The 57671-nt window shown below is 68.6% G+C and carries 54 protein-coding genes (1 of these 54 only partly in view); 19 read left to right on the top strand and 35 right to left on the bottom strand.

What is annotated here, in order from left to right; translation table 11 throughout:
• The 4 genes from treZ to OG555_RS16995 form a co-directional block, all read right to left on the bottom strand.
• A protein-coding gene (treZ, locus tag OG555_RS17010; protein ID WP_329483869.1) for a malto-oligosyltrehalose trehalohydrolase crosses the window boundary here: on the bottom strand, positions 1-382 show its 5' portion. It extends 1346 nt beyond the left edge of the window; the window shows 382 of its 1728 coding nt (coding positions 1-382); it begins with the start codon at positions 380-382; the stop codon falls past the left edge of the window.
• Between the two features lie 4 nt (positions 383-386).
• Positions 387-2798 carry a malto-oligosyltrehalose synthase gene (gene treY / locus OG555_RS17005; protein ID WP_329483868.1) on the bottom strand — a complete coding sequence of 804 codons (2412 nt, stop codon included), beginning with the start codon at positions 2796-2798 and terminating at the stop codon, positions 387-389.
• Positions 2795-4912 (bottom strand): glycogen debranching protein GlgX, encoded by a 2118-nt coding sequence (glgX, locus tag OG555_RS17000; protein ID WP_329483867.1) that lies wholly within the window; start codon positions 4910-4912, stop codon positions 2795-2797. The genes treY and glgX overlap by 4 nt, the downstream gene beginning before the upstream one ends.
• Positions 4913-5318: 406 nt before the next feature.
• The gene (locus OG555_RS16995) at positions 5319-5609 is read right to left on the bottom strand and encodes a hypothetical protein (protein ID WP_329483866.1); all 291 of its coding nucleotides are present in this window, start codon (positions 5607-5609) and stop codon (positions 5319-5321) included.
• 36 nt (positions 5610-5645) lie between these two features.
• Here OG555_RS16995 and OG555_RS16990 point away from each other — a divergent pair, with 36 nt between their 5' ends.
• The 4 genes from OG555_RS16990 to OG555_RS16975 all read left to right on the top strand — a co-directional run bounded on the left by OG555_RS16990 (position 5646) and on the right by OG555_RS16975 (position 11086).
• Entirely contained in the window at positions 5646-7778 is a 2133-nt protein-coding gene (locus OG555_RS16990; protein WP_329483865.1) for a bifunctional polysaccharide deacetylase/glycosyltransferase family 2 protein, read from the top strand.
• A gap of 174 nt (positions 7779-7952) precedes the next feature.
• Positions 7953-8738 (top strand): S1 family peptidase, encoded by a 786-nt coding sequence (locus OG555_RS16985; RefSeq protein WP_329483864.1) that lies wholly within the window; start codon positions 7953-7955, stop codon positions 8736-8738.
• Positions 8739-8852: 114 nt separating this feature from the next.
• Complete coding sequence (locus OG555_RS16980; RefSeq protein ID WP_329483863.1) at positions 8853-10430, top strand: flavin monoamine oxidase family protein; 1578 nt, start codon at positions 8853-8855, stop codon at positions 10428-10430.
• Complete coding sequence (locus OG555_RS16975) at positions 10427-11086, top strand: Rid family hydrolase (protein WP_329483862.1); 660 nt, start codon at positions 10427-10429, stop codon at positions 11084-11086. Before OG555_RS16980 ends, OG555_RS16975 begins: the two co-directional genes overlap by 4 nt.
• A 57-nt stretch (positions 11087-11143) precedes the next feature.
• Here the strand turns inward: OG555_RS16975 and OG555_RS16970 are convergent, their stop codons facing one another.
• The gene (locus OG555_RS16970) at positions 11144-11368 is read right to left on the bottom strand and encodes a hypothetical protein (RefSeq protein ID WP_329483861.1); all 225 of its coding nucleotides are present in this window, start codon (positions 11366-11368) and stop codon (positions 11144-11146) included.
• 93 nt (positions 11369-11461) lie between these two features.
• Between OG555_RS16970 and OG555_RS16965 the strand changes: the two genes are divergently transcribed.
• Positions 11462-12352 carry an LLM class flavin-dependent oxidoreductase gene (locus tag OG555_RS16965; protein WP_329483860.1) on the top strand — a complete coding sequence of 297 codons (891 nt, stop codon included), beginning with the start codon at positions 11462-11464 and terminating at the stop codon, positions 12350-12352.
• Positions 12349-12729, top strand: a complete 381-nt coding sequence (locus OG555_RS16960; RefSeq protein ID WP_328525560.1) for a cupin domain-containing protein — start codon at positions 12349-12351, stop codon at positions 12727-12729. Before OG555_RS16965 ends, OG555_RS16960 begins: the two co-directional genes overlap by 4 nt.
• Here OG555_RS16960 and aceB read toward each other — a convergent pair.
• The 6 genes from aceB to OG555_RS16930 are packed head-to-tail and all read right to left on the bottom strand — an operon-like array spanning position 12711 to position 20844.
• The gene (gene aceB / locus OG555_RS16955) at positions 12711-14276 is read right to left on the bottom strand and encodes a malate synthase A (protein ID WP_329483859.1); all 1566 of its coding nucleotides are present in this window, start codon (positions 14274-14276) and stop codon (positions 12711-12713) included. The two genes, OG555_RS16960 and aceB, sit on opposite strands and share 19 nt — an antisense overlap.
• A 14-nt stretch (positions 14277-14290) precedes the next feature.
• Positions 14291-16333, bottom strand: a complete 2043-nt coding sequence (locus OG555_RS16950; protein WP_329483858.1) for a beta-galactosidase trimerization domain-containing protein — start codon at positions 16331-16333, stop codon at positions 14291-14293.
• A complete protein-coding gene (locus OG555_RS16945; protein WP_329483857.1) occupies positions 16330-17793 on the bottom strand; it encodes a hypothetical protein in 1464 nt (487 codons plus the stop codon). Before OG555_RS16945 ends, OG555_RS16950 begins: the two co-directional genes overlap by 4 nt.
• Positions 17790-18605: a carbohydrate ABC transporter permease gene (locus tag OG555_RS16940; RefSeq protein ID WP_329483856.1), complete on the bottom strand. Its 816-nt coding sequence runs from the start codon at positions 18603-18605 to the stop codon at positions 17790-17792. Before OG555_RS16940 ends, OG555_RS16945 begins: the two co-directional genes overlap by 4 nt.
• Positions 18602-19537, bottom strand: a complete 936-nt coding sequence (locus tag OG555_RS16935; RefSeq protein WP_329483855.1) for a carbohydrate ABC transporter permease — start codon at positions 19535-19537, stop codon at positions 18602-18604. The genes OG555_RS16940 and OG555_RS16935 overlap by 4 nt, the downstream gene beginning before the upstream one ends.
• Before the next feature lie 5 nt (positions 19538-19542).
• On the bottom strand, positions 19543-20844 hold the full coding sequence (locus OG555_RS16930; RefSeq protein WP_329483854.1) for an ABC transporter substrate-binding protein: 1302 nt from the start codon (positions 20842-20844) through the stop codon (positions 19543-19545).
• A 133-nt stretch (positions 20845-20977) separates the two neighbouring features.
• Here OG555_RS16930 and OG555_RS16925 point away from each other — a divergent pair, with 133 nt between their 5' ends.
• Entirely contained in the window at positions 20978-21991 is a 1014-nt protein-coding gene (locus OG555_RS16925; RefSeq protein WP_329483853.1) for a LacI family DNA-binding transcriptional regulator, read from the top strand.
• Here the strand turns inward: OG555_RS16925 and OG555_RS16920 are convergent.
• Both OG555_RS16920 and OG555_RS16915 read right to left on the bottom strand, forming a co-directional pair.
• Positions 21984-22841 carry an LLM class F420-dependent oxidoreductase gene (locus tag OG555_RS16920; protein ID WP_329483852.1) on the bottom strand — a complete coding sequence of 286 codons (858 nt, stop codon included), beginning with the start codon at positions 22839-22841 and terminating at the stop codon, positions 21984-21986. The genes OG555_RS16925 and OG555_RS16920 overlap by 8 nt on opposite strands.
• On the bottom strand, positions 22838-23401 hold the full coding sequence (locus tag OG555_RS16915; protein WP_329483851.1) for a TetR/AcrR family transcriptional regulator: 564 nt from the start codon (positions 23399-23401) through the stop codon (positions 22838-22840). The genes OG555_RS16920 and OG555_RS16915 overlap by 4 nt, the downstream gene beginning before the upstream one ends.
• A 104-nt stretch (positions 23402-23505) precedes the next feature.
• Here OG555_RS16915 and OG555_RS16910 point away from each other — a divergent pair, with 104 nt between their 5' ends.
• Positions 23506-24147, top strand: coding sequence for a hypothetical protein (locus tag OG555_RS16910; protein ID WP_329483850.1), 642 nt, complete (start codon positions 23506-23508; stop codon positions 24145-24147).
• On the top strand, positions 24144-25292 hold the full coding sequence (locus OG555_RS16905) for a PrsW family intramembrane metalloprotease (protein WP_329483849.1): 1149 nt from the start codon (positions 24144-24146) through the stop codon (positions 25290-25292). Before OG555_RS16910 ends, OG555_RS16905 begins: the two co-directional genes overlap by 4 nt.
• A 6-nt stretch (positions 25293-25298) precedes the next feature.
• Here OG555_RS16905 and OG555_RS16900 read toward each other — a convergent pair whose 3' ends face one another.
• Together OG555_RS16900 and OG555_RS16895 are read right to left on the bottom strand one after the other, a co-directional pair.
• On the bottom strand, positions 25299-28097 hold the full coding sequence (locus OG555_RS16900) for a S8 family serine peptidase (protein WP_329483848.1): 2799 nt from the start codon (positions 28095-28097) through the stop codon (positions 25299-25301).
• 556 nt (positions 28098-28653) lie between these two features.
• Positions 28654-29103, bottom strand: a complete 450-nt coding sequence (locus tag OG555_RS16895; protein ID WP_329483847.1) for a GNAT family N-acetyltransferase — start codon at positions 29101-29103, stop codon at positions 28654-28656.
• A gap of 569 nt (positions 29104-29672) precedes the next feature.
• On the opposite strand from OG555_RS16895, the gene OG555_RS16890 reads away from it, so the two are divergent.
• Positions 29673-30722, top strand: coding sequence for a glycosyltransferase (locus OG555_RS16890; RefSeq protein ID WP_329483846.1), 1050 nt, complete (start codon positions 29673-29675; stop codon positions 30720-30722).
• Complete coding sequence (locus OG555_RS16885) at positions 30706-31881, top strand: hypothetical protein (protein ID WP_329484835.1); 1176 nt, start codon at positions 30706-30708, stop codon at positions 31879-31881. Before OG555_RS16890 ends, OG555_RS16885 begins: the two co-directional genes overlap by 17 nt.
• A gap of 91 nt (positions 31882-31972) precedes the next feature.
• Here the strand turns inward: OG555_RS16885 and OG555_RS16880 are convergent, their stop codons facing one another.
• Complete coding sequence (locus tag OG555_RS16880) at positions 31973-32542, bottom strand: TIGR03086 family metal-binding protein (RefSeq protein WP_329483845.1); 570 nt, start codon at positions 32540-32542, stop codon at positions 31973-31975.
• Positions 32543-32693: 151 nt separating this feature from the next.
• Between OG555_RS16880 and OG555_RS16875 the strand changes: the two genes are divergently transcribed.
• Positions 32694-33647 carry an aldo/keto reductase gene (locus OG555_RS16875; RefSeq protein WP_329483844.1) on the top strand — a complete coding sequence of 318 codons (954 nt, stop codon included), beginning with the start codon at positions 32694-32696 and terminating at the stop codon, positions 33645-33647.
• Complete coding sequence (locus OG555_RS16870; protein ID WP_329483843.1) at positions 33644-33988, top strand: YciI family protein; 345 nt, start codon at positions 33644-33646, stop codon at positions 33986-33988. Before OG555_RS16875 ends, OG555_RS16870 begins: the two co-directional genes overlap by 4 nt.
• On the opposite strand, the gene OG555_RS16865 is transcribed toward OG555_RS16870, so the two are convergent.
• A complete protein-coding gene (locus OG555_RS16865) occupies positions 33985-34218 on the bottom strand; it encodes a GNAT family N-acetyltransferase (protein WP_329483842.1) in 234 nt (77 codons plus the stop codon). The two genes, OG555_RS16870 and OG555_RS16865, sit on opposite strands and share 4 nt — an antisense overlap.
• Positions 34219-34265: 47 nt before the next feature.
• On the opposite strand from OG555_RS16865, the gene OG555_RS16860 reads away from it, so the two are divergent.
• Positions 34266-34496 carry a hypothetical protein gene (locus OG555_RS16860; protein WP_329483841.1) on the top strand — a complete coding sequence of 77 codons (231 nt, stop codon included), beginning with the start codon at positions 34266-34268 and terminating at the stop codon, positions 34494-34496.
• 61 nt (positions 34497-34557) lie between these two features.
• On the opposite strand, the gene OG555_RS16855 is transcribed toward OG555_RS16860, so the two are convergent.
• The 7 genes from OG555_RS16855 to OG555_RS16825 all read right to left on the bottom strand — a co-directional run bounded on the left by OG555_RS16855 (position 34558) and on the right by OG555_RS16825 (position 43944).
• Positions 34558-35691 carry a VWA domain-containing protein gene (locus OG555_RS16855; protein WP_329483840.1) on the bottom strand — a complete coding sequence of 378 codons (1134 nt, stop codon included), beginning with the start codon at positions 35689-35691 and terminating at the stop codon, positions 34558-34560.
• Complete coding sequence (locus tag OG555_RS16850) at positions 35688-37904, bottom strand: DUF5682 family protein (protein WP_329483839.1); 2217 nt, start codon at positions 37902-37904, stop codon at positions 35688-35690. Before OG555_RS16850 ends, OG555_RS16855 begins: the two co-directional genes overlap by 4 nt.
• Positions 37901-38983, bottom strand: a complete 1083-nt coding sequence (locus OG555_RS16845) for an ATP-binding protein (RefSeq protein ID WP_329483838.1) — start codon at positions 38981-38983, stop codon at positions 37901-37903. Before OG555_RS16845 ends, OG555_RS16850 begins: the two co-directional genes overlap by 4 nt.
• On the bottom strand, positions 38980-40428 hold the full coding sequence (locus tag OG555_RS16840; RefSeq protein ID WP_329483837.1) for a DUF5691 domain-containing protein: 1449 nt from the start codon (positions 40426-40428) through the stop codon (positions 38980-38982). The genes OG555_RS16845 and OG555_RS16840 overlap by 4 nt, the downstream gene beginning before the upstream one ends.
• On the bottom strand, positions 40425-41723 hold the full coding sequence (locus OG555_RS16835; RefSeq protein WP_329483836.1) for an SWIM zinc finger family protein: 1299 nt from the start codon (positions 41721-41723) through the stop codon (positions 40425-40427). Before OG555_RS16835 ends, OG555_RS16840 begins: the two co-directional genes overlap by 4 nt.
• Before the next feature lie 561 nt (positions 41724-42284).
• Positions 42285-42815, bottom strand: coding sequence for an MFS transporter (locus tag OG555_RS16830; protein ID WP_329483835.1), 531 nt, complete (start codon positions 42813-42815; stop codon positions 42285-42287).
• A gap of 277 nt (positions 42816-43092) precedes the next feature.
• The gene (locus OG555_RS16825; RefSeq protein WP_329483834.1) at positions 43093-43944 is read right to left on the bottom strand and encodes a LysR family transcriptional regulator; all 852 of its coding nucleotides are present in this window, start codon (positions 43942-43944) and stop codon (positions 43093-43095) included.
• Positions 43945-44032: 88 nt separating this feature from the next.
• Between OG555_RS16825 and OG555_RS16820 the strand changes: the two genes are divergently transcribed.
• The gene (locus OG555_RS16820; protein ID WP_329483833.1) at positions 44033-44941 is read left to right on the top strand and encodes a TIGR03564 family F420-dependent LLM class oxidoreductase; all 909 of its coding nucleotides are present in this window, start codon (positions 44033-44035) and stop codon (positions 44939-44941) included.
• Between the two features lie 48 nt (positions 44942-44989).
• Here the strand turns inward: OG555_RS16820 and OG555_RS16815 are convergent, their stop codons facing one another.
• The 3 genes from OG555_RS16815 to OG555_RS16805 form a co-directional block, all read right to left on the bottom strand.
• Positions 44990-45883 (bottom strand): SDR family oxidoreductase, encoded by an 894-nt coding sequence (locus tag OG555_RS16815; RefSeq protein WP_329483832.1) that lies wholly within the window; start codon positions 45881-45883, stop codon positions 44990-44992.
• A 26-nt stretch (positions 45884-45909) separates the two neighbouring features.
• Entirely contained in the window at positions 45910-46656 is a 747-nt protein-coding gene (locus tag OG555_RS16810) for an SDR family oxidoreductase (protein ID WP_329483831.1), read from the bottom strand.
• Positions 46657-46746: 90 nt separating this feature from the next.
• Entirely contained in the window at positions 46747-47679 is a 933-nt protein-coding gene (locus OG555_RS16805) for a LysR family transcriptional regulator (protein WP_329483830.1), read from the bottom strand.
• Between the two features lie 175 nt (positions 47680-47854).
• Here OG555_RS16805 and OG555_RS16800 point away from each other — a divergent pair, with 175 nt between their 5' ends.
• A complete protein-coding gene (locus OG555_RS16800) occupies positions 47855-48925 on the top strand; it encodes a serine hydrolase domain-containing protein (protein ID WP_329483829.1) in 1071 nt (356 codons plus the stop codon).
• Between the two features lie 29 nt (positions 48926-48954).
• Here the strand turns inward: OG555_RS16800 and OG555_RS16795 are convergent, their stop codons facing one another.
• On the bottom strand, positions 48955-49131 hold the full coding sequence (locus OG555_RS16795; RefSeq protein ID WP_329483828.1) for a hypothetical protein: 177 nt from the start codon (positions 49129-49131) through the stop codon (positions 48955-48957).
• 257 nt (positions 49132-49388) lie between these two features.
• Positions 49389-49760: a VOC family protein gene (locus OG555_RS16790; RefSeq protein ID WP_329483827.1), complete on the bottom strand. Its 372-nt coding sequence runs from the start codon at positions 49758-49760 to the stop codon at positions 49389-49391.
• A gap of 132 nt (positions 49761-49892) precedes the next feature.
• Here OG555_RS16790 and OG555_RS16785 point away from each other — a divergent pair, with 132 nt between their 5' ends.
• Positions 49893-50708, top strand: coding sequence for a SigB/SigF/SigG family RNA polymerase sigma factor (locus tag OG555_RS16785; RefSeq protein WP_329483826.1), 816 nt, complete (start codon positions 49893-49895; stop codon positions 50706-50708).
• Positions 50709-50725: 17 nt separating this feature from the next.
• A complete protein-coding gene (locus OG555_RS16780; RefSeq protein ID WP_329483825.1) occupies positions 50726-51199 on the top strand; it encodes a DNA polymerase ligase N-terminal domain-containing protein in 474 nt (157 codons plus the stop codon).
• Between the two features lies 1 nt (position 51200).
• Here the strand turns inward: OG555_RS16780 and OG555_RS16775 are convergent, their stop codons facing one another.
• From OG555_RS16775 to OG555_RS16750, 6 genes are all read right to left on the bottom strand, one after another.
• Positions 51201-51845 (bottom strand): nitroreductase family protein, encoded by a 645-nt coding sequence (locus OG555_RS16775; protein ID WP_329483824.1) that lies wholly within the window; start codon positions 51843-51845, stop codon positions 51201-51203.
• Positions 51846-51857: 12 nt separating this feature from the next.
• Positions 51858-52817: a penicillin-insensitive murein endopeptidase gene (locus OG555_RS16770; protein ID WP_329483823.1), complete on the bottom strand. Its 960-nt coding sequence runs from the start codon at positions 52815-52817 to the stop codon at positions 51858-51860.
• An 83-nt stretch (positions 52818-52900) separates the two neighbouring features.
• Positions 52901-53518, bottom strand: a complete 618-nt coding sequence (locus tag OG555_RS16765; RefSeq protein WP_329483822.1) for an L-threonylcarbamoyladenylate synthase — start codon at positions 53516-53518, stop codon at positions 52901-52903.
• 29 nt (positions 53519-53547) lie between these two features.
• Positions 53548-54912: a S41 family peptidase gene (locus tag OG555_RS16760; RefSeq protein ID WP_329483821.1), complete on the bottom strand. Its 1365-nt coding sequence runs from the start codon at positions 54910-54912 to the stop codon at positions 53548-53550.
• 78 nt (positions 54913-54990) lie between these two features.
• Positions 54991-55599 carry a class F sortase gene (locus OG555_RS16755; RefSeq protein WP_329483820.1) on the bottom strand — a complete coding sequence of 203 codons (609 nt, stop codon included), beginning with the start codon at positions 55597-55599 and terminating at the stop codon, positions 54991-54993.
• Positions 55600-55670: 71 nt separating this feature from the next.
• On the bottom strand, positions 55671-56519 hold the full coding sequence (locus OG555_RS16750; RefSeq protein ID WP_329483819.1) for a DUF4397 domain-containing protein: 849 nt from the start codon (positions 56517-56519) through the stop codon (positions 55671-55673).
• A gap of 271 nt (positions 56520-56790) precedes the next feature.
• Between OG555_RS16750 and OG555_RS16745 the strand changes: the two genes are divergently transcribed.
• A complete protein-coding gene (locus tag OG555_RS16745) occupies positions 56791-57507 on the top strand; it encodes a hypothetical protein (protein WP_329483818.1) in 717 nt (238 codons plus the stop codon).
• Positions 57508-57671: the final 164 nt, after the last annotated feature.

Below are 57671 nucleotides of genomic sequence, written 5' to 3'. Positions count from 1 at the left end.
CCTCGATGCCCAGCACCACCAGGTAATCCAGGTGCTCGGCAGCCGCGTCCAGCGTGCCTTCCGGCGTGAACGTCCCGATGTGCAGCTCGTAGAAGACCGAGCCGCGCACATCCCGGCCGATCCAGTCCTCGTCCGTCCAGCCGAAGCGGTCCGCGTCGAAGACCCGGCTGAAGCCGTGAACGCCGTCCGGCTGCCACGGGCTGCGTGGATCCGGCAGCGGCTCGCTTCCGTCGATCGAGAACGCGTAGTCGGTGCCGTGGTGAGCCTCGACCACCTTCCGCTTCCACCAGCCGTCGGCGGCCGGGCGCAGGGGCAGTACGCCGTCCCGCAGGACCAGGTCGACCGACGACGCGGCCGGTGCCCACACGGTGAAGGTGTGCATGACATCAGCTCCAGACACGCCCTAGTAGGGCCACCGGGAGGTTCTCCAGCAGCTCGTGGATCCGGGCTGCTCCACTACCCACCTCGTGGCCGGTCAACACGTTCTTCCACTGGCCACTCGGCAGCACCACCGTGCTGTCGCCCCAACCGCCGAGCCGATGCAGTGCCGCGGGCAGCCGGGTCGCCACCGTGATGACCGCGTCGCCACGAGCGAAGGCGACCGCGTGACCGTTGGATGTCGGGAGCGGGGTGTAGCTGCCGGCGAAGGCCTCCGGGTACTGCCGCCGAAGGCGGAGCGCTCGCGAGGTGACGAGCAGCTTCTCGTCGGACAGGTCGTCCGGCTTGGCACCGTCGTCCAGGCGCCGCAACCGGTCGATCCGGTGCTGGTAGTCCACGGGCCGCCGGTTGTCCGGGTCCACGAGGGACAGGTCGACCAGTTCCGTGCCCTGATAGACATCCGGTACGCCGGGCATCGTGAGCTGCACGAGCTTCTGGCCGAGCGTGGCCGCCCGGACGAACTCGGTCTGCCGTGCGGCAAAGCGCCGTACCGACTCCAGCACCGCGGCGTCGGTGAGGACGGCACTCGCGAAGGCGGCGACGGCCTGTTCGTACTCCTCGTCCGGGGAGGTCCAGGTGGTGTGGCGCTTGGCTTCGCGGATCGCCTTGAGCAGATACGCCTGCAGCCGGTCCTCAGGCAGCGGTCCGTCGTCCCAGGTGCCGAAGAGGGTCTGCCAGAACAGGTACTCCGTGCTCCCGTCCAGCACCGGGCTCCGGTGGTCCTCCGACAACCGCCACCACTCGCGGACCGCCTCGGACCACGCAGCGGGCTGCTCGGACAGCACACCGAGGCGCGCACGCACATCCTCGGATCGCTTGGTGTCATGAGTGGACAGCGTGGTCATCGTCTTCGGCCAGTGCTGGTTCAGCCGGGCCGCGAACGCGTGGAACTCCTCCGGTGTCACGCCGAAGTGCTCTGGATCCCCACCGACCTCGTTCAGCGACGTGAGCCGGAACCACCGGTAGAACGCGGTGTCCTCGACCCCCTTGGCCATCACTGGCCCACACGTCTGCTGGAACCGAACGATCAGCTCGTGCCGCGCGTGCTCGTCGATCCGGCTCGCCGTCCCGGTCTCCTTGCCGAGCAGCAGGTGCAGTACGACGTCCAGCGTCTCCTGGCGGTCGTCGTCCAGGTTCTGCCGGGCTTTCCCGGCCGCGCGCTCCAGAGCGTCGATCGCGGTCGGCGCCGGCTGTTCCCCTGGTACGACGTACGCCCGGTAGACGTCGAAGTGGACGAGCAGCTCGACGACCACCTCGTGGAACGCACGGCGCGTGTGATCGCGCAGTCGTACGTCGTCCTGACAGATGCGGGCGAGCAGCTCCACCAGCCGATGCACTTCGGCGTACTGCCCGTGCTTGACGACCTCTCGCTTCGCCTCCTCCACGACCGGGCCGAAGTCGGCAGGTGCGCCGGTGAGTTCGGAGTGCAAGGCCGCAAGCGGTGCGGCACCGGCCGGGTCGACGAAGAGGCCGCCGACTCGGAGCAGAGCGTCGTACCCGGTGGTGCCGGCGCAGGGCCAGTCGTGGGGAAGTTCTTCGGTGCCTTCGAGGATCTTCTCGACCACGACCCACGCACCGCCGGTGCGCTCGGCCAGCCGACGGAGGTAGCCGCGCGGGTCGGCCAGACCGTCCGGATGGTCGATGCGGAAGCCGTTGAGCTTGCCCTCGTGCAGCAGTGCCAGCAGCAGCTCGTGCGTCGCGTCGAAGACCTCCTGTGTCTCCACGCGAACCGCAGCGAGGGTGTCGACGTCGAAGAAGCGCCGGTAGTTCAGCTCCTCGTCCGCGACCCGCCAGTGCGCGAGGCGGTACCACTGCTCGGTCACCAGCTCCGCGATCGGCAGGTTCTCAGTCCCTGGCCGGAGCGGGTACTCGTGCTCGTAGTACCGCAGTACGTCGCCAGCGACCGACAGCTCGCCATCCGCCAGCACCCTGCCGATGCGCTGGCCCAGCACCGCCATCAGCAGCGGCTGGTTACCCGAACCCCAGTCGACGTCGAACCACTCGGCGTACGGCGACCCCGGCCCGTCCCGCAGCACCGACCAGAGCGCCTTGTTGAGCCGAGCCGGTGTCGGTACAGCCACATGATTGGGTACGACGTCCGCGACCGCCCCCATGCGATGGTCGGCCAGCCGTGCGGCCAGCCGGTCGAACGCGGGGCGACCACCGGCAGGCTCGGACAGGCGACTGTGGTCCACCACGTCGTACCCGTGCGTGGAGCCGGGCGCGGCCTGGAGGATCGGGGACAGGTAGGCGTGCGAGATCCCGAGGCCGGACAGGTACGGGACGACCGTGGCGGCGTCGTCGAACCCGAACTCGGCGCGCAGTTGCAGCCGGTAAGTGGCCTGCGGGATCGCCGTCATCCAGCGGCCCGCCGCGGCCGGGTCAGGACCAGCATGCCGTGGGCCTCGATCCGGATGGTGCTGCCCGCGGTGTGCTCGCGTTCCTCGGCACGACCGGTCGGCCTGATGGTGTCCACCACCACGGACCACGCCTCGCCGTACTCCTTCACGGGCAGCAGGAAGTCCTGCGACTCGTAGTTGCTGTTCAGCAGGATCAGGAATGAATCGTCCACCACCGGCTCACCGCGCAGGTCCGGCTCGGAGATGGCGTCGCCGTTGAGGAAGACGGCCACCGCACGGGCGTCGTCGCGGCTCCAGTCGCCGTTCTGCATCTCCTGACCGTCGGGAGTGAACCAGACCAGGTCGCCCAGCCCGTCGACGCCCGTGTCGCCGTGGAAGAACCGGCGGCGCCGGAACACCGGGTGCTCGTTGCGTAACCGGACCAGCTCGCCGGTGAACTCCAGCAGGTCCTGCTGCTCCTCGGTGAGATCCCAGTTCACCCAGGCGAGCTCGTTGTCCTGGCAGTAGACGTTGTTGTTGCCCGACTGGGTCCGGCCCTGCTCATCGCCGTGGGCGAGCATCGGAACGCCCTGCGAGATCAGCAACGTGGCCAGGAAGTTGCGCTGCTGCTTGGCCCGCAACGCGAGCACGGCGGCATCGTCGGTCTCGCCCTCGGCGCCGCAGTTCCACGAGCGATTGTGACTCTCGCCGTCGTTGCCGCCCTCGCCGTTGGCCTCGTTGTGCTTCTCGTTGTACGAGACGAGGTCGCGCAGCGTGAAGCCGTCGTGCGCGGTGACGAAGTTGATGCTCGCCAACGGGCGGCGGCTGTCGTCGCGGTACAGGTCCGACGAGCCGGTCAGCCGCGAGCCGAACTCGGCCAACGTGTACTTTTCGCCGCGCCAGAAGTCGCGGACGGTGTCGCGATACTTGCCGTTCCACTCGGTCCACAGCGGTGGGAAGTTGCCCACCTGATAGCCGCCGTCGCCGACGTCCCATGGCTCGGCGATCAGCTTGACCTGGCTCACCACCGGGTCCTGCTGGACCAGGTCGAAGAACGCCGACAGGCGGTCCACTTCATGGAACTGGCGCGCCAGCGTCGACGCGAGGTCGAACCGGAATCCGTCCACGTGCATCTCGGTGACCCAGTAGCGCAGCGAGTCCATGATCAGCTGCAGCACGTGCGGGTGCCGCATCAGCAGGCTGTTCCCGGTGCCGGTGGTGTCGTAGTAGTGCGACTTGGCCGAGTCCACCAGCCGGTAGTACGCCGCGTTGTCGATGCCCTTGAACGACAGCGTCGGGCCCAGCTCGTTGCCCTCGGCGGTGTGGTTGTAGACGACGTCGAGGATGACCTCGATGTCGGCCTCGTGCAGCGCCTGCACCATCGTCTTGAACTCGGTCACCTGCTGGCCGAGGCCGCCCAGCGAGGAGTAGGCGTTGTGCGGGGCGAAGAAACCGATCGTGTTGTAACCCCAGTAGTTGGACAGGCCCCGCTCCTGCAGATGCCCGTCCTGAGCGAACTGGTGCACCGGCATCAGCTCGATCGCGGTGACCCCGAGCTCCTTGAGGTGGTCGATGATCGCCGGGTGGCCGATCCCGGCGTACGTGCCACGGATCTCCTCCGGCAGCGCCGGGTGGGTCTTGGTCAGGCCCTTGACGTGCGCCTCGTAGATCACCGTCTCGTGGTAGTCGTGCCCCGGCGGGCGGTCGTTGCCCCAGTCGAAGAACGGGTTGGTGACGACCGAGAGCATGGTGTGCTCACGGTTGTCCATCGTGTTCAGCTCGTCGGGCTTGGCGAACCGGTAGCTGAAAAGTGACTCGTCACCGTCGATCTGCCCATCGATCGCTTTCGCGTAAGGATCCAGCAGCAGCTTGGACGGGTTGCACCGGTGCCCCTCGGCCGGGTTGTACGGTCCGTGCACCCGGAACCCGTACCGCTGCCCCGGCTGCACCGCCGGCAGGTACGCGTGCCAGACGAATCCGTCCACCTCGGTCAGCTGCACCAACTGTTCGGTCCCGTCGTCGCCGATCAGGGCCAGATCTACTCGCTCAGCTACCTCCGAGAACACCGCGAAGTTCGTCCCGGAGCCGTCATACGTGGCTCCAAGGGGATAAGGGCGACCAGGCCATTTCTGCACCTGATGACAGTAGCCACCCCGGTCCCCGGTCGCGGCATGGCGGGGTGGTTTGCGCTGAGAATTCATCCCGGTGCGTCGGACCGCAACTACGCTCAGGCGGTCTTGTGTAAAGGGCTCCGGAGTACTTCCGTAAGGGACTGCCGTGACCCGCGGGTAATCGGTAAGATCTCGGCCTTGTGAAATCGCCCTCCGCCCGGCGTCCAGTCTTCCTGGATTCGACCGGGCAACGTCGTCGCCTTCTCCGCCGCGCAGGAGCCTTCCTCGCCGTACCCATCGTCGGCTATCTCATCCTGATGAGCAGCAGCCTGCTGGGCGGGCCTCGCCTGGACACACCGCTGATCCCACTCCCCGAAGCCGCCTCAGGCCCCAACCACCGGCCACAAGTCACTCCAGGTCCAGAGGCGATTCAAACGGATGAATCACGTCCGACGCCGAAGAGTGGCAGCGAGCCGACCGGCAGCCCGAGCGACCCCGGCGCCACCCAGTCGCCCGCGCCGACCGACGGCGCGACGACGCCGGCCGTCACACTGGTCACAGCCATCCCGACACCGGGCGTCCCGACCGCCGGACCGACGGTGGCGCCGACAACGGGGACCACCGGAGTGCCCACCACAGCGCCGGTCACGACGGCACCCACCACACCACCCGGTGCGCCGACCTCCACGCCGACGAACGGGAACAACGGGAAGAAGCCCACCGCGCCTCCAGGGCATACGAAGACACCGCCCCAGCCGTGAGCCGTCCGGTAGCACGCCGCGCCAAACAGGTCCCGTTGCGGACGCACTGGTTCGTTCTGACGATGCTGCTCGTCTGCCTCGCGACCATGCTGCTCCTCAACGGCTACACGCATCACATGTACGGCGCGGAGCCCGACGGCGCGGTCAGGTCACCCGGCAAGCTCGGTGGAGCGCCGCCGTCGATCGTCAAGGGTGGGCCGGTCATCGACGCCGGGGAGGGACAGCCGAGGTCGGCGTCACCGAAGCCCCGCACCATCGCGCTCACCTTCGACGACGGACCGGATCCCGTCTGGACACCCAAGATCCTCGACCTGCTGAAAGCCCAGAAAGTGCATGCGACGTTCTTCGTCGTCGGCACCGAGATCGCCGCCCACCCGGCGCTGGCCCGGCGAATTGTTGCTGAGGGCCACCAAATCGCCGTGCACACCTTCACCCACGCGAATCTGACCACCGTGGCAGGCTGGCGCCGGGACATGGAGCTGCGACAGAGCCAGTCGATCCTGGCCGGTGCCACCGGAGTCACCACGACGCTACTCCGGCCGCCGTACTCGTCCGAGCCGGCTGAGCTGACCGACCGCGACTGGGAGAGCATCGAGGCCACCCGCAAGGCCGGCTACCTGACCGTGCTGACCACTCAGGACAGCGAGGACTGGCGCAAACCGGGTACGACGCAGATCATCGCCAACTCGATGCCGCGGAGCAGCGCCGGACAGGTGCTGCTGATGCACGACGCCGGTGGTGACCGCAGCGAGACCGTCGAGGCGCTGTCGAAACTCGTTCCGAGGCTCAAGGCGCGCGGGTTCCGCTTCGCGACCGTCAGCGACGCCGTCGGCCTGCCGGACCCGACGCGGAAGGCCGGGCTGCTGGACCGCGGCCGCGGACTCGCGGTGATCTGGGCGATGTGGTTGAGCGACTTCGTCCTGAAGCTCCTCACCTGGCTGCTGTACGCCGCTGGTGCGCTGGCCGTGTTGCGGGCGATCACCACGCTGATCGCGGCGCGGCGTCATGCCCGGATGCGGGACTGGTTGTACGGTCCGCCGGTGACCGAACCGGTCAGTGTGATCGTCCCCGCGTACAACGAGAGCGCGGGGATCGAGGCCGCGATCAGATCGCTGGTGGCGTCGGACCATCCGCTCGAGGTGATCGTGGTCGACGACGGTTCGACCGACGGTACGGCGGATCTCGTCGAGTCACTGCGGATCCCCGGAGTCCGGGTCATCCGGCAGGCCAACGCCGGCAAGCCGATCGCACTCAACACCGGCATGCAGGCGGCCCGGTTCGACCTGATCGTCATGGTCGACGGAGACACGGTGTTCGAGCCGGACGCCGTGCGGATGCTCATCCAGCCGTTCGGACATCCGGCCGTCGGTGCGGTGTCCGGCAACGCCAAGGTGGGCAACCGTGGCGGGCTGCTCGGTCGCTGGCAACACATCGAGTACGTGATCGGGTTCAACCTGGACCGGCGGCTGTTCGACCTGGCCGAGTGCATGCCCACGGTGCCCGGTGCGGTCGGCGGGTTCCGTCGTACGGCGCTGGAGCGGATCGGTGGACTGAGCGACGTGACGCTCGCGGAGGACACCGACCTGACGATGGCGTTGTGCCGGGACGGGTGGCGCGTGGTCTACGAGGAGCGCGCGGTGGCGTGGACGGAGGCGCCGGCGTCACTGGATGCGCTGTGGCGGCAGCGGTATCGCTGGTGCTACGGCACGATCCAGGCGATGTGGAAGCACCGCGGAGCGTGGGTGCAGCGGGGCCAGGCCGGGAAGTTCGGCCGGCGCGGACTGACCTACCTCCTGCTCTTCCAGGTACTCCTGCCGCTGCTCGCACCGGTGGTCGACGTCTTCTCGCTCTATGGCCTGGTGTTCCTCGACCCGGTGCGGGTGCTGCTGGTCTGGCTCGGCTTCCTCGTCGTGCAAATGGGCATGGGCCTGTATGCGTTCCGCCTGGACGGCGAGCGGGCGGGGCCGTTGTGGACCCTCCCGCTACAGCAGTTCGTCTACCGGCAACTGATGTACCTGGTGGTCATCCAGTCCGTCTTCACCGCACTGGCCGGGACCCGGCTGCGCTGGCAAAGAATGGAACGCTACGGAAGTCTGCAAGCCCCGGCGAGCACCGAAGGTTTTCCCTAGACCGCCGGAGAAAGCGCGGCGATCGCTTCCGCAGCAAGGAAGTTCTTGCGCAGTATTCCGGGCATAACTCCTGAGACGTGGTCACCCCGGCATGCGTGGCCGGGGTGACCACTTTGCACGTCTGATCGAGGTCACCTGACGCATCCGGATCGTCACGTGGAGTAGGTTCGGCGCATGCTGAAACGGGCCGCAGTTCTTGCCAGTGCTCTTCTGCTTGTCACGGCGGGGTCGGTGGCCGCGTCGACGGACAAGCCGTTCGTCGTCGGGGGGACGCTGGCAAGTGTGAGCGAGGCGCCGTGGGCGGTGTCGCTCGCCAACACCGCGGTCGCCGGGGCGACCGGGCGGTGGTGTGGTGCGGTGCTCGTGCGGCCGGACAAGCTCGTCACCGCCGCGCACTGCATGATCAAGCCGCTGTCGACGTACGTCGCTGTCCAAGGGCGGGCCGATCTCAGCGATGACAGCACCGGGCAGGTGTCCGGGATCAGCAAGGTGTGGATCCATCCCGGGTACAACACGAAGAACAACCGCAACGACTTCGCCGTACTCACGCTGTCGCGCCCCTTCACCGGTGTTCCGTTGATCCAGTTGGAGACGAACCCGAAGGCCGACCGGCGCGGCGCCGTACCGACGGTCTACGGCTGGGGCGACACGGCCGGCACCGGGCCCGACGACACCTTGCAGAAGCTGGCCGTCCCCGACCTCGGCGACAGCACCTGCCTGGCCAACAAGGAGTACGTCGCCCACGGGTACGCCGCCGCCTCGAACATCTGCGCCGGCTACCTCGACGGCACCGCCGACTCCTGCCAGGGCGACTCCGGTGGACCCCTGGTCCTCAACAGCCGCCTGCTCGGCGTCGTGTCCTGGGGCAAGGGCTGCGCGGAGCCCGGATTTCCTGGTGTTTACGCGGAAATCGCGCCCGCCGTCAAGGCCCTGCGGGCACAGTTCCAACAGGTTCGTTAAGCCGAAACATACCTGTCAGTACCGGTCTCAGGTCGTCACCGCCCGGACACACTCCGAAAACACCAGGTCCTTACCTTTCTGGTCAGCTACCCCGTTGCCCAGTGAGGAGAAGGCATGGCGCAGACCAGACGTCAGTTCCTGCAACAGGTCGGTATCACCGGTGGAGCCGGTGTCCTGTACTCCACGATGTCGGCGCTCGGTCTCACGAGCGCCGCGACTCCCGCGTACGCCGCTCCGTCGCGGGCTGACCTGCACGGCCGCGACAGCAAGCACGTCGTCGTCCTCGGTGCCGGGATCTCCGGTCTGACCTCGGCGTACGAACTGCTCAAGGCCGGCTACAAGGTCACGCTGCTGGAAGCCCGCAACCGCCCCGGCGGCCGCAACTGGACGGTCCGCGGCGGCACCGTGGAGACCGATCTGGCCGGCAACACCCAGCGGGCGACGTTCTCGCCCGGCCAGTACATGAACGCAGGCCCGGGCCGTCTACCACAGCACCACCTGACGCTGGAGTACTGCCGTGAACTCGGCGTCGCGATCGAACCGTTCGTCAACCAGAACGCCGACGCGTACCTCTACCGCGAGGGCACCACAGCCCTGTCCAGCAAGGCGATCCGGCACCGCACCGCCAAGGCGGACGTCTACGGCTATGTCGCCGAACTGCTTGCCACAGCCACCGACCAGGGCGCGCTCGACAGCCTGCTGACGCAGGCCGACAAGGACGCGCTGATCGGGTTCCTCAGCAGCTTCGGCTCGATCGGGAACAAGGCGGCCGGCTTCGCCTACACCGGCACCGACGGCCGTCGTGGCTACGTCGTCGAACCGGGAGCCGGGCTGGAGGGCGGGACGACGGCCGCGCCGTACCCGCTGAGCGATGTCTTCGCGAGTGGTGTCGGCAACTACTTCTCGTTCGAGTTCGGCTGGGACCAGGCGATGATGATGTTCCAGCCGGTCGGCGGGATGGACCGGATCCCGTACGCCTTCGAGAAGGCGATCGGCCGGGAGAAGATCACCTACGGCGCCGAGGTGACCGGACTGCGCAATACCGGCGCCGGCGTCGAGGTCACGTACACGACCGGGACGCGGACCCGGACGGTCACCGCGGACTACGCCATCTGCACGCTGCCGCCGCACCTGGCTGCGAAGGTCCCGTCGAACCTGCCGGCGCCGATCATCGAGGCGCTGAAGTACGCGCGTCCGACGAATGCGGGCAAGATCGGTATCGAGTACGGCCGGCGCTGGTGGGAGGAGGACCACAAGATCTACGGCGGTATCACCAACAGCTCTCTCGACACGGTCAACACCTGGTACCCGTCGACCGGCTTCCACGGCCAACGCGGCACTGTCATCGGCTACTACAACACCGGCTCGAACGCCAACGCGTACGGCGCTCTGACGCCGGCGGCCCGGCTCGAACGAGCCCTGATGCAGGGCGCCAAGATGCACGGAGACGTGTACACCAAGGACGTCAAGGCGGCGTTCTCGGTGAACTGGCTCGGCACCAAGTACTCCGAGGCGTCCTGGGTCAGCTGGCCGTCCCAGACCGACGGGATCTACGCCCGGCTGCTCGATGCCACCGGCAACATCTACTTCGCCGGCGACCACCTGTCCCACACCATCGCCTGGCAGCACGGCGCGATCGTGTCCGCCCGCGCAACCGTGACCGCACTGCACACCCGGGTGACAAGCCGATGAGGAAACGCGCGGTGCTCGCCGGTATCACGGTCGTCGCGCTGTCCTTCGGTGGCGGCGCGACGACGGCCGCCGGTTGGTGGGACAAACCCAAGCCGCCGAAGCCCGGCACCGTCGTACCGGCTCTGCCGGCCGCTCAGTCCAACCCGATGATCGCCAGCGGTGTCGGCATCGGCGCCAACACCCCCGTCTACAAGACCAGCGGGATCGGCCCGACGGCACTCAACACGGGCGCTCCGGCCGGCTCGGAAGCGTCGTACGTCGACACCGTCGTGTTCCCCGGCGGCACGCTCCCCGCGGGCGTCACCATCACCGAGGCCCAGGGCATCAACGTCCTCCGCCGCATCGGCGAGAACCTCCAGGCCGCGGGCTTGTCCTATGCCGACGTCTACACGATGCGCGTCTTCCTGCAGAATCCGTCCGGCGCGGCCACCGCCGACTTCGCCGGCTGGAACCGCGCCTACCGCCAGTACTTCGCCAACACCGACCTCACCACCGGTCAGTACGTCCCCGTCCCCCTCGGTACGGCGCCACCCGCCAAACCGTTCGTGGTCAACACGGCCAGGCCGTCACGCTTCGCCCTGGAGATCGAGAATCTGCCGGTGAACGGCTGGCTGGTCGAGGTCGAAGTCGACGCGGCCTACCCCGCCGAGCGCTGAACGGATCCGGATGCCCTGGCGAGCCGACGCCAGGGCATCCGGCCGCAATCACCGCGGTTACAGGACCGCGCCTCGTGGCGCGATCTCCACGGCGGCGACTCCGCGCGCGTACAGGACGAGAAGCCGGTCGCCATGTCTGCACCGAAGCATGCCGCCATCGCTCGCGAGGGCGGCGACAGCGTGCTCGACAACTTCGTCATCATCGGCCGCAGCGGACTCCTCATAGGTGACATCGAGGTGGTCACCGCTCGTCAGCCGGACCCGCAACACAACGCTCGCCATCTTCGTAGCCTAGGCGCGCGACTGCGTCGTTGACAGTGCGCCCGGCGGGCCGCAAGGCTGCAGTCGACGGCGTCGGCCGCAGGAGGAGGGCCTATGCGGCACGGGATCTACTTGCCGAACCAGGGTGCTTTCGCTGACGTGGGTGTGCTCGTGGAGCTGGCGCAGTCGGCTGAAGCGGCCGGGTGGGACGGATTCTTCATCTGGGACGAACTGCTGCCACTGCATCCGCACACGGACGCGGTCCGAGAGGCGCTCGGTGAGTCCGACGACGTGGCCGACGCAATGGTGGCGCTGACGGCAGTGGCCGGCGCGACTGAGCGGATCCGCTTCGGGACTCTGGTCACGGCGGTGGCCCGGCTGCGGCCGGAGGCGTTTGCGCGACAGGCGGTGACACTGGATCGGCTGTCCGCGGGCCGCCTGGTGCTCGGAGTCGGTCTCGGTCACCCGGATGACCAGTTCACCGCGTTCGGGATGGACGTGGATCTGCGGACCAGGGCGGCGATGGTCGACGAGTTCCTCGAGCTGGTGAACCGCCTGTGGAGCGGCGAAAGGGTCGACTTCGAAGGCGAGCACTACACCTGCCGCGGCGTCTCCCTCCAACCCACGCCGCTCCAGAACCCCAGAATCCCGATCTGGATCGGCGCCGGCGGCTCCTTCCGGCCACCCCGCCGCCGTGCCGCCCGCTGGGACGGGTTCGCCCCAGCCAGTGAGCAGTGGCCGACGGTGGTGATCCCGCCCGAAACCTATGCGGAGATCGCCGAGGATCTCCGCGCTGCCCGGACCTCCGATGCGCCGTACGACGTCGTCCTCATCGGCAACGCAGACGCGACCGAACCCACCCCCGCCACCATCCCGCAGTACGAACGTTCCGGCGTCACCTGGCTTCTCACCCAGGCCCTCACCGTCCCCGATGCCCGCGCCCGCATCCGCACCGGCCCACCCGCTGGCGGGAGCCCTTCGGGCGGAGGCAGACTACTGGCATGAGTGAGCCTGTTCGGGTGATCAAGGCCGGCAACCTGGTGGCCGCCGATCCGACATCCGGGATGTTGCGGATGCGGGCGTTCGAGTTGCCGATCCTGTGGTCGGGGCAGGTGACCACCGAGCCCGGCGCGATCTCTGGGTGGCATCACCACGACAAGAACGAGAGCAGTCTCTACATCGTGTCCGGCGTACTGCGGCTGGAGTTCGAGGGGAGTGACGAGTACCTCGACGCCGTGGCCGGGGACTTCGTGCATGTGCCGGCCTTCACGGTGCACCGGGAGAGCAATCCTTCCGGTGCACCGTCGCTGGCCATCATCGCCCGGGCCGGGGGCGGCATCCCGACCGTGAACGTCGACCCGCCTCAGTCGAAGCGTTCGTAGGCGGGCAGGGTCAGGAAGTCGACGTACTCGTCCGCGAGAGCCACCTCGAGGAAGAGGGCGCGGGCGGACTGGTAGCGCAGGTACTGGTCGAGTTTGGTGATCTCCTCGTCGGCGATCCGCTCGACCAGTTCGGTCGTCACGGTCTCGCCGGTGTCCAGGACCACGCCGTTCTGTCGCCACTGCCAGATCTGCGAGCGGGAGATCTCGGCGGTCGCGGCGTCTTCCATCAGGTTGAAGATGCCGACCGCACCGGTGCCCTCCAGCCAGGCCGCCAGGTACTGGATGGCGACGCTGACGTTGTTGCGCAGCCCGGCCTCGGTGACCTCGCCGGGCGTGGAGGCGACGTCGAGCAGTTGCTCGGCGGTCACCGCAACGTCCTCGCGGAGCTTGTCGACCTGGTTGGGCCGATCACCGAGAACCGAGTCGAACACGGTCCGGCAGGTCTCGACCATGCCGGGGTGTGCGACCCACGAGCCGTCGAAGCCGTCACCGGCCTCGCGCGTCTTGTCCGCCTCGACCTTCGCGAACGCCTGCTCGTTCACCGCCGGGTCCTTGCTCGGGATGAACGCCGCCATCCCGCCGATCGCGTGCGCGCCCCGCTTGTGACACGTCCGGACCAGCAGCTCGGTGTACGCGCGCATGAACGGCACCGTCATCGTGACGCTGTTGCGGTCCGGCAGCTGGAAGTCGGTGCCCCGGGTCCGGTGCGTCTTGATCACGCTGAACATGTAGTCCCAGCGCCCCGCGTTCAGCCCGGCCGAGTGCTCGCGCAGCTCGTAGAGGATCTCCTCCATCTCGAACGCGGCCGGGTAGGTCTCGATCAGCACCGTCGCCCGGATCGTCCCGCGCGGAATGCCGGCGAACTCCTGGGCCGTCAGGAACACGTCGTTCCAGAGCCGCGCCTCGAGGTGCGACTCCATCTTCGGCAGGTAGAAGTACGGCCCCTGGCCGCGGTCGAGCTGCAGCTGGGCGCAGGCGCTGAAGTACAGCGCGAAGTCCACCAACGATCCGCTCACCGGTGAGCCGTCGACCGTGACGTGCTTCTCCGGCAGGTGCCACCCGCGCGGCCGGACGACGATGGTCGCCAGCTCGTCGTCCGGCTTCAGCGCGTAGCTCTTGGCGTCGGTGCTGAAGTCGATCCGCCGGGTGATCGCGTCGAGCAGGTTGAGCTGGCCGCCGACCACGTTGTCCCAGGTGGGCGTGTTCGCGTCCTCCTGGTCGGCCAGCCACACCTTCGCGCCGGAGTTCAGCGCATTGATCGTCATCTTCCGATCGGTCGGCCCGGTGATCTCCACCCGCCGGTCGACCAGCCCCGGCGCCGCGGGAGCGACCCGCCAGTCCGGGTCGTCCCGCACGTCCTTGGTCTCCGGCAGGAACCCCAGCGACGCGCCGGCCGCGATCTCCGCGACCCGCTCCCGGCGACGCTCGAGCAGCTCGCGCCGCCGTCCGTCGTACTCGCGGTGCAGCCGCTCGATCAGCCCGAGCGCCCGCTCGGTCAGGATCTCGTCGTACCGCTCGCGCCGTGCCCCGGTGACCTCGACTGCCACGAACTCACTCCCTCTCACTCCACAACCACGACCTCGTGATCGGCGATTCGCGCCACCTCGACCGTAATCCAGCCGTCCCGCTCGTTCACCTCCGCCTCCCCGCCTGCGACGAGGAACCGCGCCCGCCGGCCGCCCGCCTTGAGCCTGACGGTGAATGGGCCGGAGGGCGTGAACTCCTCCAACCGCCCGCGCCAGGCACCGCCCTGGTCGAGGTTGACGAAGTGCAGCACCACCGCGTCACCGTGCCGATAGACCTGACAATCGAGTACGCCCGCCCCGTCCACCTGCAACGGGATGTCGCCGTCGGCTGCCCGGCGGACGAGGTTCGCCAGCAGCCGTCCGTGGTCGGGGTGGTGATACTGCGCGTACAGCCGGTCCAGGTCGGCCGCAAGGTACGCCGTCCGCTCACCGAGCACCACCACGGGTACGTCGGTCCGCGGCTCGGCCATCCAGGACAACTCCGGCGGATAGATCGGGAACGGCGGCACATAGGTCATCGCGGCACCCGAAGCCTCGACCACCTCCAGCTGCCCACCGAACGGCAGCAGGTCCGTGTCCCCGAAACCGTCTGCGATCCCCCGATCCTCGATCCGCAGATAGCTGTGCGCGCCGTACGTCTCCCAGTCGACCTGCCCCGCCTCCAGTCGCTTGCCCTGGTGACGCACTCCGAGCAGCCCGGCGAGCGCCGACTCGTCCCGCCGATCACCCCACTCGTCGTACAGGCCTGACTCCCCGGTGACCACGAGCTGCCCGCCGGCTTCGACGTACGCCGTCAACGCCTCGGACTGTGCATCGGTGAGGACACCCACGTTCGGGACGATGATCACTGCCATCCGCTGGTCGATCTCGTGGATCGGCAGGTACGGGATCCGGGCCCGGATCAGCGCGTCCACCCACCCGCGATAGGGCAGCAGACTCGTCGTCTCCGGATCGTCCTTGCCGTGGAAGTCCACACTGCGCTGACTCCAGAGCAGCCCGACCGTGGCGACCGGCTCGCGGTTGATCAGGTAGTCCTCGTGCTGCGCATGCCACTCGAACAGTGGCTCGGCCGTCGCGTACTGCCGCCGGTCCTCGTGCACGGACCCGATGTGATGCCACCACGGCTGGATGCCGCCGGCGAACCCCTCGAGCGCCCACATCCGCGCCTCCGGCTCGGGCTTGCTCCCGAGCCGGAAGGTCGGCACGCCGGCGTCGTACATCGCCGTGCTCTCCGGGATCAGCGTGTCCCAGCCGAGCAGGCCGTGCAGCCGCTTGCCGGTGTCCGCGTTCGCCTGGAAGCCGGACTCGTCGTGCCGCCACTGCGAGTCGAGCATGAAGATCGACGCACGTTTGCAGATCTCCACGTCGTCCCGAAGTCGCTTGCTCTGGGCAACGACATCGCCGCCGTTCATGCCGATCCACAGACAGTCCGGACCGCCCGCGCGCCGGGTCACCTCGTTGTTCAGGTCCCACACGGCGAGCCGCTGGTCGTAACTCCAGCGGATCCATTGCCGGTACACCGGATCCGCCCAGTCGACGCGTGACGGGAGCTCCTGGCCGAAGCTGTCCCGGCAGTTCGGGCAGTAGCAGATCTGGTCCCGGCCGAGACCGCTCCAGCTGTTGTCGGTGAGCCCGTCCGGCGCGCTGCGCTCGATGATCTCCTCGAGGATCCCGGTCAGGAAGTCCCGGTAGTACGGCCCGGTGACACAGGCGACGTACATCTTCCCGGCCCGGTACGGGTTGCCCTCGGCATCGATCGCGAACCAGTCCGGATGCGCGTCGTACAAGGGCTGGTGGGCCCGGTTGGAGTCCATCCGGGCCAGCACGGTCAGGCCGTCATCCTTGGCCAGCGCGGCGATCTCGCCGTACAGATCGCGATCGCCGAGGAACTCGGCCCGGTGCTGGAGCTCGAACTTGCTGGGGTAGTAGGCAACGATGCCGCCGGCGTTGACGATCACCCCTTGCACCGTGGTACGACGCCAGTGGTCGCGCCACCAATCGGCGTCGTACCGGGCCGGGTCCTTCTCGGTCAGATTGGTCTGTGCCCAGCGCAGAGTTGTCTGGTACCAAGGTTTCACTTCAGGCTCCGGATCGCGTCGCCCGCGCCGGAGACGTTCTCCAGCAGCATCTCGGAGTACTTGCGACTCAGTACGACGCCCTCCGCGCCACCCTCGAACGCGGCCAGCGTGGCGTCCCGCACCGACTCACGCGTGCACTGGGTCAGCTCACCCTCGTTGTCGTCCCAGTTGATCTTCGTCCCGACGTCGCGGGGCTTCTCGAGTCCGCGCTGCTTGGCCACACCGACCGGGATGTCGATGTCGATCCCCGGATAGATCTTGCTCTGCCCGCCGACCCCGGCGACCGCCCGCGCGGTCTCGCGGCGGACGTAGTCGGAGCTGAAGCCGTTCTGCGGCAGCTTCTCGTACGCGCCTTCGTCGAGCTGCAGCAGCTTCATCATCAACGGGTAGACGTCGTCGGGCTCGGCGTCGCCGAACAGCGCGCCGCAGATGCTCTTGACCCAGGTGAAGAACCGTGGCCCGGCGCAGTTGTTGTAGATGACCACCTTGATGAAGTCGGAGAACTTCGCCATCTCGGTGTAGTCCTGGTCAGCCCGGTAGAACGGGCTGAACGAGATGTTGTGGTAGACGTGCCAGCCGACCTGCACCTCCGGCGAGATCGCCTTGGCGACACCGTAGATGTCGCGGTACAGCTGCCGTTGGCTCTCGGTCCACAGGGTCTGCCAGGCCAGCACCTCGGGGTGGTTCAGCAGGATCCGCCAGAACGTGACGAACGCACCGTCGACCGGGCGCTCACCGGCGCCGACACGCTGGTTCCACTCGACCAGCTCGCGGTAGCCGCGCATCGCGCGGTCGACGTCGATCCCGCGCTCGCGGGCGATCTGCCGGCAGTGCGGGCAGAAGCAGCCGATCTCCGACACGTCGACCGTGCCCTGCATCAGCATGTTCAACGGACCGGGCCGCTCCGAGCACCACGCCAGTCCGTCGAGTTCGTAGCTCTGCACGTAGTCCTCGACGAACCCGAGGTGCCAGTTGCGGTAGTCCGGGTTGTTGAAGCACGGCCGGCGGCCGGGCCGCCCCCACGCGTCCACCTCGAGCACCTTGGCGAAGTTCGGGTATGTCCGCAGCTCGCGGGCACCGCCGCTCTCCTCCATCCAGGCGAACGACTGGATGCCGCGCTCACGGGCCTTCGGCACGACCTCGGCCAGCAGGTCCAGCTCCGGGTGTTCCGGCGCCCGGCCGACCAGGCCGAGTGCGGTGTTGCCGTAGTACTGCGGGTGCGGCGTCGCGTAGTTGCCGCCGACCCAGCCGAGGTCGTACTCGGATCCGCCGTGGTCGGGGATCGGGTGTCCGGGGATCTGCCGGCCGCCGGTCCCCCGGGTCCAGGTCGGCGTGGCCAGGAACAGCGCGTTCACCGCGCCGCGGTCGGCCAGGATGTCGAGTGTCTGGTCGACGCCTTCGTCGACGAACGAAACCGCTCCGATCTGCATGGCAACGAGCCGGTCCGGCACGGTGCTCACCCCTTCATTCCTGTCATCGTGATGCCTTGGATGAAATAGCGCTGTGCAAAGAGGAAGACGGCGATCACCGGTACGACGGAGATCGTCGCACCGCACATCAGCAGACTGATCTGGGTGAAGTACTCGCCCTGGAACTGGGCCAGCGCCACCGGTAGCGTCTGCAGGTTCTCGGATGTGATGTAGATCAGCGGACCGAACAGGTCGTTCCACGACTCGAGGAACGTGAAGACCCCGATCGCGGCCAGCGCCGGTTTGGTCTGCGGCAGCATGATCCGCCAGTAGATGCCGAACGTGGAGGCGCCGTCGATCTTGCCGGCGTCCTCCAGTTCGTTCGGAATGGTGAGGAACGACTGCCTCATGAGAAAGGTCGCGAACACCGGTGTGAGCACCTTCGGCACCCACAGCGGGTACTGCGTGTCCACCCAGCCGATGTGCTGGAAGACGATGTACTGCGGGATCAGGTACGCGATGCCCGGGATGATCGAGGTGGCCAGCAGCACCATGAACGCGATGTCCCGGCCGGCGAACCGCAGCCGCGCGAACGCGTACCCGGCCATCGACGCGACGATCAGGATGCCGATCACGTTCAGCCCGGCGAGTTTCACGCTGTTCCAGAGGAACATCGGGATCAGGTCGAACACCTGCCGGTAGTTGTCCCACTGCGTGTCCGTGGGCAGGAACTTCGGCGGCACCGACAGCACCTTCGCCTCGGGCCGCAGTGACGCGCTGATCATCCACACCAGCGGCGCCAGGAACGCCACCGCGAACAGCGCCATCACGACGTACTGCGAAGTCTTTCCGACGATTCTCATGAGTAGAACACCCACCTCTTCTGCAGCTTCCACTGCAGGAAGGTGACGGCCGCGATCACCGCGAACAGGATCCACGCCATCGCCGAGGCGTAGCCGATCTTCCCGTAGCTGAACGCGTTCTGATAGATGTTGTAGATGTAGACGCTGGTGGCGTGGCCGGGCCCGCCCTTGGTCATCACGTAGATCAGGCCGAAGACCTGGAACGACGAGATGAACTGCGTGATCAGCAGGAACAGGAAATGCGGCGTCAGCAGTGGCAGCGTGATGAACCGCAGCCGCTGCCATGCTCCGGCGCCGTCGATCTTCGCGGACTCGAAGAACTCGCTCGGCAGGCCCTGCAGGCCCGCGAGCAGGATGATCATCGGGTACCCGATGCCCTGCCAGACGCTGACCATGATCACGGCCGGCATCGCCCAGCTCGAGCTCGACAGCCACTGCGGGCCGTGGATCCCGAGCTGGTTCAGCAATCCGTTGATCACGCCGTTGTCCGGCTGGAAGAACCAGAACCAGACGAACCCGATCGCCACCACGTTCGTCACGTACGGCGCGAAGTACGCCGTCCGGAAGAACGCGACGCCCCGGATCGGACGGGCACACAGCAACGCCAGGACCAGGCCGATGCCGATCGTCAGTGGGATGGTCGCCAGGGTGAAGTAGACGGTGTTCTTGAACGTCTGCAGGAACAACGGATCGTCGGTGAACATCTCGGAGAAGTTCTTCAGGCCGACGAACTTCGGTGCCGAGATGCCGTTCCAGTCGGTCAGCGACGCGACGATCGAGACCAGGATCGGGAAGAACTGGAACGCCACCACCCCGACCACGATCGGGCTGATGAACAGCCAGCCGGTGAGGTTCTGCCTGCGGCGGGCCCGGCGTACGTCGGTTGTGTTGACCGCGCTGGAGGTCTCGCGCGCCATCGTGATGGTTGCCATCGACATCAACCCTTCAAGGCGTTCTCCACCTGTGATCTGACCCCTTGGAGAACGTCACCGACCGGCTTCTCGCAGTTGTAGGCCGTGTCCAGCGCGGGCCGGTACAGCTCGCGGGCGCCGATGGTGTTCTTGGTCTGGTTGGTCGCGGTCAGGTGCTTGGCCGCCTCGGCGAACAGCCCGATGTGTGCGGGCGCCTTTCCGTTCGGCGCCAGCCCGGCCGCGGCCTTGAGGTTGATCGGCGTGAAGGCGCCGCCCTGCAGCAGGATCTTGCCGCCTTCTTCACTGGCCAGGTACTTGAGCAGGTCCCAGGCCTGGTCGGGGTTCTTCGCCTTCTTCGGGACGCAGAACACGATCACGCTGGACTCGGTCTTCTGCTCCACGTCACCAGGCGGTGGAGCGACGTCCCAGGTGAAGTCCTTGACCGCGGTCCGCAGGTACGGCACGGTGCCGAAGGTCGCGAACATCATCGCGATCTTGCCCTGGGCGAACATCTGGTTCTGCACATTGTCCTGCTGCAGCGCGGACCACGGTGGCTGCACCTTGTCCTTGCAGGTCAGGTCGGTCGCCCACTGCAGCGCCTCGGCCTCCTTCGTGCCGGGCAGCGTGAACTGGGTGCCGTCGGCGGAGAAGATCCCGGTCTCACTGCCGTGGTTGACCGTGAACGTCTGCTCGTAGCCGGTGTCCAGGTAGACCAGAGCGCCGTACTGCTTGCTGGCCGGATCGGTGAGCTTCTTCGCCTTCTCGGTGAAATCGGCCCAGGTCCATCCGGTCGACGACCAGGTCGTCGGCGGCAGCGGTACGCCGGCCTTCTTGAACAGATCGACGTTGTAGAAGATCAGCCGGGGTTGGTAGCCGAGCACCCAGGCGGTGTGCGAACCGTCCGGCTGCTTGGGGAACTCGTACGTCTCCTTCGCGAACTGCGACGTGTCGAGCTTGTCCTTCTCGATGTACGGCTTCAGGTCGAGCAGCGCTCCCTGCTGGGAGAAGCCGCGGACGAAGTCGTCGTTGATCCGCATCACGTCCGGCGGGCTGCCACCCGCGATCAGCGTGCGCATCTTGGTGTCGTACTCCTGGGTGACCGCTGGCTGCACGGTGACCGACGTACCGGACTCCTTCTCGAAGGCCTGGATCGCCTGCTCGAGCGGGTTGCCCTTGACCTGCTCCCAGTTGAGGAAGGTGAGGCCCTTCTTGCCGCCGCCATGGGCGGCGCCGTTGCCTCCGCAGCCGGCCAGTACGCCGGCAGCCGTGAGTCCCGTCAGTCCGGCGAGAAACCTGCGGCGGCTCAGGTTGGAGAGTTGTGTCTGCACCGGAATCTCCCATCCGCTAGGATGAATACGTATACAATGAATACGTATACACATGTCCTTGGGCGTGGTCAACGACCTGGGGCGACACTCTTGAGTAGGGTTCAGCATTTGGACGACGAGGGGAGGGCGGATCATGGCGCGACCACCGACGAGCCGGGATCTGGCGCGACTGGCAGGGGTGTCCCAGGCGACGGTTTCACGGGTGCTGACGAACAATCCGAAGGTCAACCCGGAGACCCGGGCCCGGGTGCTGCAGGTGCTGAAAGACGCGAACTACATTCCGAACGCGCTGGCCCGGGCGATGAAGACAGGGCGGACCGACACCATCGGCGTGTTCATGACCCGGGTGACCAGCCCGTTCCACGCCGCACTGCTGGACGAGATCGGCCGGGTGCTCAGCTCGGTAGGCCAGCACATGATCCTGTGGAACATCGAGCACGACCCCGAGGACACGATCGCAGGCGTGCTGCAGCAGCGCCTGGTCGACGGGTTCCTGCTCACGTCGGCGACGTACGACTCGAAGCTGCACACGATGGCGCTCTCCTCCGGGACTCCGACCGTGCTGCTGCACCGCGGCATCGACGGTCTGGACTGCGACCAGGTCGTCGGCGACAACTGGCAGGGCGCGTACGACGCCGGCCGGTATCTGGTCGAAGCCGGGCACACCGACATCGGCCTCGTCACGCTGACCCACACCGGGAACACCTCGCGCGACCGCGACCTCGGCTTCCGGGCCGCACTCGCCGACGCCGGTGTCGAGATCAAACCCGGCAACGTCGTCCCGGTCGGCGTACCCCACGCGGACGGCCACGCCGCGGCGCAGAAACTGCTGTCCCGGAAGAATCCACCGACCGCGATCTACACCGTCACCGACCTACTCGCCTTCGGCATCCTCGACGGCGCACGGGCACTCGGCGTCCGGGTCCCCGACGACGTGTGGGTGATCGGCTTCGACAACACCGAACTCGCCGCCTGGGAGTCCTTCGACCTCACCTCGGTCGAGCAACCGGTCCACGCCATCGTCGAAACCGGCGTGAACCTTCTCCGCCAACGCATCGAAGACCCCGACCGAGCCGCCGAAACCGTCACCCTCCCCTGCCCGCTGATCATCCGCGGATCAACCGCGAATACCCCTTGGTCTAGCTGAGCTCTGGGAGCACGTCGCGAAGTACTTCGGCGTGGTCCTCGGGCTTGGACAGGCCCATGTTCATGGTGTTGACGCCGAAGTGGGTCGCACCGAGCTCGCGCCAGCCGTCGGCGAAGGCTCGCCAGTCCTGCTCGGGTACGGCGCCGAGCGTGAGCCGGGCCTCGATACCGATCGTGGCCGGATCACGTCCAGCCTCGGCAGCCGCTTCCCGGATCGTCTCCAGCTGGGCACGAGCCTTGTCGTCGGGCGGACTCGTCGGCATCCAGCCGTCGCCGATCCGTCCGGTACGACGCAGTACGGCGTCCGCACCGCCACCGAACCAGATCGGGATCTCCCTGCCGGGCAACGGATTCAACCCAGCTTCCTCGACCTGGTCGAACGTGCCGTCGTACGAAATGACCGGCTCGGCCCACAACTTGCGCAACAACTCGACCTGCTGGGTCAGCCGCGCGCCCCGCTTCTCGAACGGCACCCCGAGTGCGTCGTACTCGACGCTGTTCCATCCAATGCCGACGCCCAACCTGAGCCGGCCGCCACTCAGCACATCCACCTCGGCCGCCTGCTTCGCCACCAGTGCCGTCTGCCGCTGCGGCAGCACCAGCACACCAGTCACCAGCTCGAGCTCGGTCGTGATCGCCGCCATGTACCCGAACAGCACGAAAACCTCATGAAACAAGGACTCGTCGGTGTATCCGGTCCACCCCGGCCGATTGGCGGGATCCGCACCGAGCACGTGGTCATAGGCGACCACGTGGTCGTATCCAGCCGCCTCGACGGTGGTCGTCCACTCCCGCACGACCCGCGGATCCGCTCCGATCTCGAGCTGCGGGAACACGGCACCGATCTTCACTTCGCACCCTCCGGCAACAAGTTGATCAATCCCCGCACAGCCAACTCGAACGGCTCGACCGACCCCGCCGCCCGAGCCAGCACATACCCACCCTGCAACACAGCCGCGATCGTCGCAGCCGTCTCCTCGGCATCCAGCGACTCCGGATACTCGCCCGCAAGTTTGCCCTCAGCAACAACCTCGGCCAGCCGGGCGCGCAGCCAGGTGAACGTCTCGTCGATCGGCGCCCGCAACTCCGGATCCGCCATCACCTCCGGATCCGCCGTCAACCGCCCGATCCGGCACCCCCGCAGCACCTCCCGCTCCCGCTCGAGATAGCCGCTGATCTTCTCCGTCGCCGACCCCGAGCCGCTGAACTGCTCCTCAGCAGCCTCCCGCAACTCGGCGCTGGACCGCTCGATCGCCGCCTTCGCCAACTCCGCCTTCCCCGCGAAGTGGTGATACATGCTCCCCTGCCCCGCGTCCGCGGCCCGCTGGATCGCCTTCGGCGAGGTCCCGACATACCCCCGCTCCCACAACAATTCCTGAGTACTGCGAATCAACCGCTCCACCGTCTCCACCCGACCAACTGTACCCACAGGTACACCGAACAGATCGGGGGCAACTGCGCCTAGAGTGTCCGGATACCCGCCCAGTCCGTGCCGCTCAGGCGAATGGAGCCTCGATGGTCGTGAGCAGGGAGGAAGCGCCGCGGGAGTGGGTGCCGGTCGAGGACCGGTTCCTCGGACTCGACCGGCGTACGTTCAAGGCGGGATTCACCGCGCTGGCGGTGGCGCTGGTGCTGATCTACGGCCTGCAGGCGTTGAACGCGGCTATCCCGTGGCACAACGAGATCCAGGCCGGCCAGGTCCTGGATCTCGGCAGCGGCGCGACGGCGGTGCCGCCGGTGGGCTGGCAGTTGGAGAGTGGGACGTTGACCGGTGGGGCCGGCGCGACCGCGACCAGCCTGCAGGTCCTGCTGGCGTCGGGCGGCGCGACGATCGAGATGCGTGGTGCGTCGTACGACGGGAGCGCGACCGGATTCCTCGATCAGGTCGAGCGGTCCGAGAGCGACACGCCAGGCGTCACCGGAGCGCGCGGGACGCTCACCACCGACGCCGGGCTGGTCGGGGTCGTGCAGAGCCGCACCGGGCCCAGCGGCGACGGGATTGACGTGGCATTCAAGATGGCCACCGGCACGACGCAAGAGGTCGACTCGGCACCGGCTTTGCTCGTCCGGGTCCGGACCGCGTCGGGTCAGTTCGAGCGCTACCAGGACGATGTCGCCGCGCTGCTGCGGAGCATCACCCCGGGGGTGGCGCGATGAGCGTCGTATCCGAGGAGAAGACAGCGCAGCTTCGCGCGATCGAGGAGTCGGGCTGGGGTGCGCCGTTCCGGTTCCTGCGCCCGGACAACGTCGCCTTCTGGGTCTACCTGCTGGGCGTGGGCGGTGGCGCGCTGACGATGCTGCGGTACTTCGGTCCTGGCGCCACGTTCTACACGCCGGCTCTCGCGGGAGGCGTCGTACTGTTCGGTCTCTATCTCGTGCCCTGGCTGCTGCTTCTACGGCATCACAACCGCTTCACCTCGCAGCCGGCCGGGCTGCTGGCGGCCGGCTTCGTCTGGGGCGGCGTCGCCGCGACGTTCTGGATCGCGCTGCCCGCCAACTCCGCGTTGCTCGCGATCTGGGCCAAGGTCGGCGGCACGTCGTTCGCGTCCGACTGGGGTGCCGGTCTGACCGCGCCGATCAACGAGGAGTGGGGCAAGGCGATCGGCCTGGTCCTGCTCATCGGTCTGGCGCCCCGCCTGGTTCGCAGTGCGTACGACGGCTTCATCATCGGAGCGTTCATCGGCCTGGGGTTCCAGGTGTTCGAGGACGTCTTGTACGTCTACAACGGCGCCACCCAGCTGTACGGCGTGGACGAACTGGGCTCGTCGTTGCGGGTGTTCGTGACTCGCGGCGCCGCCGGGATCGTGTCACACGCCCTGTTCAGCGCGATCTTCTGCGCCGGGCTGATGTGGGTCCTCGGCCGGACCCCCGGTGAACGCAAGGTGGTTCGAGGTGTGCTGACCATGCTGATGGCGATGGTGTTCCACTTCGCCTGGGACGACATGGCCGCCCTCAGCGGCGGCACCGTCGCGGCGGCCGTGCTGCCGTTCGCGATCGCCGCCGTCGAACTCGTGGCGCTCTTCTACGTCCTGCGCCACGCCGCCGGCCAGGAACGCCGCTGGATGCGGGATCTACTCGGCCCCGAGGTCGAGGCCGGCGTCATCGACCCGGCCCTCCTCGACGCGGTCAGCGGGCTTCGGAAGGATCGGAGGAAGTACCGCAAACACCTCCACAGCCGTTCCAAAGCCCGCCACCGCCTCGAAGCCGCCCACGACCTGGCCCGCGAAATCGCCCGCGCCGACGGCACCGAGACCCCACCCGTCACCCACGCCCGCCAGGAACTCCAGCGCCTCCAGACCTGACCTCGTTCAGCTGACGGTGACGATCTTGTTCACCGTGTAGGCCTGGGCGTGGTCGGCGTCGGCGGGGAACCAGACCCGATAGGCGATCTGGCCCCGGATCGCCGGCTTGATACCGAAGGCGTACTTGCCCGAGGTGCTGAGCTTCACCGACGCGATCGACTTCCACACCTTGTTGCCGTACTGCTGCAGGTACACGGACCGGCCCGCGTGCGCCGGAGCGACGTACCCGCTGAAGGCGGTCGTGCCGCCGAGGCGGATCGACGCCGGCGACAGCGTCGCCGACATCGTCGGTGCGACCTGGACGGAGATGTCGGCGGTCCGGGTGCCCATCAGGTCCGCGCTGCCGGGGAACGTGAGCATGTACACCGACGAGACGGCCGGCTTGTCGACCACCGAGAGGGTCCCGGTCGACGACGTCTTGAGCGCAGCCAGCAGCTTGAAGGTGGAGACGTTCTTCGGTCGCACGTAGACGTTGACCGGCAGACCGGCGTACGCCAGGTTGTCGATCCGCAGCGTGCTGCCCTTGATCGTGACCGAGCCGCCGTAGTTGATCAGCGTGGAGGTCGTCGCGATCCCGGACTTCATCCCGAGCAGCTGCTTGACCGCGATCGGGCTGTAGTGGCCGGTCCGGTCGACGACCCAGCCCGCGTAGGTGTACGTCGTCCCCTGGGCCAGTCCGGTGTTCTTCACCGAGGTCGCGGTGCCCGCGTACACCAGCGTGCCGGTGCTCGGCGTCGGCGCCTTGCTGCCGACGTTCCGCCGAACGATCACCTGGTCGAGATCCGTGGTCGGCGGGATCTTCCAGGCCAGGTTGACGGCCAGGTACGCGCCGCTACCGGTGAAGGTCGTCAGCGCCTGCGGCGCCAGGTCGGCCGTACTGAAGACCGTCCCGAACCCGTGCAGCTGCGTGCCATCCGGCTCGTACAGGTAGGACGTGCCCTCGATCTTGTACGGGCGATTGTCGAGGAGTGGCTGCTGCGGGGTGATCGTGGCCGTCCGCGTCGCGGCGTCGTAGGTGGTGATCGCGTTGACCTGCTGATCGGTCTTCCCGTCGCGCAGCATCACAGTGCCGGTGGTCACGGAGGCCGGGTCCATGTCCCGCGCGAACGTCACCGTCGGTTTCGCCGAGGCCGGTACGCCGGACGCCAGGTTCGCCGGGAACACGTCCCGCAGCGGGTACGCCGTACCCGTGGCGGCAACGCCGACGCCGCTGCTGCCCACGCTCAGCGTGTACGGCCGCGTGACCTTCGAGCCGTTGTAGTTGCGCACGGCAACGTACAGGGTGCCGGCGGGGGCCTTGACGTCGACCGACGCGGTCAGCGGACCCCACTTCGGACCGGTGACGGGGTCGACGACCGGGAACTCGTTCTCGGCGTGACCGAGGAACTTCAGGTCCGAGTCGTAGACATCGACGACCGGGCCGACGTTCGAGGAGTAGCTGCGTTCGTCGAACGACGGGCCGGTGAGCGCGGCCCGGACGTCCTGGGGCGTGCCCAGGTCGACCGAGTACCAGTCGACGTCACCTTCGGAGTCGATCGCGCCGGTGGTCGAGCCGAAGCCGCTCAGCTTCTTGGCGCGGATCGGCTGGTCGTTGCCATCCACAACCGCCGTCGGGAAGTCCGGCGCGAACCGGCCACCGAGGGCGGCGTACGCGTCCAGGATGCCGTGGCCGTAGTACGGGTCGATGCCGCGCGGGCCGGCGTCCCGGGAGAGCGCCTCGAGACGCTGTGCGATGTCGTACGGGCCGAGCGACGGGTACTTGTTCTTCACCAGCGCCGCGACGCCGGCGACGATCGGCGCCGAGCAGGACGTGCCGGTGCAGTACCAGTACGGCAGGTAACCGGCCGGGGTCAGTGATCGCGGCCCGGTGCTCAGGATGTCCCAGCCCGGCGCCGCGATGTCGACCCAGCCGCCGAACGAGCTGAAGTCGGTCAGCGCACCGCTGGCATCGGTCGCCGCGACGGCGATCGCCTCGGTGTAGGACGCGGGGTACTGGAGGTCGCCACTGCCGTCGTTGCCGGCGGCCGCGACCACTGTGACACCCGCGTTGACCGCGTCGCTGACCGCCTGATGCAGGATCGGGTTGTCGCCCGGACCGCCGAGCGACATGTTGATCACTTTGGCCCCGTGGGCAACTGCCCAGTCGATGCCCTCGGCGATGTCGACGTCGTACCCGGACCCGTCCGAGGCGAGCACCTTGACCGGCATCGCCTTCACGTTCCAGCCGACCCCGGCGACGCCTTCTACGTTGTTCGCGGCGGCCGCGATGATGCCGAGCGTCATGGTCCCGTGGCCGTTGTCGTCGATCGGACCGCGGTTCGGTGACGTCGCGTTGTACCCGGTGACCAGGTGCCCGACGAGGTCCGGGTGGCCTGCGTCGACACCGGTGTCGAGGACGGCGACGATCTGGCTCCCGGTGGTCTTGGACAGATCCCACGCCTGCGGCATCCGCACCGTGTTCAGGTACGCCGCCTGGTCGGTGCCGTAGAACTCGTCGTTCGGTACGGCGGTGGCGTAGCGCTTGTAGTTCAGCGAGGCGAGCTCGACCGTCGGGTCGGCCTTGACCTTCTTCAGCAGCTCGGGCGCCGGCAGGTCACCCTTGATCTTCACGACATTCGAGCGCACCGACTCCTCGGCGGCACCAACCTTGGCGACCGCAGCTTTCCGGGCCGAGGACGTGGCCTTCGCCTTGAACTTCACCATCACCGTGTTCGGCTCGAACTCAGCCTTCGCAGAGTTGTGGTGAGCGGCGAACGCCGGACGGAACGGCCTGGGCTCGGCAGCGGACCCGGACGAACCGGTCACAACAACCAAACCCCCTGCGACCAAGGCTGCGGGCACAGCCAAGCGCAACAAACGAGCGGGACGGGACAACAACGGGACCCCCAAAGAGCCTCGCGGGCGGAAGGACCGAGAACCGGCCCGTCCCTAAATCGCCCAAACCACCCCCAGCGTTACGGCCCTCACCCAAAACCCGGCTTTTGTCGTTTGCGTGGGTGATCGGTCCTTGCGGCGTCGAGGCCGGTCTGCCCGGATCGTTGCGGGTGTGGACCTGAGGCACTCACCAACCCCACCGCCACGCCATCACCGGCCCAGGCCTGAGCGTGACCAGCCCGGGCAGTGCCTACTTGGTGAGTGGCACAGATCCGCCCCGCAGCTCCGGACCGACCCCGCGCTGTCCTCGCGCGGCTGGATCGGAGCTGTGCACGACGGCCAGAATCGACTTTGTGCACCAGATCCGTACGCCAAGGCCGTCGCCGTACGGATCTGGTGCACAAAGTGGCCGATCCCGTGACCACGCAGCGAGTCGACTCGTCGGCGATCACATCCACGCCGCCAACCCGACCGCACAAGGAGTCAGTCAGGACAGCGCGAGACGCATCCGGAGTCTTGGTGGTTCTTTGGCGACGACGCGGAAGCCGAGCCGCTTGTAGAGTTCGCGAGCACGGTTCAACTCGAGGACGTGCAGCTCGACTGCCTGTGCGTTCGACTGCCGGGCACGCTCCACCAGGTGCTGCATCAGTGCGGTGCCGACGCCATGGTTCTGCAGGTCTGGGTCGACCTCGATCCTCGAGATGTAAAACGTGTCGAGTGCGGTTGAGTCAGCCTGAATCATCCCCACCGGCCGACCGTCGATCACCACTATCTCGACCTGTTCAGGATCGAACCAGTCGCGATGGAACTGCCGCTGCAACTCGTCGTCCCAAGGCCCCCAGGTCGCCTCGATGGCATCACCCAATGACCGACGATGCAGGTCATACAGAAAGTCCCGGTCGTCGGCCGTAGCCACTCGAAGCTCGAATTCGCGCACCGCACTCCCTTCCGCGCCACCGCGTGCGCTGCGGCAGGCGTCAACCCCGCCGCGCCGCAAGAACATGATGGCGTCGCCCGACAGGCAAGACCACAGAATTCACCTCCGCACCGCGGCAGCCACCGAAGGCGTCCAGAAGACAGCGGCGGCCGAGGGCCGCGTCCTTGCCCGTGATCACAGCCGACCCGCGCCGACCACGTCAATCCGTGTCCCCAGCCCGCGGCAGCCACCGCAGGCAGCCCACAAGAACGGCCGCCGCGAAGAGGTGCCGATCGTCTGTCACGCGCCGGGACCTTCGAGTCGTGGTGATTGGCGCCCGTCCGATCCGTCGAGTCGTGGATCCCGGCGGAAAACCCGCCCGCTGGGCAACCCCAATCCCCGACTCGAACCCGAGTCCGCTCCCGACGAGTAGCCACCTCCCCATCCGCCGACCACACCAACCCGTGACACTCCACCGAAGGCGGCCAAGGGGCTGCCACCGCGGAGCGGTGTTGTTGGGCGTGTCTCACAGCATTCAAATGCCTTGTCGGATGGGCGGTTGTTGGGCGGGACCGATAGTCTCGGGCGCCATGAGCACCAGTGTCGCCATTGCGGTAATCACGTTCAGGCGACCTGCTCTGCTGCACGGGCTGCTGACCAGCCTGCAGGCCCAGGAACTGCCGGAGGACGGGGATTACGCGATCCGGATCGTGGTGGTCGACAACGACGCGGAGGGGTCGGCCAAACGGGTCCTGGAGGAGTTCGGGGCAGGTACGCCGTACCCGATCGAATCGGTGGTGGAACCGGAGCCGGGGATCCCGTTCGCGCGGGAGCGGTCGGTCGCGCTGTGCTGGAACGACGACGCCCTGGTCTTCGTGGACGACGACGAGGTCGCGCCACCCGGCTGGCTCAAAACCCTGCTGAAGGCCTGGGAGTCGACCGGTGCCGACGTTGTCACCGGGCCGGTCAAGGGCCACCTACCACCCGGCGCCCCGCCCTGGAACCACTACAGCGACGTCCACGACTCGACCGGGAAGCACACCACCGGCGAGGAACTGCGCAAGGCGTACACGAACAACACCCTGGTCAGCCGACGGGTCTACCACGCGGTCACGCCCGGCTTCCATCCCGCGTTCCGCTACACCGGCTCCAGCGACCTGCACTTCTTCCTCCGGGTGCACCGGGCCGGGTTCCGGATCGTCTGGTGCGAGGAGGCGTGCATCGCCGAGGAGGTGCCGGTCGGGCGGACCACGCTGCACTGGCTGGTACGGCGTGCCTTCCGATCCGGCAGCGGGGACACGATCAGCCGGCTGCTGATCCGGCCGGGCGCGATCAGCTACCTCCTGGTGCTGGCTTATGCTTCGGCCCGGGTGATCTCGGCGATCGGGTTCGCCCTCGCCGGGCTGCTGCTCGGCCGGAAGACGCACCTGCTGAAGGCGGTCCGCCGGTTCTTCTCCGGCGTCGGCAGTCTCGCGGGGATAGTGGGGATCAACCATGACGAGTACCGGGAACGGCACGGCGCCGACGGTGGCGAGCCTGTGCCGGGCGATCTGGCAGCTGGAGCGGGACCTGAGTCTGCTCGACTGGCGGATCCGGGACGCGCATCCGTGGCCGATCATCCGGATGCGCGTCTTCCATGAGCTGACCCGCCGCAGCGGCATCCACGGCGCACCCCATCCGGTCCGACGTTCGCCGTACGACAAGGCCGCACTCGTCGCCAAGCACGTGAGCGGCGTGGCCACCCGCAACCCGTTCTTCGGCCGGTACGACGCTCTCGTCGTACCCCACCCGCGGAAACCGAGCGGTGTCGAGATCTACACCGACGAACTTCGCACCGCCCTCGGCTCGTCAGCGCTGATCCTCGACTCGGGGATCAACGGGACCCCGCTACCCGGCAGCAAGAACCTGGACTTCTTCACGTCGGCTGCCGGAGCGGTACACAAGCGCCAACTGGACGACCGTGGCATCGCGACAGCACTGCAGAAACTGACCGGTGTCTCGGTACCTGTAGGTGCTCTGCTCGCCCGCGAGGTTCCCAAGCATCTCCGGCTGCGCGCGCTGTACCGCGCGCTGCTGCGACGCCACCGGATCAAGACGATCTATGTGGTCGTCGCGTACTTCCACCAGCACATCGTCGGCGCCGCGCGCGACCTCGGGATCCGCGTGGTCGAGCTGCAGCACGGCGCGATCAGCCCGTTCCACCTGGGCTACAGCTACCCGGGCCGCCCGGTGGTCGCGGACCAGCCGGACGAGCTGTGGTGCTTCGGCTCGTACTGGACGAACGTCGCCGACCTGCCCGCCGACATGAAGACCGCGGTGGTCGGCGCTCCCTTCCTCCCCACAGCACGCCCGAAAGAGCCCCACCGCGTCGTCTTCCTGTCGCAGGGCACGATCGGCGCCGAGCTCCTCCACGTGGCCGAATCAGTAGCGAAGGAGCATCCCGGTCTGGAGGTCCTGTATCGCCTCCATCCAAGCGAGCGCGCGTCGGACTACACGATCCCGGCCGGTGTGCAGCTGTCCACCGACGGCAGCACGCTGGACCTGCTGGCCTCGGCCACCTACCAGGTCGGCGTGTCGACGACCGCACTGTTCGAGGGGATGGCCCTCGGCTGCCGGACCGCGGTCGCGAACCTGCCCGGGCACGAGTACCTGGAGCCGGCGATCGCCCAGGGCCATGCACTCCTCATGACCAGGCCGTCCCAGCTGACCAGCGCCCCGCTGTGCACAGACCCCGCGACTTACTACGCCCCCACCAACCTCGACTCCCTCCTCGGCACCCCGCCGCATTTCGCTGGCTGACCCAGCAAATGCGGGGTTCACGACCCTGATTAACGGTGGCAAACCCACAAGCTGGTGGGTCAGCCAGCCAAATGGGAGCGGCGCGGCGGGGTTACGGCTGACGGCCGATCAGCCCCAGTAGCCGGTCCTGGAGCGGCGCGTCCGAAGGGACCGGCACCTCGGGCCCGTAGACCTCGATGCCCTCGCCGAAGGCTCCTGGGGTGCGGTACTTCTCCATCACGTCCGGCGGGATCGCCGCCGCCGTCGCCCAGAGGCGTTCGACGTCGGCGTGGTCCATCGTCTCGTCCTGGCCGGTCGCCCGGGCCAGGTCCCAGCCGTGCAGGACGAGGTCGTCGGAGACGACTTGGTCGATGTGCCGCTCTGCCGTCAGCGGACCGCTCGGGGAGTCGGTCTCGGTGAGCGCCAGGATCGGGTCGTCGAGCACGTCCTCGACCGCGGCACGCGCCTCCTGGAACGCGGTCAGCGGGTCATCGGACGGCTCGAGCTTGCGGGCGACCGGCTGCAGCATGACCCCGTGCATCGTCACGACGTGCTCGACCACGTCCCGGGCGGTCCACTTGGCGCACGGCGACTGGTTGTCCCACTGGTCCGGCTCCACCGCCGCGACCTTCCGCTCGAACGCCTCGGCCCGCCGTCGGTACCGCTCCGCGATCTCACCCATCCCCGCATCCTCCCGCCCCCACTCCCCGCGCGGAAGACCTCCCCCCGCGACCTTGTGCATGGCTCAACCAAGATTCGGCGTCCGAAACGGTTGACCGGTGCACAAGGTCGGTTCCGGTGGAGTGTCGGTGGGGGCTTCTAGGGTCGGCGGCATGCGGATGGTGGAGCTCGGGCGGACCGGGTTGACGGTGAGCAGGCTGGGGTTGGGGCTCGCGTCGATCGGCGGAATGTTCTCCGCCGTACCGCAGGCGCAGGCGGTCGCGACCATCGACCGCGCCTGGGAGCTCGGCGTCCGGCTGTTCGACACCGCGCCGGTCTACGGCTACGGACTCTCGGAGCAGCGGGCCGGGCTCGCGCTCCGCGGGCGGCCGCGGGCGGAGTTCGTGCTGTGCAGCAAGGTCGGCCGGTTGATCGAGCCCGGCGGCCCGGACATCCAGCCGATCTGGGCCGAGCCGCCGGCCGGCCTCGGTCCCCGGCTCGACTATTCGTACGGCGCGGTGCTCCGCTCGTTCGAGGCCAGCCTGGAGCGGATGGGCATCGACCGGATCGACATCCTGCACATCCACGACCCGGATCTCGACTACCTGACCGCCTCGACCGAGGCGCTGCGAGCGCTGAGCGAGCTCCGTGGCCGCGGCACGATCCGCGCGATCTCCCTCGGCGTCAACCACGCGAACGTGGCCGCCCGGTTCCTTCGCGAGACCGGCCCGATCGGACCCGACTGCATCCTGCTCGCCGGCCGGTACACCCTGCTCGACCAGTCCGGCGCGGACGAACTGCTGCCGCTGTGCGAGAAGCTCGGCGTCGCCGTACTCGCGGCCGGCGTGTTCCAGGGCGGCGTCCTGGCCGACACCGCGGCGGGCGCGCCGCATGGATACGCGCGGGTCCCGCCCACCCTGCTCCGGCGGATCGACGGACTCCGCGAGCTCTGTCTTGCGTACGACGTACCGCTGCTGGCCGCCGCACTCCAGTTCCCGCTCACGCACCCCGCCGTACCGGCCGTGGTGGTCGGGGCGCGGAGCCCGCGGGAGATCACAGAAGCCGCGGCGTGGCTCGACCACGACATCCCAAAGCGGTTCTGGGCAGCATTAAGGTCAGGCGTATGAGGTACATGCTGCTTCACAAGACGAACGACAAGCTGGAGGCGGGGAACCCGCCGGACCCGGAGATGCTGGCGCGGGCCGACGCGGTGCTCGAGGAGATGCGTCAGGCGGGCGTGCTGCTGCTCGGTGAGGGCTTGATGCCGAGTTCGCGCGGGGCGCGGATCACGTTCCCGGCCCCGGGGGAGCCGCGCGTGCTCGATGGCCCGTTCGCCGAGACCAAGGAGCTTGTCGCGGGCGTCTCGATCATCCGCGTCGACTCCAAGGAGGAAGCGGTCCAGTGGGCGCTCCGGTTCGCCGAGGCCGACCCCAACACACCGATCGACATCCTGGAGATCGCAGGCTAGAGCGCCAGGTGCAGGATCGGGTAGGGCCTGTTGGTCGAGTCCGTCTCGCTCCGGCCGACGACCCGGAAGCCGTGGTACAGGTAGAACCCGGTGGCCTGCGGGTTCTGCTCGTTGACGTCGACCGACGTGGCGTCGAAGGTCTTGAAGGCGTGCGCGAGCAACATGCTCCCGCCACCTCTCGCGCGGTACGCCGGATCCAGGAAGAGCATCTCGACGTTGCCCTCGGCCACCCGATGAAACCGATCAGCAGCCCGTCATCCGCCCGCAGTCCGGCCAGGTGCTCGATCGCTCCGAACGACGCCCGCACCAGCGGCCGGAACACGTCCAGATCCGACTCGGTGACGAAGTCGTGCGTCGCCCGTACGGACGCCTCCCACAACTCCGCGGCCCGGTCGTACTCGTCCGGCGCAATGCCGCCGATCTCCATGCCGCCCACCGTCGCACCGGCGCCGCCAGGCTGTCAGCCGAATTACACCGCGATGACGCCTTCCTCGGCGACGACCAGTGAGTCGATCGCGGCGAAGAAGCGAGCGATGCCGGGCAGGTTCCCGCCCTTGTCCCGCGATGCGTCAGGCGAGGTTGGTGGAGGCCCACGTGGTGATGTCCTCGTGGCGGATGGCGGCGGCCATCAGGTCGGGAAAGAGGTCGGGAGTACAAGCAAAGGTGGGTACGCCGAGATCGGCGAGGGCGGCCGCGTTCTCGGCGTCGTACGACGGGGTGCCGGAGTCGGCCAGGGCGAGCAGAGCGATCAGCTGTACGCCGGACTCCACCAGCGAACGCGCCCGCCGCAGCATCTCCTCGCGGACACCGCCCTCGTAGAGATCCGAGATCAGCACCATCACGGTCTCGGCCGGCTTGGTCACGAGCTCCTCGCAGTACGCGAGGGCGCGGTTGATGTCCGTCCCACCACCGAGCTGCGTGCCGAACAGGACATCGACCGGATCCTCCAGCTGATCGGTCAGGTCGACGACCGCGGTGTCGAAGACGACGAGGCTGGTCCGCAGCGTGCGGATCGACCCGAGCACCGCACCGAACAGCGACGCGTACACCACCGACTCCGCCATCGAGCCGGACTGGTCGATCGCCAGCACGATGTCCCGCTGGATGCTGTGGTTCCGCCGCGCGTACCCGACCAGCCGGTCCGGGACGATCGTCCCCAGCGCCGGCGAGAAGTGCTTGAGGTTGGCCCGGATCGTCCGGTCCCAGTCGATGTCCGAGTGCCGCGGTCGTCCGGTCCGGCCAGCCCGGTCGAGCGCGCCGGTCACGGCCGCCCGGGTGCGCTCGGCCAGCCGCGCCTCCAGCTCGGCGACCACTCGCCCGACCACGTCCCGCGCAGTCTGCTTTGTCTCCTCCGGCATCACCTCGTTGAGCGCGAGCAGCGTGCTGACCAGGTGTACGTCGGGCTCGACCGCACCCAGCAACTCCGGCTCCATCAACATCCGCGTGATCCCGAGCCGCTCGACCGCGTCCCGCTGCATCACCTGGACGACGGTGCTCGGGAAGTACTGCCGGATGTCGCCCAACCACCGCGCCACCCGCGGCGCCGACGAACCCAGCCCGGCCGATCGTTGTGCCTCCGCGTCGTACAACGCGGCCAAGGCGGCATCGACGGATCGGTCCTGGGCGGAGAGCGTCGTACCGGTCTCCGGCTCGGCCTCGCCGCCCAGCACGAGGCGCCAGCGGCGCATGCGTTCCTCGCTCATGAGACCCCCAGCAGCTGCGCGACGACGGGAAGGACGGACGCCGCCAGCTCGGTGTCGAGATCGTTGTCATCAGCAACGACTAGTGCGGCCGGATCGCCCAGCGCGCGAGCCCTGGTCCCGATCGACCGACGCTCCGGCGCGGCGAACGTCCCGAAGGTACGGCGCAGCAACGGCAACACCTCGAGAAACGCATCGTCCGGGACGGCACCCAGCCACGAGTCCACCAGCGCCAGCAGGCGCTCGTCGTGCACCAGCAACAGACCGCCTCCGGCCAGGAACCCCTCGACGTACCCGGCCGCGTCGGCGGTCGGCGTACCCGGAGACAGCGCTCGCCCCAGCCGCAGCGCGACCTCGTGATCCGGTAGCCGCGAGGTGTCGAGCATCAGCCGGGTCAACCGGCCGCGGATCAGCGGCGGCACCGAGACGCGATCGCTCAACCCCTGCAACGTGTTCAGCCACTCCGACCGCACATTCTCGGCCAGCAACACCGTCGCGTCCTGCACGCCGTCGATCAGCTCTTGTACGGCGGCCGCCGCATCCGGATCGAGTCCGTGCACAGTCCGGCTGAGGCCGGCGCAGATGCGCGACACCATCCGGCCCGCGACCGCGGCGAGCCCGGCGGTGTCGGTGCCCCGGACATCGCCGTACCGCGAAGAGCGCGCGAGCGCGGGCAACGCTGCCATCAGGTGGCCGACGTCGGCATCGGCGGCAGCGCGGGTGTCAACACCCTGCAGCAATGACGGCAACGCCTCGGCGAGGTCGGCGAGGAGCGACTTCTCCAGCGCGGCGGTGACCTCGGCGAGCGTCGAGGATTCGTCACCCACGCGCAGCATCACCGTCGTCGCGGCGCCGACCACTGTCGTGCCGTGCGCACCAGCGGCGACCAACTCGACCTCGAGGCCGGGATCCCAGGTCAGCCGCCACATCTCCCGGAAGGTGCCCTGCGCCCGCCGTTCGTCGGCGGCCGGCACACCCCAGTGCACCCCGAGAATCCGCAGGCGGTGCAGGAGTCTGGACTTCTCCAGGTCGTTCGGCTTGCGCAGGTCGAGCTCGATCACCCGCTCGGTCGCGTCCCGCTTCATCCGCAGCCGGCGGGCCTGCGCCGCGAGATCCGCCGCGACCGGAGCCTGCGGCGTCTCCCCGGGCACCGTGCCCAGCAGCTCCCCGACGACCGCTTCCCGCGTGACGAGATCAAGCAGTACGTCGTTCCCGCCGCAGAGCACCGCGCGCGTCGCCTCGGTCACCTCGCTCAGCCCGGCCAGCGGACGTCCCCGCAATGCGGCCAGGGTGTCCGCGAGCCGGACCGCCTCGATGACATGGGCGCTGGAGACCGGCAGATCCTCGGCCCGCAGGACCCGCGCGACCTTCGACAGCCAGCGGGTGGTGATCTGGTCGGGGGCGGTGAACAGGTGGTGGTACCACCCCGGTGAGGTGATGCCGGCCCCGTACCCGCTCGCCGCCGCCAGCCGGCCGTGCGTCCAGGGAACCCAGGTGCAGGCGACCTTCCGCTTCGGCAGGCCTTTCAGGATCCGTTGGTCATGAGTTGCCGGAGGCAACGGTAACTCCAGCGCGGGCACGTGCCAGGCGCCGCAGATCACCGCGATCCGTTCGAACCCTTCCCGGATGGCCTTCCGCAGCACGGTGCGCATGTAGGCCTCACGCTGCGCCTCGCGACCGCCTGACCGGGGCGGTGGGGCGGGGGAGGAATCAAACACTGCGACTTCATCGCGGCGGAGTTCGCGCATCGCGTCGGCGATCACGGTGAACGGTTCGGCACCTTCGCGCCGCGACTCGATCACATCGTCCCACCAGCGCTCGGGATCGTCGTACCCACCGGCATGTGCAAGCGTCGCCAGCGGATCCATCGACGCCGCCCGTCGGCCGCCACCACCGGACGATGCGAACTGATGCGCGGCCGGCAGATCGCAGAACCGCACCGGCACCCCGGCTGCGAGCGCGTACTTGATCGCCTGCCACTCGGGACTGAACACCGCGAACGGCCAGAACGCGGCCCGCGTCGAGTCGTCGACCGCGTACGCCAGCAGCGCGACCGGCGGCTCCATCTCCTCCGACCCGGCCAACTCCACGACCTTGTCAGCCTCCGGCGGCCCCTCGATCAACACCACATCCGGCCGAAGCTCGGCCAGCGCAGTCGCCACCGCCCGCGCCGACCCCGGCCCGTGGTGCCGAATCCCCAGCAGATGAACGCTCATCCAGAGATCTCTCGGCAGGCTCGGTAGAACGGCGCCCAGCCGTCACGTTCGCGGACCACGGTCTCCAGGTACTCCGACCAGACGACGCGGTCCGCGGAGGGATCCTTGACCACGGCACCGAGGATGCCGCCGGCCACATCGGTCGGCCGCAGGACGCCGTCGCCGAAATGAGCCGCCAGCGCGATGCCACCGGTGACGACGCTGATCGCCTCCGCGGTCGAAAGGGTGCCGGACGGCGACTTGACCGCGGTCCTGCCGTCCTCGGTCCGGCCGGACCGCAGTTCGCGGAAGATCGTGACCACGCGGCGGATCTCGTCGAGTGCGTCGTCGGGTTGCGGCAGCTCGAGCGCCGTACCGAGCTGTGCCACTCGGCGGGAGACGATCTCGACCTCGTCCTCGGCCGAGTCCGGAAGCGGGAGTACGACGGTGTTGAACCGGCGGCGGAGTGCGCTGGAGAGTTCGTTGATGCCCTTGTCGCGATCGTTCGCGGTCGCGATGACGTTGAAACCCTTGCGGGCTTGGACTTCCGTGGCCAGTTCGGAGATCGGGAGCGTCTTCTCCGACAAGATCGTGATCAGCGCGTCCTGGACGTCGGACGGCATCCGGGTCAGCTCCTCGATCCGGGCGATCTTCGCCTCGGTCATCGCCCGCTGCACCGGACTCGGCACCAGCGCCGCCTCACTGGGACCCTGGGCAATCAACTGGGCGTAGTTCCAGCCGTACCGGATCGACTCCTCGGCAGTCCCCGCCGTGCCTTGCACGAGCAGGGTCGAGTCCCCGCTGATGGCCGCCGCCAGGTGTTCGCTGACCCACGTCTTCGCCGTCCCCGGTACGCCGAGCAGCAACAGCGCCCGGTCTGTCGCGAGGGTCGCCACCGCCACCTCGATCAGCCGCCGCGGACCGACGTACTTGGGCGAGATCTCCACGTCGCCCGCCTTGCCGCCGAGCAGATACCTGACCACAGCAGCCGGCGAGAGCAGCCACGCAGGCGGCCGAGCTCTGTCGTCCGCCGCAGCCAGCGCGGCCAACTCCCCTGCATACTCCTCTTCCGCATGCGGCCGCAGTACTTCAGTGGTCATGCCAGCTCCTCATACATCTCACGACGGAAGATCAAGGTCTCGACGAGGCGGCGGCGCCAGGTGTCTTCCTCGCCGGTCGGCTCGCGGGTGATCGGATGATTCAGTACGTCGGGCGGCACCGCACGCGCCGCGATACTCGCCAGCCGGGCCCACGCGCGGTTGGTCCCCACCTTGGCCAACTGGTCGAGAATCATGCTCGCCAACGAAGCCGGCCACGGCACCGGCAGGCCACCCACCAACTCCGCGACGTCGACTGTGGTGCGGAGAGTGTCGATCGCGCCGGCCCACTCCTCGGCGGGTAGCAGGCGCAGCAACTCCGCAGGACTCCGGCTGCCGGTGCCGGCATTCGCTCGCAGCAGCTCCCGCGCCCACCGCGTCGCGAGATCCGGCGCCTCGGCCGCTCGCCCGGCGGCTTGGCGCGCGGTGCCTTCTCGGATGGCGGCCTCTGTCCACCCCGACTGCAGCACCTCCGGTGCACACCCTTCCACCGGTAGGTGGAGCCAGGCGGTATCCATCTCCGACAACGGGGTGTTGGCGACGATCTGCACGAACCACCACGCCCGCTTGCCCACTCCCTCCGGGTTCTGGGAGTCGATGCCGTCGCGTTCCATCGACTGGGTGACGCGTTTCGGAAGGTCGACCGCGAGCACGCCTTGCGTGAGGGTCAGGTGGGAGTGCAGGCGCTCGGTCATGCGTACGCCGTACTGTGCGCCGGGGACTCGGGCGAGGAGGCGGGCGGCGGCTCGGCGGACTTCCTTGGAGCGGTCGTCGAGGGCCGCCTCGAGGAAGTCCTCGTCCTGCTTGGACAATCCGTCGGCGAGCAGGCTCAGGAAGTCGGTGCGGGTGGCGGCGGACTCGGTCGGCCAGACCTCGGCCAGGGCTTCGCGAGCGGCCTCAGGGTCTTGCAAGCGGAGAGTGCGGAGCCAGGTACGCCGTTGCAGGGCGTTGCCGTGGGTCCACAACTCCGGGTCGTTGCTTTCAGCAACTGCAGCGTGAAGAAAGCGCCATTCTGGGTTGACGTCCGCGAGCCACCGGGCGCAGCGGCCGGCCGCGGTGATGACGAGCGGGCGGTACTCGGCCCGGTTGCGGGCGTAGTCGGCCAACGCCGGCAGGTGTTCGGGCGGCACGCCCCAGCCGGAAGCATCAGCGGCCCGCAACCACTCGCCGAGCGCCGTCGCCTGGAAGCCACCGAGCATCGCGGCCAACCGCCGGATCGCGACCGGCCGGGGCAGCGGCCGATCCTCACCAGGGGCCGCCGGCAACGGTTCGACCTCACGAAGCGGCGTGCGCCCGGCCCGTTTGTAGACGGTCGCAAGCGCCGCCGCGTCCAGCAAACCGCCATCGCCCAGTCGTTCCTGCACATGTTCCGGCAATTCCTCGAAGTGCGGCGGCCGCCGGTCCGTACCGAGCAGCGCCGAACTCACCAGCCCGTCCCAGCCCTTCACAGGATCACCGGCCGATCGTCGTGCCAGCAGGTCATCGGGCGGAAGCCGGCGCGGTTCCACTCACCTGCGACGGTGACCGGATCGCCGGCGGACACCGCGAGCAGTTTCCACGGATCCACGCCGGGCAGGATCTCGAGCCCGTCACCGGCCGTGTCCACGAGCGCCCAGCCCTCGCCGTACCGAGCAGGTCGGACGTCCTGCAGGACCAGCGGCCAGCGTTCGTTCCACGGGTCGGCTGCGACGGATTCGACGTACGACGCCAACGCCTGGCGCGCGGTGAATCCGGATGGCCGGGGCGCGGGCAGGCGGGGAGCGGTCTGGGTCAGGAGGGCACGCATCGGGAGCGCACCGGGGTAGAACGACAGCGCACCCGGGACGTACTCACCCGGCCGCGCCGGCAGTGGGTCGAGCGGACGTCCGGCGGCGGCGAAGGTGAGGATCAGGCCGAGCCGGCCAGTTGTTGCCCCGCGCAACCATACGCGGCGGACCGTGAGCCGCTCGTCCGGCTCGATCACCCGGCCGAGCACGAGCCAGTCGTCCTCGACCTTCTCGCCCTCGGCCAGCACCCGCGCGGTCTCGACGGTCCAGCCGATCCGGCTCTGCACGGTGTCGGCCAGCGACGGCGGCAGCTCGGCCAGCCGGTCGTGCGCGGAGACGATCAGGTGAATGAGCGAGAGCTCCTCCAGCAGTTCGCCCGGCCATCCGTGACCACGGCCGATCACCCCGGCTGCGCGCCGTACCGCTCCCGCCACCCCGGGCGCCTGCGCGTCGACCATCCGGGCGGCCAGCCGGCTGAGCTCGGTGTACGCACGCTGGTCGAATCCACCGAGCCCTTGCCGGACCTGATCATCGAGCCAGCTGGCCAGCTCCGCCATCCCGGCCGACACCCGGTCGGCCCGCCGGGACGCCCGCTGCTGCGCGGCCAGCGGGTCGGCGACCTCACCCGCCTTACGCTCCGGCCGCTCCGCGCGAGCCCCGCGTTGCTCCACCCACGACGTCACCCACTCCGGCTCGTCGCCCGCCCGCACCTCGCCGCCGGCCCATAACAACAGCAGCCCGAGCGCATGCTTGCACGGGAACTTCCGGCTCGGACAGGAGCACTTGTACGCCGGTCCGCTCAGGTCGACCGTGACCTGGTACGGCTGCTTGCCGCTCCCCTGACACAGCCCCCACACCGCCCGCTCGGACGAGCCGGTCTCGGGCCACTTCGCCGTACGGGCCTGCGCTTGACCGGCCTTCGCGGACGCAGGATCAGACGCCAGCCCCAGCACCTGCTCCACATCCCACGGCCCCACGGCACTCCTCGCTCGACAACCCCTCCCCCGGAAGCATGCCACCCGCCCCCGACATCCTCCCAAGAGCTCACCCGGCATCGCGTCTCCCCACCCAACCCGACGACCCCAGGCCCACGTAGACCCGGGCCCACGTAGACCGGGCCCACGTAGACCGGGGAGGGAAATGCACCTCCACGGGGGTAAAACCCTCCCCAGTCACCCCGCCTCCACCCAAACCAAAACTCACCGCACGCCGCCCGCCGCGAGAGCGCAAGGGGGGTCGCGACCAAGCGGGACCGAGTCGTGGATCGCGGTCAGCCTCGACCGATCTCCAGCCGCCAAGATCCACGACTCGGTGCTCTCGCGGAGTGGAGCCGTGAATCACGGTCACACCTGAGCCCAAGGGCCTGCCGTCGGCCAGAATCCACGACCCACCAATCAGCCACCCCGCCCACGGACCTGGCAGACGCTGAATGGCGCGCGACCGAGTTCCCCGGCTACTTGGCATGGCACGGGCGTCCTCCCGAGGCACCGTTGACCGGGGAGGGAATTGCAATCCCACAGGGGTAAAACCCTCCCCAGTCACCGCGCCGGCGGTGGTTGGTTGGCGGGGGAACGGGGTGGAGGGGTGGGGTTAGCCGAAGGCTTGGCGGTGGTGGGGTCACGCGGTGGGATGGCCGCGCCGACGATCGCCTGGGCGAGGGCCATCAGGCCGCCCATCGCCAGGCCCTGCAGGACGCGGGCACCGATCAGGAACGGGACGTTGTGCGCGGCGCCGGCGAGCGCCGACCCGGCCACGAACATCACGATCGCGAGCTGGACCAGCAGCTTCTTGCTGATCAGGTCGGAGAGCTTGCCCCAGACCGGCGTGGACACGGTCATCGCGAGCAGGCTGGCGGTGATCACCCAGGTGTACTGCGTCTGGGAGCCTTCCAGGTCCGCGATGATCGTCGGCAGTGCGTTGCTGACGATGGTCGAGCTGAGTACCGCGGTGAACAACGCGGCGAGCAGCCCCGCCAGGATCTCCAGGATCTCGCGGTGGGAGAGTCCTGGGTCGGCGGCAGGGGTGGAGGCCGGGGGTGTGGCCGTGTCCAGAGTCCGGGTGGCAGACATCGGGTTCCGTTCGTACGCGGGGTCGCTGCGGCCGGGGCAGCGCGGGGCGCTGCTCCGGGGCGGAAACGGCCGGCAGGTCCTCACCCAGCCTGATATTTGGTTGCGATAACCAACAATAGGCCCGCAGCGTCAGCGACCGCTCACCGGGAGCTACCTACCGCTCGGCGTCTTTTCTTGAGACGACATCTCCTCGGGAGAGGGTTTGCCACGTACGATCCGGTTCCAGTTGAGAGATCAACGCTCGGCCCCCGGCGGTGCTGTCAGGGCCCGCCGGGGGTCACCCGAAAGCGGAGACGAGGACGTCGACGCACGCCGCCGGGCGACCCGGTGCGATCACGAGGTTGCCGGGAGCGCGCAGCGGTGGCGCGAACGGCCCCATCCACAGGACGCCTTCGGCCGATCCGCACGACGTGCCGTACACGACGGACCAGGCCGGCGAGCCGGTCGACATCTCGACGATCGTGGCTTCCAGGTCGTCCGCCGGCCGTCCCAGCACCGGCTCGAAGCCGGCGTCCCGGCATGCCGCGGTGAGGAACTCGCGCAGCCAGGGGTCGGCCGGCAGACGCATCGGCAGACCGGCCAGGTCGACCAGCTTCACCCCGTCGTCCGCCCGGTACTCCGACGGCACCAGGACCGACAGCGGATCCTGCCAGAGCTCGATCACCCGGAGATCGGCGGCGGCCACCTCGCCACGGACGAAGGCCGCATCCAGGTCCCCGGATCGAAGGGCGTCGAGATGATCGGCCGCGGTACCGGAGCTGAGCTTGATCTCCAGGTCCGGCGTGCTCGCCCGCAGGGCGGCGAGGCCGCGCTCGAGCCGGTCCCGCAGACCCGGCGCCGTGCCGATCCGGAGGACGCCGGCCCGGCCGGAAGCGAGCTCCGCGGCGACCCCGGTGGCGTGATCCGCGGCGGCGAGGATGGTCCGGGCCTCGCGCAGCATCCGCTCGCCGTCCCCGGTCAACCGAACGTGGCGCGACGAGCGGTCGAGGAGCTTCAGACCGAGTTCGCGTTCGAGCCGGGCGACCTGCTGGCTGACCGCGGGCTGGACGATGTTCAGCCGCTCGGCGGCCCGGCCGAAGTGGAGTTCCTCGGCGACGGTGACGAAGTACCGCAGCTGCCGCAGCTCCATCGGCCACCCCCAGCGATCACGATTCCTTATCACTGCACAGGGTAGCCGCGTCTTGGTCACCGATCGCCGCGCTCGTTGACTTGTCGACATGAGAATCGGACTGTGGATCGAGGAAGAAGGCCTCCGGATCGACGAGGTCGGCGCGGCCGCGAAGGCTGCTGAGGACAGCGGGATCGACCGGATCTGGTTCAGCCAGCGCACCGGCTGGGACGCCCTCACGCTGATCGCGGGAGCGACACCGTTCACCTCCACCATCGGCTTCGCGGTCGGCGTCGTACCGATCTACCCGCGGCATCCGATGGCCCTGGCGGCGCAGGCGCTCAGCGTGCAGGCGGTGACGGGCAACCGGCTGACGCTCGGGATCGGGACGAGTCATCCGCACATGGTCGAGGGGATGTTCGGCCTGTCGATGGACCGGCCGGCAACGTACATGCGCGAGTACGTCGAAGCGCTCGGCCCACTGCTCTCCGGCGAGCCCACCAACTACGAAGGCGAACGGCTGACGGCCCGCGGCCACATCGAGATCGCCGGCGCGGAGGCCCCGGACCTGATCCTGGCCGCGCTGGGTCCGCGGATGCTCGAGACCGCCGGCCAACTGACCGGCGGGACGATGACCAGCTGGGTCGGACCCGACCTGGTCGAGAGCTACATCCGGCCAACCATCGACCGAGCCGCCACCGCCGCGGGCCGGCCGCAACCACAGGTGGTCGCCGCTGCCTGTATCGCGCTCACCGACGATCCGGACGCGACCCGCGAGTGGATCCGGGAACGCTTCGGTGCCGCCGGCGACATGCCGGCGTACCGGGCGGTGCTCGATCGCGGTGGGAAGGCGGGACCGGAGGACACTGCCGTGCTCGGCGACGAGTCGGCGGTGGCGAAGGAGATCCAGCGATTCGCGGACGCCGGGACCACGGAGTTCGTGTTCTGTCCGGTCGGGACGCCTGACGAGCACGAGCGGACGGTCAGGTTCGCCCTCGACTACGCGGCACAGCAGTAGCCGCTGCCGGGTCCGGCGGCAGGAAGTGCGCGTGGAGGTCGATCACCCTCATCCCGCCACCGGGTGTAGGAGGTCGTCCAGACCGATCCGGCGGAGCAGTTCGGCGCGGACCCGGTCGGCCACCCCGTTCACCACCGCGGCGCCGTCGTCCGACGGGTCGATGTGCACCCGGAACGGCCGGCGGCCCTTCTCGGTGCCGACCACGGTCACGATCGCCTCGGCGACCTCGGCGACATCGGCCCAGGCCGGCTCGAGCTCGGCCAGCTTCTGGCTCACCTGCTCCATCAGACGGGCGTACTTCGTCTCGTACGCCGCGACCACGTCCGCGTCGGCCGGGGAGCCGCTGTGGGCGAAGTGGTTGGTGCCGTGCGTGAAGGCGCCTGGTACGACGATCGTCGTCTCGATCCCGAACCGCGCGACCTCGAGCGCGTAGCTCTGCGCCAGCGCGTCCATCGCCGCCTTCGCCGCGAAGTACGGAGCCAGGTACGGCGGGGTCCCGCCGCGCGTGCTCGAGCTACCGACCCACACCATCAGGTCGTCCTGCTGCTCGCGGAGGTGCGGGAGCGCGGCGCGGTTGAGGCGCTGCGTGCCCACCACGTTGGTGTCGTACAGGTCGGCCAACTGCTCCGGCGTGAACGCTTCGGCCGGACCGGTGACCATGTGACCGGCGTTGTGCACGAGTACGTCGAGACGCCCCTGCTCACTGATCACGGTGGCGACGGCCTGCTGGACGGACGCGTCCGTGCTGATGTCGAGTTCGAGGGCGCGGAGGTCGACGTTGTGCTCGGACGAGTACTGCTTGGCGTCCGCCGCGGCGGCCGCGTTGCGGCCGGCGACATCGCGCATCCCGGCGTACACGATGTGGCCGGCGTCGGCCAGGGCGCGGGCAGTCAGGGCGCCGAAACCGCTCGACGCGCCGGAGATCAGGACTGTCTTGCTCATAACGGTCTTCCTTTCAGCACGAGGTTTCAGGCGGCCGAGCCACCGTTGGCGTAGATGAGCTGGCCGTTGATCCATCGCGCCGGACCGGCCAGGAAGGCGATGATCTCGGCGATGTCGGACGGCTGGCCGAGGCGCTCCAGCGGCGGCTCCGCGGCGATCCGGTCGATCAGTTCCTGCGACTTGCCGTCGAAGAACAGAGCGGTCGCGGTCGGGCCGGGGGCCACGGCGTTGACGGTGACGTCGCGGCCGCGCAACTCGCGAGCCAGGATCAGCGTGATCGCCTCGACGCCGCCCTTGGTGGCGGAGTACGCGGAGTAGTTCGGGCGGGCCAGCTTGGTCAGTGAGCTGGAGATGTTGATCAGCGCGCCGCCGGTGCGGAGTCGCCGGACCGCCTGCTGGTCGACGACGAAGGTGCCGCGGAGGTTGGTCCGGACGATCCGATCGAAGACCTCCAGGTCGAGGTCGGCCAGTGGTGCCAGCGGCATGATCCCGGCGGCGTGCACGACCACGTCGATCCCGCCGAACTCCTGCTCGGTCCGGTCGAACAGCGCGGCCACGGCGGTCTCGTCCGCGACATCGGCCTGGACCGCGATCGCCCGGCCGCCGGCCTGCTCGACCTCCTTGACGGCTTCCTCGGCTCCTGCCTGGCCGCCGACGTACACGATCGCCACCGCGTAGCCGTCCCGCCCCAGCCGGACGGCGGCCTCGCGGCCGATCCCGCTCGATCCACCCGTCACGATCGCGACCCGTCCGGCGGTGGTGTTCTCGGTCATCGTCCTGCTCCTCGATCTCGATGTCTTGCTGACATCTCGATCCTGCTCCGGACGATGCATCACGTCCAACGACTCAAGTCGATAGGTAAATCAATTCTGTTGATCCACGGCGCGGCCGAGTTCGGTGCCGGGCGGGTGGCGGAGGTGGGTGCTGACCAGGCCGAGCAGGGCCCGGAGCGCGGCCGTCGGCTTCCGTTTCTTCAGCGTGGCCATATAGAGCGACCACTGGAACGACTCGCCGGCGATCCGTACGACGCGGATCGCGTCCACCCCGCTCACGGCGTAGCCGGGCAGGATGCCGAGGCCGACGCCGTGGGCCACGAACTGGACGCCGTTCTCGATGCCGAGCGCCTCGACCACGACATGCCGCGCGATCCCGGCCGCCTCGAAGGTCTGGTCGATCAACGTCCGGGTACCGAAGCCAGGTGGAAAGTCCACGAACGCCTCGTCGGCGAGGTCGGCCAGCGTTACCGTCCGCCGGCGCGCGAGCCGATGCCCGACCGGGACCGCGAGGACCTGCGGGACCCGGAGCAGCTCCCAGGCGGTCAGCTCACGCGGCACACTCCCGGCCGCGATCCCGAGGAAGCCGACGTCGATGTCGCCGTTGCGCAGCCCGACGATGACACCGGCCGAGCCGTCGGCATCGACCCGCAGTTGCAGCTCGACCTTCGGGTACCGCCGCCGGAACTCGCCGGCCGCCGCGGGCAGATCGACCAGTCCGAGCCCTGGCAGCAGCCCGACCCGGACGGATCCACGCATCCCCGCGCCGATCTCGTCGACGACATCACGAGCGCCCTGGACGGCGTCCATCACCGCGAGCGCCTCCGGGAGCAGCGCCGTACCCGCCTCGGTCAGCACCACACGCTGGGCGCTCCGCTCGAACAGCGTGACCTTCAGATCTCGCTCCAGCGCGGCGATCGCGGCGCTCACCGCGCTCTGCACGACATGCAACCGCCGAGCGGCCAGCGTGAAGCTCCGCTCGTGCGCCACCGCCACGAAGTACTCCAGCTGCCGCAATTCCACGGGAAGAGCGTACGTAAGAACGGGTAGTAGTAGCCGTCAGCCAAGCCCTGGCGAGGCGAGCACGCGGGCGGCGGTCCGAGTCGGCCGACCACTACCCGTTCTTACGTACGTCAAGATCGTCGGCGTCGCTCCGACCTCTCCGTGAAAGGCCACCGAGAGAGACAGGATGGGAATCGTGACGAACCTTCAGGACCAGGTGCAGGGGCGGCTCGACGAGCTGGTGGAGGCCGAGCTCGGGCTGCAGGCGGCGGTCTACCACCGGGGTGAGCTGGTCGTGGACGCGGTCGCCGGGGACATCACGTCGGACACGCTCTTCTACGCGGCATCCACCGGCAAGGCAGCCGCCGCGACGGTCGCGAACGTGCTGGTCGACCGCGGCGTGCTCGAGTACGACGCTCCGATCGCGGACCTCTGGCCCGAGTTCGCGGCCAACGGCAAGCAGAAGGCGACCCTGCGGCACGTGCTGACCCACTCGGCCGGCCTGCCCGCGCTGGCCCCGGACACCACAGCCGACGATCTCACCGACCCGGCGAAGATCACGTCGTACCTGGCCGCGGCCGAGCCGTGGTGGGAGCCGGGCACCAAGATGACCTACCACGCCATGACGTTCGGCTACCTGGTCAGTGAGATCGTCCGCCGCGCCACCGGCCGGCGGATCTCCGACGTACTGCGGGAGATCGCCGAGCCGCTCGGGATCGCCGACGAGGTGTACTTCGCCGTACCGCAGGATCAGCTGCACCGGGTCGCGACGCTGGTCGAGTCGGAGGGCGCCGAGGACACGTTCGCGATGGTCGCCGGGCTGTTCGCCAAGGTCACCCCGCCCGGCCTCACCCCGCGCGCCGCCCGCTGCAACCGCCCGGACCAGCTCACCGCCGAGATCCCCTCCGAAGGCGTGCTGACCGCGCGCGGCATCGCCAAGCTGTACGCCGCTCTGATCGGTGAGGTGGACGGTGTCCGGCTGGTCCGCCCGGACGCGGTCGCGGAGATCACCGGGCCGGCACTGACCGCGCCGGACGAGCTGATGGGTAATCCCGCGACGTGGGCGCTGGGCTATCCGATCGGCCGGCTCGGGTCGTCGGCGGAGGAGAGTCCGACGTCGTTCGGGATGCCGGGGATGGGCGGCAGCGTCGGCTGGGCCGACACGCGCTCGGGCGTCGCGTTCGGTCTCACCAGGGTGCTGTTCGACCCGGCGCAGTCGGCGTCGGCGGTCGAGATCGGCAATCTGGTTGCGAAAACTCTCTGCTGAAACCCCTTACCTGCAAGGGTTCTCAGCTCCTAGGACTCGCGCACCGACCGCTCGTCGACCCAGACGAGGTGGCCGTGGTGGCTGACGAGCACCTCGTCGGCCCCGGCCGCCCCGGCCCGGCGGCCCAGCTCCTGCCCCGCGATCCAGCGGCCGCCGAGGCGGACCTGAACGGCGGTGGGCCGAGCCGGGGAAGTGGCTACTGGCATGGCACCTGACTTCTGGACAGGGGCGGGAGTGGTGGGATGGCGTCGTACTGCTCTGGGGTGGTGCTGAAGATCGGTCATCGTCGCCCTCGCAGGGAAACAAAGCCAACTTCGGGGGGCTGGCTTCTCAACCAAAGGCCACCCTACAACCGCCAGATGACGCGCCGTTAGCGGTAATTCGGATTGGTCGCGAACCGAACACGACCGCACAGAATCGCCCGTCTGCCAGGGGATCCGGCCGGCGCCGGAGTGAGGAATCCTCAGGAACGCGCGACGATCTGCTGCAGGGCCCAGGAGTTCCCGTCGGGGTCGCGAAAGAAGGCGAAGAGCCCCCACGGGAACTCCTGCAGGTCCGACACCTCGACACCGCGGGCGAGCAACGCGTCACGAGCGGCCGCAACGTCGGGTACGACGATCTGCAGCCCGCGGACCGAGCCGGGTTCGGATTGGTCCATACCGCTGCCGATCGCGATCGAGCAGGCCGAACCCGGCGGGGTCAGCTGAACGAATCTCAGTTCGTCGGTGACCCGATGATCGTGGTCGGCGACGAAGCCGACTTTGTCCGTGTAGAACGCCTTGGCCCGGTCCACGTCGGACACCGGCACCGACACCAACTCCAGCTTCCAGTCCATGGCCCGCAACCTATGCCAAGGAGGTGCGGATGCTTAAGCCCGGCCGCAGGGGGTAGAAAGGTCACCAGAACCTTCTGACCGCGGTCCAGACCCGTGCCGCGCCGTGACTCCAGTCGCGAGGTCAGACCCAAAATGAACACCGCACAATCCAGCACCACCCCCGAGCCGCCGACCGATCCGGCCGAGCGGCGGGACCACGAGACCAGATCGCTGCTCAGCCGGCGCGCCGCCGCTACCGACGACCAGGTCCGCCAGGCACTCCTGGAGCAGGCGATCGAACTCAACCTCGGCATCGCCCACAGCATCGCCTCCCGTTTCCACGGCCGCGGCGTGGAGGCCGACGACCTGAACCAGGTCGCGTCCCTCGGCCTGGTCAAGGCCGCGCACAGCTACGACCCGACCACGGACACCCCGTTCCTCGCGTACGCCGTACCGACCATCCGGGGCGAGGTGAAGCGGTACTTCCGCGACTGCTCGTGGACCATCCGGATCCCCCGGCGGCTGCAGGAGTTGCAGGGATCCATAGGCGCGGCCCGGCCGGGACTCGTCCAGGATCTCCACCGCGAGCCCACACTGCGGGAGCTGGCCGACGCGATCGGCGCGGACGTCGAGGACGTGACCGCCGCGCTGTCCGCGGACGGATGCTTCGCGGTGATGTCGCTGGACCGTCCGCTCGAGGGCGACGCGGCCGTGCCGCTGGCCGAGACCCTCGCGGTCGACGACACATCGTACGAACGGTTCGAGAACGTCGCCGTGCTCGAACCGGCTCTGAACAGCCTGCCACCGCGCGAGCGTAGGATCGTGACCTTACGGTTCGTCGAGGAGCAGACCCAGGCGGACATCGGCGCCGAGATCGGGGTGAGCCAGATGCAGGTCTCCCGCCTGCTCCGCGGCATCCTCGGCCGGCTGCGGCGCCGGATCGAACCGCCGACGGCAGCTGCGGCTTGACCCCGAGGCCCATCTTCGTGGTGCAGCTGCATGATGCTCGGCGGCTGCACTACGACGTTCGGCTCGAGGTCGACGGCGTCCTGAAGTCGTGGGCGGTGCCGCGCGGGCCGTCACTGGATCCGACCGTGAAACGACTCGCGGTGTTCACCACCGACCACGATCTGGAGTACGCCTCCTACGAGGGCGTGATCGCGGACAGCCAGTACGGCACCGGCGCGGTGATCGTCTGGGACGCGGGCGTCTTCACCAACCTGACCCGCGACGATCGTCACCAGCTGGTCGACCCAGCGGCGGCGATCGAGCGCGGGCATCTCAAGGTGCAACTGCACGGCGTGAAACTGAACGGCGCCTGGGCCTTCACCCGCACCGGCGAGGACTGGCTGCTGGTCAAGGTCCGGGACGCCGAGGCCGATCCGGCCGTGGATCTGACCGTCACCGAGCCGCGCTCGGTGCTGAGCGGTCTGACCATCGAGGAGATGGCCGCGTCCTGATCTACCAGGTGTCGAGGTGGAGGACGTCGTCGAGCGGTTGACGAGGCGCCGGCTTGAAGTCGGTCCCGATCGTGTAGGCGGTCGGGATCAGCACTGTCTGCCGGATCTCTTCCGGGAGCCCGAGCAGGTCGGCGACCTCTTGTTCGTAGTTCATGTGCAGGGTGGTCCACGCCGTACCCAATCCGCGGGCTCGGGCGGCGAGCATGTAGCTCCACGCGGACGGGAGGATCGACCCCCAGAGGCCGGCCTGGTTCCCCGCGGGCAGCGATGCGGCCTCGAGGCAGGGGATCACCAGTACAGGCACCTGGCCCATCCGCTCGCCCAGGTAGGCCACGCCGTCCCCGATCCGGCGCTGGATGGGTCCGCGCACGGGATCGTCGGCGTACAACTTGCCGGCGGCTCCGGGACCGGCCAGGTACTTCTCGACCGCGAGGCGGTAGTACTCGCCGATCGCGGCCCGCTTGTCCGCATCCGTGATCACCAGCCAGTGCCACTTCTGCCGATTGCTCCCGGACGGTGCCTGCAAGGCGATCTCGATGCACTCACGGATCAGCTCGAGCGGGACCGGCTTCTCCAGATCGAGCCGCTTTCGCACCGTGCGAGTCGTGGTCAGCAGTTCGTCGGGCGACAGATCGAGTGTGGTCACCGCACCACTATCTCAGCAGGTGTGCAGTGAGCTGGGGTGGACCTTTTCGCAGAAGCGGAAGTGCAAGTGGTTGTCATGGTTGGGCCACTGAGTGGTCAGGCCCTCGTTGATCAGGGTCGGGTCGTTGAAGAAGATGAGGCGGACATGGCCGGGCGCGGCCGCCTTGATGGACTGGATGAGTTGGCGGGTCGCGGCTCGGTCGTACGTCGCCGACTGCCACGTGATCCGGCCCGCGGTGCACTGGGCGTTGTCGGTCCGGATCGGCCAGACGTCGATGTCCAGGCCGACATCGTGGCTGCTGTGGCCGGGGATGTCGCCACCGTGCTCGAAGCCGGCATCGCCGTACGGGACCTGACCCTGGCCAGTCGACGCGAACGCGCGAGCGCCCTGCTCCAGTTCGGCGACGGCCGCGGCCGTGGCCCAATTGGCCGCCGTACCGTTGCCGTCCGGGTCCTGGTCGCACAGGTTCGCACTGAAGTCCGGATAGTCGTAGTGCCAGGCGAGGTTGCGCCACGTGATCGGGCCGACGACGCCGTCCGCGCCGATTCCCGCGTGCGACTGGAAGGCCACCACCGCGTCGTGGACCGCCGTACTGAACACTCCGTCGACGGCTAGGCTCAGCCGGCGCTTGGCGTTCAGCTCTACCTGCAACGCCTTGACCGCCGCGTTGTTGTCGCCGGATCCGATTGTCGGCGTCAACGCCGTCCACGTCTGCGGACCGACGATCCCGTCGACGCCCAGCCCCTTGGCCGTCTGGAACGCCTTGGCCGCCGTGACCGTGGTCGCGCCGAAGACCCCGTCCGCGTCGACGGACTGCCCGTTGTACTGCAGCAGGTACTGGATCGCCTGGACGTCGGCACCGCGGTTGCCGCTGCTCTGGGTCGGAAAGAAGGCATTGGCATAGGCGTACGCCGGGGCTGGCAGACCGGCCAGCAGGATGACGGCCAGCAGCGCGAACACGAGACGTTTCATGGCTCCTCCGGGGCGGGTGAGGATGCGTTACTGACTAACGTTCACCAGCCACCATCGGGCACAATCTTGCCCATCGCAAGGCCTCACTCGAACGGCGTGGGGTCCCCCGCGCCGACCCGGACGATCTCGGGTACGTCGTCGGAGAAGTCGATCACCGTAGTGGGCTCGGTGCCGGCCTCACCTTCGATGACCGCGTCGATCTGGTTGTCGAGCTCTTCCTTGATCTCCCAGCCTTGCGTCATCGGCTCATCATGGTCGGGGAGCAGCAGGGTGCTGGAGACCAGCGGCTCGCCCAGCTCGGCGACCAGGGCCTGGGTGACCACATGGTTCGGGATGCGCACCCCGACCGTCTTCTTCTTCGGGTGCAGCAGCCGGCGTGGTACTTCCTTGGTCGCCGGCAGGATGAACGTGTAGCTCCCGGGCGTCGCCGCCTTGATCGAGCGGAAGACGGCGTTGCTGATGTGCACGAACTGCCCGAGCTGGGCGAAGTTCTCGCAGACCAGTGTGAAGTGGTGCCGATCGTCCAGGTGCCGGATCGCCTTGATCCGGTCGATCCCATCCTTGTTCCCCAGCTGGCAACCGAGCGCGTAGCAGGAGTCGGTCGGGTACGCGATCAGACCGTCCTCGCGCAGCAGGTCGACCACCTGCCCGATCGACCGCCGCTGCGGATTCTCCGGATGCACGTCGAAATACCTGGCCATGGCCGCCGAGCCTACCGCTGCCGACTCCGTCAGGATCGTCGGCGCAGGTACTCCACCGCCGTGTTGAATGCGGAGTCCCGGCCGCCGCTCAGCTCGGCCGGCGTGAAGACCGGCCGCCGGATGTCCGGTGGGATGCCGGCGCCGTCGTACGACGTCCCGGCTGCGGTGCGGTACACCTCGTTCGGCAGGAAGAACGTCCAACCGTTCGGCAACGTCCGGTCCATGGTGTCGGAGAAGACGCCCTGGGTGTTCTCGCCGATCCGGATCGGCCGCGGCGTGCGATTCATCATCGCCATCGTGAACGTCTCGCCCGCGCTCAGCTGCGATCCACCGGTCAGGATCGCCATCGGCCCGGTGAACCTCGACTTCCCGGACGGAACGACGTACGCCGGTTGCGGCGCGGTGAACGACGACGGGTCGGCCGGGTTGTTGCGGGTCCGCTTGGAATAGGCGAAGTACGGGCGCGCGGTCAAGCGGGATGCCAGGTCGAGTCCGAGTTGATCCGAGCCGCCGCCGTTGAGGCGCAGGTCCAGGATCAGCTTGCGCGGCTTGGTCGCGAGGATCGTGTCCAGGGTCCGGTCGAGCACGGCTCGCTCGGAGGCGTAGTGCGGGATGTCGCCGTACCCGAGGAAGCCGATCACCCGGAGGTATCCGATCCCACCGGGGAGTTCGGCGTACCCGATCCGGTCGTTCGCGTACGACGTGTAGCGGACGCCGTGCAACGTGGTGTGCTCGATGTACGGACGGATCACGTTCGTCTCGAGCTCCAAGGTCGGGAGCGTCGTCCCCGGCCGGACGCCGGCGAAGTCCCGGTCCGGCGTACTGATGCCGGTATGCGCGTCACCCAGCGGACGGATCATCGCCGTGAGGACGTCGAACAGCGCCGCGTCGGAGGTCACCTGCGGCCGGTACTTCGCGCGGACCGCGGTCCAGTCGATCCCCTTGGCGGCGAAGAACGGGTAGTTCTCCGCGAAGGTGGTCCAGAACTGATCGAAGGTAGCCAGCGGACCGGTTGCCCCCGGCATCGAACACGCGGCCGGGAGCTTCGGGACCCGGCGCAGGTGCCGCGCCCCGACGTCACCCTCGAGCCGAAGCTCCGCGCGATCCCGGTGGACGGCGAAGGTGAACGACTGCTCGCCGTCCGCGGCGAAGGCGGTGCCGTCCTGGGTGTACTCGGCGCTCGGGGTACAACTGATGCTCGTGGTCTGGTAGAGCTTCGCCTTACCGTTGTCAACGGCAACGATCGTGCCGTAGCCGTCCATCGCCCACACCCCGGTGGCGGATCCCGCGGCGGTAGCGGCGAGTGGAGCGGACAACGGAGCCGCCACCAGTCCGGCGGCGGCTCCGACAGCCACCAGCAAGCGGCGCGCGGGGCGGAGAGTCGTCAGAGTCATGCCGCCAGCCTGGTCGGTGGCCGGCCTCACCGACAGGAGGCAATCACCCCAACCAGAGGTGGAGCTAACACCACCGTCCTACTTCGCCAGACCGAGCGACGTCGCCGTGACGACAAGGTTGTCCGCGTAGCCGCCCCGGGAGGCGTCGTACGGTCCGGTGCAGGTGATGAGAACCAGCCGGTGGTCACCGGTCTGAGTGAAGGCGCCACTCTTGGTCGCGAGCGCGTCCTTCGGTACCGACACGATCGACTTCACCCTGTACGACGCCGTACGCCCCGAACCATTGAGTACGACGACCTCCCCTACCTGCACGCGCCGCAACCGCGCGAAGAAGCCGAGCCCCTCGGTCTTGGTGTCGACGTGACCGGCCAGGACCACCGAGCCGAACGGATCACCAGCCTCGGCCCCACCGTCCCACCAGCCGACCCGCTGAGCCTTCGCCGGCACCTGGAGCTGACCGTTGACGGTTGTTGCCGGAAGCACTGGTGCGCTCGCGCCGCCGGGCAGCACGACTTGTTCGGGGACGAAACGGATGCGCTGACTCGGGGCCGGTGTCCCGACCCGGCCAGGGGGCGCGGTCACCGGCTCCGACGGCGTGGGGATCGTCGGGGTGATCTCGGAACTGAACCTTGGTACGGACGGCGGCGCCGGCGTTGAGGTGCCGCCATCCGTACCCGGACTGGGCATGGCGCTGTCGTCCTGGCCGGAACAGCCTGCCAGGACGACACCACACAGCACCGGCCCGATCAGCCACCGTTTCAGCGACGTACCACCTTTCGCGCGACCTTGCGGCCGGCCACCGCACGGACCGTCACCACAGCCGCGAACAGTCCGGCCAGCAGCACCACGACCCAGAGGCCGGACTCGTTGGACGGGGCCGAGTTTCGCGCCTGGTCAAGCTCTGCCGCCTGTCCGCCGGTCCCGGTGTTCACCAGGTTCGGTGTGCCCGACCCCGAGGCCGGGAGTTTGATCGTGCCGACCGCGACCGTCATCGTCTTCTGACTCGGTGCGCCGACCGCGAATACCCGGGTCAGATAACCAGCCTTCGCCGGCAAATCCAACGGACCGAGAACAACAGGTGACGTCGCGCCGGTGGGCACGATCTCGACCTTGTACGTGGCCGCCGGAACGACTACGTCGAGGGATTCCCCGTTCGCGACATTGGAGAACAGCACTTTGCCGTTCACCAGGATGTCGGCCGGGCCGACCGCCGCGGTGTGCGCCACCCGGAGCGCTGCCTTGTCCTTCGGGACCGAGTCCAGCTTGTTCGCGTACGAGGTGATCACCGGCGCCCCCGTCGGCGAGGCCGGCTGATGGATCACGACGTCCATGCTGGCCCCGGATCCAGCCGTCACCTGACGCTGGATGACCACCTTCCCGCCCTGCTTGGCAGTGATCATCCGCTTGCCCGCAGCAACCCCGAACGGCCCGACGATCTGCGCCGCCTGGACGCCGGTCGCCACCGAGTGGCCGTCGATGCTGATGTCCAGGGTGCGCCCCGGCAGACCCTGGACGATGTACAGGTTGGCGCCGGCCGCCCCCTGCGCCGGCGTCGCGAGCACCGCCGGCGCGGCCGCGACGGTGACCGCCAGGAACAGCGGAATCACCCTTCGAAATACCGGACCACGAATTCTCGTTAATACACGTTGTGATACTGACCGGAATTGCCCGGACACGCTCCGTCCCTGCATTTTGCGCCCCCTCCGTAGCTCACGGAAAAATACGGCGGTAATTGCCGCACCCCACTAATTCGGGCGTATCGTAAGCCCCAGTCCGATCCGGCCGGAAGGGGTAGCGGCCAGGTCCGTTTTTGGGGGGCGATGACTCATGTCGGGACGCACTCGTCCGGGTCGTGAGTTCCTCCCTTCGTCAACGGGGGTGGAGGACCTCACCCGCACCACGGTGCGGGTGCTGGCGGCGGCCGCGCTGATGCTGGGGCTGAGCGCGACCGCCGCCTGCACGGACGGCGGCAGCGGCCCGGTCGCACCCAGCCCCGGCATCGACCGGGGCTCGGCCACGCCCACCCCGGAGGCCGGCGGCACGGTCAGTCCCGGTCCCGGTGTGACCAAGCCCGGCATCCGGATGATCGCCGTACCGCGCAAGGACGGGTCCTTCGACATGACCGAGGACGTGATGTTGCCCGAGGCCATGAACATCCTGCAGCTCCAGGTGCCGTCGTCGGGCGAGCACCTGCCCGGGATGATGGCCAAGACGAGTCCGCAGGTGACGGACCTGAAGGTCATCGCCGACGACCAGTCGGTGCCGGTCCAGAACACCACCGTGAACGGCTCGGCCGACCTGCCGTTGACGACGGCCGCCACCAGGGTCCATCTGACGTACCGGCTGTCCGGCTCCGTGGTCCGCAGGACGCAGTCGAAACCAGAGCGGGCCGGCGCGGCGATCCGGCCGCTCACCGCAATCACCGAAGGGACCCTGCCGACCACCTTCTCCGTCACCGGTGGACTGCTCAATGCCGTCTGCCCACTGATGACCGACACCCGGTGCGCGGTCGGCGATCCCCCGAAGCTCGGAATCCTGCCCAACATCCCGGCCAGCAAAGCCCTCGTCGTACTGCAGTTGGATCTACCGCGCTGACCTGAGCCGCTATCCGCGGCCCCTGGCAGCAGCGAGCAGGTGCTCGGCGGAGTGCAGCGCAAGGCGGAGGACGGGGCTCGGAGTGGGTTTCTCCGTGCCCCGTCCTCCAACGCCGCGATGTGCCCGCCGAGTGCCGCGCAGCGCGCCAGGGGCCGCGGATAGCG

The sequence above is a fragment of the Kribbella sp. NBC_01484 genome (assembly GCF_036227145.1).
Lineage (GTDB): Bacteria > Actinomycetota > Actinomycetes > Propionibacteriales > Kribbellaceae > Kribbella.
This window is presented reverse-complemented; position numbering and strand designations above follow the sequence as displayed.

Bases quoted from the DNA above. Each gene is read 5' to 3' on its own strand.
- OG555_RS16985 (WP_329483864.1), top strand. From the start codon at position 7,953: ATGCTGAAACGGGCCGCAGTTCTTGCCAGTGCTCTTCTGCTTGTCACG.
- OG555_RS16825 (WP_329483834.1), bottom strand. From the start codon at position 43,944: ATGGAGCTGCGGCAGCTGCGGTACTTCGTCACCGTCGCCGAGGAACTC.
- OG555_RS16845 (WP_329483838.1), bottom strand. From the start codon at position 38,983: ATGACCACTGAAGTACTGCGGCCGCATGCGGAAGAGGAGTATGCAGGG.
- OG555_RS16970 (WP_329483861.1), bottom strand. From the start codon at position 11,368: ATGGCGAGCGTTGTGTTGCGGGTCCGGCTGACGAGCGGTGACCACCTC.
- OG555_RS16820 (WP_329483833.1), top strand. From the start codon at position 44,033: ATGAGAATCGGACTGTGGATCGAGGAAGAAGGCCTCCGGATCGACGAG.
- OG555_RS16815 (WP_329483832.1), bottom strand. From the start codon at position 45,883: ATGAGCAAGACAGTCCTGATCTCCGGCGCGTCGAGCGGTTTCGGCGCC.
- OG555_RS16875 (WP_329483844.1), top strand. From the start codon at position 32,694: ATGCGGATGGTGGAGCTCGGGCGGACCGGGTTGACGGTGAGCAGGCTG.
- OG555_RS16755 (WP_329483820.1), bottom strand. From the start codon at position 55,599: ATGCCCAGTCCGGGTACGGATGGCGGCACCTCAACGCCGGCGCCGCCG.
- OG555_RS16935 (WP_329483855.1), bottom strand. From the start codon at position 19,537: ATGGCAACCATCACGATGGCGCGCGAGACCTCCAGCGCGGTCAACACA.
- treY (WP_329483868.1), bottom strand. From the start codon at position 2,798: ATGACGGCGATCCCGCAGGCCACTTACCGGCTGCAACTGCGCGCCGAG.
- OG555_RS16810 (WP_329483831.1), bottom strand. From the start codon at position 46,656: ATGACCGAGAACACCACCGCCGGACGGGTCGCGATCGTGACGGGTGGA.
- OG555_RS16960 (WP_328525560.1), top strand. From the start codon at position 12,349: ATGAGTGAGCCTGTTCGGGTGATCAAGGCCGGCAACCTGGTGGCCGCC.
- OG555_RS16855 (WP_329483840.1), bottom strand. From the start codon at position 35,691: ATGAGCGAGGAACGCATGCGCCGCTGGCGCCTCGTGCTGGGCGGCGAG.
- OG555_RS16940 (WP_329483856.1), bottom strand. From the start codon at position 18,605: ATGAGAATCGTCGGAAAGACTTCGCAGTACGTCGTGATGGCGCTGTTC.
- OG555_RS16975 (WP_329483862.1), top strand. From the start codon at position 10,427: ATGAGGAAACGCGCGGTGCTCGCCGGTATCACGGTCGTCGCGCTGTCC.
- OG555_RS16980 (WP_329483863.1), top strand. From the start codon at position 8,853: ATGGCGCAGACCAGACGTCAGTTCCTGCAACAGGTCGGTATCACCGGT.
- OG555_RS16785 (WP_329483826.1), top strand. From the start codon at position 49,893: ATGAACACCGCACAATCCAGCACCACCCCCGAGCCGCCGACCGATCCG.
- OG555_RS16795 (WP_329483828.1), bottom strand. From the start codon at position 49,131: ATGCCAGTAGCCACTTCCCCGGCTCGGCCCACCGCCGTTCAGGTCCGC.
- OG555_RS16760 (WP_329483821.1), bottom strand. From the start codon at position 54,912: ATGACTCTGACGACTCTCCGCCCCGCGCGCCGCTTGCTGGTGGCTGTC.
- OG555_RS16885 (WP_329484835.1), top strand. From the start codon at position 30,706: ATGCGCGTCTTCCATGAGCTGACCCGCCGCAGCGGCATCCACGGCGCA.
- OG555_RS16830 (WP_329483835.1), bottom strand. From the start codon at position 42,815: ATGTCTGCCACCCGGACTCTGGACACGGCCACACCCCCGGCCTCCACC.
- OG555_RS16905 (WP_329483849.1), top strand. From the start codon at position 24,144: ATGAGCGTCGTATCCGAGGAGAAGACAGCGCAGCTTCGCGCGATCGAG.
- OG555_RS16850 (WP_329483839.1), bottom strand. From the start codon at position 37,904: ATGAGCGTTCATCTGCTGGGGATTCGGCACCACGGGCCGGGGTCGGCG.
- OG555_RS16910 (WP_329483850.1), top strand. From the start codon at position 23,506: ATGGTCGTGAGCAGGGAGGAAGCGCCGCGGGAGTGGGTGCCGGTCGAG.
- OG555_RS16925 (WP_329483853.1), top strand. From the start codon at position 20,978: ATGGCGCGACCACCGACGAGCCGGGATCTGGCGCGACTGGCAGGGGTG.
- OG555_RS16965 (WP_329483860.1), top strand. From the start codon at position 11,462: ATGCGGCACGGGATCTACTTGCCGAACCAGGGTGCTTTCGCTGACGTG.
- OG555_RS16880 (WP_329483845.1), bottom strand. From the start codon at position 32,542: ATGGGTGAGATCGCGGAGCGGTACCGACGGCGGGCCGAGGCGTTCGAG.
- OG555_RS16870 (WP_329483843.1), top strand. From the start codon at position 33,644: ATGAGGTACATGCTGCTTCACAAGACGAACGACAAGCTGGAGGCGGGG.
- OG555_RS16770 (WP_329483823.1), bottom strand. From the start codon at position 52,817: ATGAAACGTCTCGTGTTCGCGCTGCTGGCCGTCATCCTGCTGGCCGGT.
- OG555_RS16790 (WP_329483827.1), bottom strand. From the start codon at position 49,760: ATGGACTGGAAGCTGGAGTTGGTGTCGGTGCCGGTGTCCGACGTGGAC.
- OG555_RS16890 (WP_329483846.1), top strand. From the start codon at position 29,673: ATGAGCACCAGTGTCGCCATTGCGGTAATCACGTTCAGGCGACCTGCT.
- OG555_RS16765 (WP_329483822.1), bottom strand. From the start codon at position 53,518: ATGGCCAGGTATTTCGACGTGCATCCGGAGAATCCGCAGCGGCGGTCG.